This is a genomic window from Mesorhizobium sp. M0923 (assembly GCF_040319365.1).
Taxonomy (GTDB): domain Bacteria; phylum Pseudomonadota; class Alphaproteobacteria; order Rhizobiales; family Rhizobiaceae; genus Mesorhizobium.
This window is the reverse complement of the sequence record NZ_JAMYNW010000021.1, coordinates 1-57671: the sequence shown is the minus strand read 5'-3', so window position 1 is coordinate 57671 and position 57671 is coordinate 1. Positions and strand designations below refer to the sequence as shown.

At 59.3% G+C, this 57671-nt stretch carries 48 protein-coding genes and 7 pseudogenes (1 of these 55 running past the window's edge); 25 read left to right on the top strand and 30 right to left on the bottom strand.

The features are described 5' to 3' along the window. Positions 1–243, bottom strand: partial view of an FkbM family methyltransferase gene (locus tag NKH89_RS27980; RefSeq protein ID WP_023721622.1) — the 5' end (the start) only. The gene continues 483 nt to the left of window position 1, outside the view; only the first 243 of its 726 coding nucleotides appear in the window; the start codon lies at positions 241–243; its stop codon lies off the left edge, out of view. A 268-nt stretch (positions 244–511) separates the two neighbouring features. On the opposite strand from NKH89_RS27980, the pseudogene NKH89_RS27975 reads away from it, so the two are divergent. The 3 genes and pseudogenes from NKH89_RS27975 to NKH89_RS27965 form a co-directional block, all read left to right on the top strand. Further along, positions 512–977: pseudogene (locus NKH89_RS27975) on the top strand (IS6 family transposase); the annotation flags it as partial. A gap of 473 nt (positions 978–1450) precedes the next feature. Then, the gene (wecB, locus tag NKH89_RS27970; RefSeq protein ID WP_023721620.1) at positions 1451–2593 is read left to right on the top strand and encodes a non-hydrolyzing UDP-N-acetylglucosamine 2-epimerase; all 1143 of its coding nucleotides are present in this window, start codon (positions 1451–1453) and stop codon (positions 2591–2593) included. A gap of 633 nt (positions 2594–3226) precedes the next feature. Next, positions 3227–3421 carry a site-specific integrase gene (locus NKH89_RS27965; RefSeq protein ID WP_023721618.1) on the top strand — a complete coding sequence of 65 codons (195 nt, stop codon included), beginning with the start codon at positions 3227–3229 and terminating at the stop codon, positions 3419–3421. Between the two features lie 1240 nt (positions 3422–4661). Here the strand turns inward: NKH89_RS27965 and NKH89_RS27960 are convergent. The 9 genes from NKH89_RS27960 to NKH89_RS27920 all read right to left on the bottom strand — a co-directional run bounded on the left by NKH89_RS27960 (position 4662) and on the right by NKH89_RS27920 (position 15866). Continuing rightward, positions 4662–5552, bottom strand: coding sequence for a sugar kinase (locus NKH89_RS27960; RefSeq protein WP_245278698.1), 891 nt, complete (start codon positions 5550–5552; stop codon positions 4662–4664). Between the two features lie 152 nt (positions 5553–5704). Beyond that, a complete protein-coding gene (locus tag NKH89_RS27955) occupies positions 5705–7786 on the bottom strand; it encodes an FAD-dependent oxidoreductase (protein ID WP_031194753.1) in 2082 nt (693 codons plus the stop codon). A 203-nt stretch (positions 7787–7989) separates the two neighbouring features. Further along, positions 7990–9645, bottom strand: a complete 1656-nt coding sequence (locus NKH89_RS27950) for a GMC family oxidoreductase (RefSeq protein ID WP_352466339.1) — start codon at positions 9643–9645, stop codon at positions 7990–7992. Positions 9646–9658: 13 nt separating this feature from the next. Continuing rightward, positions 9659–10357 carry an SDR family NAD(P)-dependent oxidoreductase gene (locus NKH89_RS27945; RefSeq protein WP_023721612.1) on the bottom strand — a complete coding sequence of 233 codons (699 nt, stop codon included), beginning with the start codon at positions 10355–10357 and terminating at the stop codon, positions 9659–9661. After that, entirely contained in the window at positions 10354–11913 is a 1560-nt protein-coding gene (locus NKH89_RS27940; protein ID WP_352910722.1) for an aldehyde dehydrogenase family protein, read from the bottom strand. Before NKH89_RS27940 ends, NKH89_RS27945 begins: the two co-directional genes overlap by 4 nt. Then, positions 11907–12641: an enoyl-CoA hydratase/isomerase family protein gene (locus NKH89_RS27935; protein ID WP_023721610.1), complete on the bottom strand. Its 735-nt coding sequence runs from the start codon at positions 12639–12641 to the stop codon at positions 11907–11909. Before NKH89_RS27935 ends, NKH89_RS27940 begins: the two co-directional genes overlap by 7 nt. Continuing rightward, positions 12634–14247 carry an acyl CoA:acetate/3-ketoacid CoA transferase gene (locus NKH89_RS27930; RefSeq protein ID WP_023721609.1) on the bottom strand — a complete coding sequence of 538 codons (1614 nt, stop codon included), beginning with the start codon at positions 14245–14247 and terminating at the stop codon, positions 12634–12636. The genes NKH89_RS27935 and NKH89_RS27930 overlap by 8 nt, the downstream gene beginning before the upstream one ends. A gap of 153 nt (positions 14248–14400) precedes the next feature. Next, complete coding sequence (locus NKH89_RS27925; protein ID WP_023721608.1) at positions 14401–15447, bottom strand: LacI family DNA-binding transcriptional regulator; 1047 nt, start codon at positions 15445–15447, stop codon at positions 14401–14403. A 263-nt stretch (positions 15448–15710) separates the two neighbouring features. Then, positions 15711–15866, bottom strand: a complete 156-nt coding sequence (locus NKH89_RS27920; RefSeq protein ID WP_210164501.1) for a hypothetical protein — start codon at positions 15864–15866, stop codon at positions 15711–15713. Here NKH89_RS27920 and NKH89_RS27915 point away from each other — a divergent pair. From NKH89_RS27915 to NKH89_RS27890, 6 genes are all read left to right on the top strand, one after another. Beyond that, on the top strand, positions 15850–17079 hold the full coding sequence (locus tag NKH89_RS27915) for an ABC transporter substrate-binding protein (protein WP_023721607.1): 1230 nt from the start codon (positions 15850–15852) through the stop codon (positions 17077–17079). The genes NKH89_RS27920 and NKH89_RS27915 overlap by 17 nt on opposite strands. Positions 17080–17145: 66 nt before the next feature. Continuing rightward, a complete protein-coding gene (locus NKH89_RS27910; protein ID WP_031194747.1) occupies positions 17146–18033 on the top strand; it encodes a carbohydrate ABC transporter permease in 888 nt (295 codons plus the stop codon). Then, positions 18030–18863, top strand: coding sequence for a carbohydrate ABC transporter permease (locus NKH89_RS27905; protein ID WP_023721605.1), 834 nt, complete (start codon positions 18030–18032; stop codon positions 18861–18863). The genes NKH89_RS27910 and NKH89_RS27905 overlap by 4 nt, the downstream gene beginning before the upstream one ends. A gap of 1 nt (position 18864) precedes the next feature. Continuing rightward, a complete protein-coding gene (locus tag NKH89_RS27900) occupies positions 18865–19197 on the top strand; it encodes a Clp protease/crotonase-like domain-containing protein (RefSeq protein WP_031194746.1) in 333 nt (110 codons plus the stop codon). A 2-nt stretch (positions 19198–19199) separates the two neighbouring features. Next, positions 19200–20264: an ABC transporter ATP-binding protein gene (locus NKH89_RS27895; RefSeq protein WP_031194744.1), complete on the top strand. Its 1065-nt coding sequence runs from the start codon at positions 19200–19202 to the stop codon at positions 20262–20264. A 70-nt stretch (positions 20265–20334) separates the two neighbouring features. Continuing rightward, the gene (locus tag NKH89_RS27890) at positions 20335–21318 is read left to right on the top strand and encodes a Gfo/Idh/MocA family protein (RefSeq protein ID WP_023721602.1); all 984 of its coding nucleotides are present in this window, start codon (positions 20335–20337) and stop codon (positions 21316–21318) included. Between the two features lie 109 nt (positions 21319–21427). Here the strand turns inward: NKH89_RS27890 and NKH89_RS27885 are convergent, their stop codons facing one another. Beyond that, on the bottom strand, positions 21428–22609 hold the full coding sequence (locus NKH89_RS27885; RefSeq protein WP_352910720.1) for an NAD(P)/FAD-dependent oxidoreductase: 1182 nt from the start codon (positions 22607–22609) through the stop codon (positions 21428–21430). A 13-nt stretch (positions 22610–22622) separates the two neighbouring features. Beyond that, positions 22623–23861, bottom strand: a complete 1239-nt coding sequence (locus NKH89_RS27880) for an ROK family transcriptional regulator (RefSeq protein WP_023721600.1) — start codon at positions 23859–23861, stop codon at positions 22623–22625. A 339-nt stretch (positions 23862–24200) separates the two neighbouring features. On the opposite strand from NKH89_RS27880, the gene NKH89_RS27875 reads away from it, so the two are divergent. From NKH89_RS27875 to purU, 6 genes are all read left to right on the top strand, one after another. Then, positions 24201–25211, top strand: coding sequence for a sterol desaturase family protein (locus tag NKH89_RS27875; protein WP_023721598.1), 1011 nt, complete (start codon positions 24201–24203; stop codon positions 25209–25211). Positions 25212–25248: 37 nt separating this feature from the next. Next, positions 25249–25563, top strand: coding sequence for a MocE family 2Fe-2S type ferredoxin (locus tag NKH89_RS27870; RefSeq protein WP_036245547.1), 315 nt, complete (start codon positions 25249–25251; stop codon positions 25561–25563). Between the two features lie 12 nt (positions 25564–25575). Then, complete coding sequence (locus NKH89_RS27865) at positions 25576–25881, top strand: putative quinol monooxygenase (protein ID WP_023721596.1); 306 nt, start codon at positions 25576–25578, stop codon at positions 25879–25881. 45 nt (positions 25882–25926) lie between these two features. Continuing rightward, on the top strand, positions 25927–26748 hold the full coding sequence (locus tag NKH89_RS27860; RefSeq protein WP_023721595.1) for a 3-methyl-2-oxobutanoate hydroxymethyltransferase: 822 nt from the start codon (positions 25927–25929) through the stop codon (positions 26746–26748). 165 nt (positions 26749–26913) lie between these two features. After that, positions 26914–27801: a bifunctional methylenetetrahydrofolate dehydrogenase/methenyltetrahydrofolate cyclohydrolase FolD gene (folD, locus tag NKH89_RS27855; RefSeq protein ID WP_023721594.1), complete on the top strand. Its 888-nt coding sequence runs from the start codon at positions 26914–26916 to the stop codon at positions 27799–27801. 10 nt (positions 27802–27811) lie between these two features. Continuing rightward, the gene (purU, locus tag NKH89_RS27850; RefSeq protein WP_031194740.1) at positions 27812–28696 is read left to right on the top strand and encodes a formyltetrahydrofolate deformylase; all 885 of its coding nucleotides are present in this window, start codon (positions 27812–27814) and stop codon (positions 28694–28696) included. A 313-nt stretch (positions 28697–29009) separates the two neighbouring features. On the opposite strand, the gene metH is transcribed toward purU, so the two are convergent. Next, on the bottom strand, positions 29010–32819 hold the full coding sequence (gene metH, locus NKH89_RS27845; RefSeq protein WP_352466336.1) for a methionine synthase: 3810 nt from the start codon (positions 32817–32819) through the stop codon (positions 29010–29012). A gap of 412 nt (positions 32820–33231) precedes the next feature. On the opposite strand from metH, the gene NKH89_RS27840 reads away from it, so the two are divergent. The 6 genes from NKH89_RS27840 to NKH89_RS27815 all read left to right on the top strand — a co-directional run bounded on the left by NKH89_RS27840 (position 33232) and on the right by NKH89_RS27815 (position 38807). Then, a complete protein-coding gene (locus NKH89_RS27840; protein ID WP_156948200.1) occupies positions 33232–33426 on the top strand; it encodes a hypothetical protein in 195 nt (64 codons plus the stop codon). 361 nt (positions 33427–33787) lie between these two features. Then, complete coding sequence (locus NKH89_RS27835; protein ID WP_352466335.1) at positions 33788–34912, top strand: NAD(P)-dependent oxidoreductase; 1125 nt, start codon at positions 33788–33790, stop codon at positions 34910–34912. Between the two features lie 10 nt (positions 34913–34922). Further along, complete coding sequence (locus tag NKH89_RS27830) at positions 34923–36530, top strand: methyltransferase domain-containing protein (RefSeq protein WP_023721589.1); 1608 nt, start codon at positions 34923–34925, stop codon at positions 36528–36530. An 88-nt stretch (positions 36531–36618) separates the two neighbouring features. Further along, the gene (gene speD, locus NKH89_RS27825; protein ID WP_084642945.1) at positions 36619–37020 is read left to right on the top strand and encodes an adenosylmethionine decarboxylase; all 402 of its coding nucleotides are present in this window, start codon (positions 36619–36621) and stop codon (positions 37018–37020) included. 202 nt (positions 37021–37222) lie between these two features. After that, positions 37223–37747, top strand: coding sequence for a hypothetical protein (locus tag NKH89_RS27820; RefSeq protein ID WP_023721587.1), 525 nt, complete (start codon positions 37223–37225; stop codon positions 37745–37747). A gap of 403 nt (positions 37748–38150) precedes the next feature. After that, positions 38151–38807, top strand: coding sequence for a hypothetical protein (locus tag NKH89_RS27815; protein ID WP_352491426.1), 657 nt, complete (start codon positions 38151–38153; stop codon positions 38805–38807). Here the strand turns inward: NKH89_RS27815 and NKH89_RS27810 are convergent. After that, positions 38710–39628 (bottom strand): annotated as a pseudogene (locus tag NKH89_RS27810) (aminotransferase class III-fold pyridoxal phosphate-dependent enzyme); the annotation flags it as partial. The gene NKH89_RS27815 and the pseudogene NKH89_RS27810 sit on opposite strands and share 98 nt — an antisense overlap. On the opposite strand from NKH89_RS27810, the gene NKH89_RS27805 reads away from it, so the two are divergent. Further along, a complete protein-coding gene (locus tag NKH89_RS27805; RefSeq protein ID WP_352547719.1) occupies positions 39519–40757 on the top strand; it encodes an ROK family transcriptional regulator in 1239 nt (412 codons plus the stop codon). The pseudogene NKH89_RS27810 and the gene NKH89_RS27805 sit on opposite strands and share 110 nt — an antisense overlap. 24 nt (positions 40758–40781) lie before the next feature. Here NKH89_RS27805 and NKH89_RS27800 read toward each other — a convergent pair whose 3' ends face one another. From NKH89_RS27800 to NKH89_RS27745, 12 genes and pseudogenes are all read right to left on the bottom strand, one after another. Further along, the gene (locus NKH89_RS27800) at positions 40782–41807 is read right to left on the bottom strand and encodes an ROK family protein (RefSeq protein ID WP_352491425.1); all 1026 of its coding nucleotides are present in this window, start codon (positions 41805–41807) and stop codon (positions 40782–40784) included. 754 nt (positions 41808–42561) lie between these two features. Continuing rightward, entirely contained in the window at positions 42562–42966 is a 405-nt protein-coding gene (locus tag NKH89_RS27795; protein ID WP_023721581.1) for an ester cyclase, read from the bottom strand. 48 nt (positions 42967–43014) lie between these two features. Next, positions 43015–43608 (bottom strand): NADPH-dependent F420 reductase, encoded by a 594-nt coding sequence (locus tag NKH89_RS27790; protein ID WP_023721580.1) that lies wholly within the window; start codon positions 43606–43608, stop codon positions 43015–43017. A 65-nt stretch (positions 43609–43673) separates the two neighbouring features. Next, positions 43674–44132: a nuclear transport factor 2 family protein gene (locus NKH89_RS27785; protein ID WP_023721579.1), complete on the bottom strand. Its 459-nt coding sequence runs from the start codon at positions 44130–44132 to the stop codon at positions 43674–43676. 42 nt (positions 44133–44174) lie between these two features. Continuing rightward, positions 44175–45044, bottom strand: coding sequence for an SDR family NAD(P)-dependent oxidoreductase (locus NKH89_RS27780; RefSeq protein ID WP_031194731.1), 870 nt, complete (start codon positions 45042–45044; stop codon positions 44175–44177). Continuing rightward, positions 45028–46110 (bottom strand): LLM class flavin-dependent oxidoreductase, encoded by a 1083-nt coding sequence (locus tag NKH89_RS27775; protein WP_023721577.1) that lies wholly within the window; start codon positions 46108–46110, stop codon positions 45028–45030. The genes NKH89_RS27780 and NKH89_RS27775 overlap by 17 nt, the downstream gene beginning before the upstream one ends. Before the next feature lie 22 nt (positions 46111–46132). Next, the gene (locus NKH89_RS27770) at positions 46133–47059 is read right to left on the bottom strand and encodes a pirin family protein (protein ID WP_023721576.1); all 927 of its coding nucleotides are present in this window, start codon (positions 47057–47059) and stop codon (positions 46133–46135) included. A 25-nt stretch (positions 47060–47084) separates the two neighbouring features. Further along, positions 47085–47687 carry an FMN-dependent NADH-azoreductase gene (locus NKH89_RS27765; protein WP_023721575.1) on the bottom strand — a complete coding sequence of 201 codons (603 nt, stop codon included), beginning with the start codon at positions 47685–47687 and terminating at the stop codon, positions 47085–47087. Between the two features lie 358 nt (positions 47688–48045). Next, positions 48046–48579 carry a cupin domain-containing protein gene (locus NKH89_RS27760; RefSeq protein ID WP_084642941.1) on the bottom strand — a complete coding sequence of 178 codons (534 nt, stop codon included), beginning with the start codon at positions 48577–48579 and terminating at the stop codon, positions 48046–48048. A 183-nt stretch (positions 48580–48762) separates the two neighbouring features. Next, positions 48763–49484, bottom strand: a pseudogene (locus NKH89_RS27755) (acetoacetate decarboxylase family protein). 196 nt (positions 49485–49680) lie between these two features. Further along, positions 49681–50231 (bottom strand): annotated as a pseudogene (locus NKH89_RS27750) (isochorismatase family protein). A 154-nt stretch (positions 50232–50385) separates the two neighbouring features. Continuing rightward, positions 50386–50787 (bottom strand): DoxX family protein, encoded by a 402-nt coding sequence (locus NKH89_RS27745; protein WP_023721570.1) that lies wholly within the window; start codon positions 50785–50787, stop codon positions 50386–50388. A gap of 135 nt (positions 50788–50922) precedes the next feature. Between NKH89_RS27745 and NKH89_RS27740 the strand changes: the two genes are divergently transcribed. Continuing rightward, a complete protein-coding gene (locus NKH89_RS27740) occupies positions 50923–51798 on the top strand; it encodes a LysR family transcriptional regulator (protein ID WP_031194727.1) in 876 nt (291 codons plus the stop codon). Positions 51799–52176: 378 nt separating this feature from the next. On the opposite strand, the pseudogene NKH89_RS27735 reads toward NKH89_RS27740, so the two are convergent. Next, a pseudogene (locus NKH89_RS27735) lies at positions 52177–52442 on the bottom strand (ABC transporter permease family protein); the annotation flags it as partial. Between the two features lie 727 nt (positions 52443–53169). Between NKH89_RS27735 and NKH89_RS27730 the strand changes: the two are divergent. Then, a pseudogene (locus NKH89_RS27730) lies at positions 53170–53424 on the top strand (IS5/IS1182 family transposase); the annotation flags it as partial. A gap of 690 nt (positions 53425–54114) precedes the next feature. On the opposite strand, the pseudogene NKH89_RS27725 reads toward NKH89_RS27730, so the two are convergent. Together NKH89_RS27725 and NKH89_RS27720 are read right to left on the bottom strand one after the other, a co-directional pair. Beyond that, positions 54115–54971 (bottom strand): annotated as a pseudogene (locus NKH89_RS27725) (MBL fold metallo-hydrolase); the annotation flags it as partial. Beyond that, a complete protein-coding gene (locus tag NKH89_RS27720; RefSeq protein WP_352491424.1) occupies positions 54958–56463 on the bottom strand; it encodes an aminotransferase class V-fold PLP-dependent enzyme in 1506 nt (501 codons plus the stop codon). The gene NKH89_RS27720 and the pseudogene NKH89_RS27725, both read right to left, overlap by 14 nt. A 94-nt stretch (positions 56464–56557) precedes the next feature. On the opposite strand from NKH89_RS27720, the gene NKH89_RS27715 reads away from it, so the two are divergent. After that, positions 56558–57040, top strand: a complete 483-nt coding sequence (locus NKH89_RS27715) for an Lrp/AsnC family transcriptional regulator (RefSeq protein WP_352466327.1) — start codon at positions 56558–56560, stop codon at positions 57038–57040. Positions 57041–57225: 185 nt separating this feature from the next. Here NKH89_RS27715 and NKH89_RS27710 read toward each other — a convergent pair. Then, positions 57226–57671 (bottom strand): ABC transporter permease subunit (locus NKH89_RS27710; protein WP_352910715.1); only part of this gene is annotated, 446 nt, incomplete at its 5' end.

The following is a 57671-nucleotide window of genomic DNA, read 5'->3' as shown; positions in this document are numbered from 1 at the left end:
CCGTTGGTACATAAGAAAGGTATTTGAGGTCGAGATGGGGTGATTAGCGCCGATCTCGACATAAAACACACTGGCCCAAGATCTTTGACTCTTGCAGAGTTTTGCAGCCAGAATTCCTTCGACAATAACGTCTTCTCCGGCTTGTGCGTAACTAGCCGGCGCGAAGTGCTTTATCCGAGAGTTCGGGAGATTGAGCCTAGTGACCTCTTGGTTTATTGACTGGTTTTCGAAGTGGGACAACATAGCTCGACCTCCAATGTATTGGACAGGGGACCGCTACGACCGGTTGTCGCGACGGCCCCTGCTCATAATCCCCGCAATCAGCGTGCCACGTGCCGAATGCGGTGCTCCTTACTCAACAAGAGTGAAACACGCGCGCCCGCTGGAATGGCCGCGACACTTTTGTCGGGTTCGCGACATCAGCGCCACCGTCCGGCGACTTCCCGAGGATGTGTTGCAAAGTTTTTGGTAACCAAGCGCATTGGGCTCCGGTGTTCCTCGGAGAGTTGAGATATTCGAAGGCCGCCATTTCGACCAATCTGTGATCTTGCTTTGCATTCGCTCGCATCTGGCCTACGGACTGAGCCTACGCTGATCTTCGAGAAATGATGGCGGAGCGTGGCATTAGTGTCGATCATTCAACGATCCATCGCTGGGTCGTTCATTTCGCGCCGCTGCTGATGGAACGCTTTAACCGGCGCAAGCGCCTCGTGACCGGCAAATGGCATGCGGACGAGAACTACATCAAGGTCCGCTGGCGATGGATGGACCTCTATCGCGCCATCGACAGCGTCGGCGACACCGTCGAGTTCTGGTTCAGTGAATCCCGGGATTTGCCGGCCGCCAAGCGTAAGAGCGTTGGCACGCCATGACCGTGCTGATCGCATCGTCATCGACGCAGGCAGACCAACCGGGAAGCCATTGTTTCCTGCGATGCCACAAGTCGATTGCAGGATTGCTCCCGGCGCCGGTCGAAAGCCGACCCGCATTTGGCAAAGCCGGCCAGCTTGTCCGACGCAGCGATTTGCTCTTCGTCGCTAAGACTGCGTCGTGTGTCGGCTTTGTCGAGCCCGTGACACGAAGTTCGGTTGGGCGAACTTTTTTCTGTTTGCTAAGTAGCTGTAAGCAATCACAAATTGTTTTTTAGCTCGATCAGCCAATGTGGCACGAGTTTTGTGCCTCCTCGTTGAGGAGTGGCGGCAGCAATTGCCGCCATCATTGATGCCGGGGTCAGTCGCGATGGAGGAAGGCGATCCGCGTCAAATCGCGTACTATGGCAAGGGTACATCCTCGTCGTCCGCTGTGAATGGACAAGACGTGGTTCGCTTCGGCCCTGATGATGGCGCCTATGGCCCCTTAGGCGATTCCTTGGCGACTGCGGTCTCCGACGCCCCCAGGCCACGCAAGACACTAGCAGAGAGCGCGCTCACATTTATTTGGAGAGACGATCATGCCCAAGGTGGCATTCATTTTCGGTACTCGTCCTGAGGCGATTAAATGCGCCACAGTAATTAAGGCGATGAAGCTCGACCGCAGGTTCGAGCCCCTCGTTGTTTCCACGGGGCAGCATCGCGAGATGCTGGATATCGCTTTAGCGGAATTCGGTATTCGACCCGACATCGAACTAAGCGTCATGCAACCTCGCCAGACCTTGTCACAGGTCACATATCGAATACTGGAAAGGCTCTCCGGGCAAATAGAACAATGGGGGATCGACGCGGTAGTCGTTCATGGCGATACCGCGAGCACCCTGGCAGGAGCCCTGGCCGCCTTCCAGCACCGTATCCCCATCATCCATATCGAGGCGGGCTTGCGTAGCGGCAACATTGCATCGCCATATCCAGAGGAGGCCAATCGGCGCCTGGTCGCCCAGATAACGGATCTCCACCTGGCGCCGACGATTCGTAGCAGCGAGAACCTTCTCCGCGAAGGTGCCGCTGAGGATCGTATCACGGTCACCGGGAACACGGTCGTCGACGCCCTTCACTGGGCGGCCGAAAATGCCCCCGCCTTCGCCGAGCCAGCGCTTGCCGACCTGAAGAACGAAACGCGGCGGATCGTGGTCGCCTCAGCACATCGGCGTGAATCGTGGGGCGCACCGATGCACGAGATCGCAAAAGCTCTTGTGCAGCTATCATGTCAGGAGAACGTGCGTGTCATCATCCCATTGCACCAGAACCCGGCAGTGCGCGAAGTCATTTTGCCCTATTTAAGCAACCAGGCGAATATTACGGTGGTGGATCCTCTGCCGTACCGCAACTTCTGCAGCCTTATGCTGCGCGCGGACATCATCATCTCGGACAGCAGCGGCGCAGAGGAAGAAGGCCCTTCACTCGGCAAACCGACGCTCGTTTTAAGAGAAATCACCGAGCGGCCGGAGGCTGTCGAAGCTGGCACGGCGCGCCTTGTGGGCCGCAGCACCGCCCGCATCGTGAGTGAAGCGACCCGGCTGCTGCGCGATCCGGACGAATATTCACGGATGGCCCAGCCCGTGGACGCCTACGGCGATGGAAAGGCGACAACTCGGGTCATCGGTGCAATCGCGAGATATTTCGCTGCGCACACCGCGCGCGAGTCGCAGCTGGCCAACTGATGGGCCGCCAGATCAGCGGCGTGGCGCGGGACCGTTCGCTGCCCTCCACGCCCTCCGAAGAACACCACCATATCGAACTGACCGGACCGGGCGATGACGACAAAAGAGAGAAGGTCATGGCTAGGAGTAACAATCCGACGAGATCTCAATTTCTCCAACGCTGTGGTGTGCCTATTCCCATGAAGCCCGCCCCCGATTCCGAAATGAAGCGCCCATACCCAAGGATCAGGGATTCGTCCTCAGTTCCCGGGGCAACCGCCTCTCGGCGACCGGCCTGCAAAATGGCTTTGCCGAGGTCCGTAAACTCGCCGACTTTGATGGCGGTAAGCCGTTTAAGGCCGCACGATCACCGGTTTGCCGTGACCCGCCTCAGCCTCTGGCACCAACAGCGCGCAGACGTTCAGGCGCTGGCCACATATCTCGGCCACGCCAGTTACACCGACACGGCCTACTACCTGAGCGTGCCGCCCTCGATGGAGGCGCAGCACGAGCGAACACCGCACACCTGCTCGTAGCGCCGCTCCTGGAGTCCTATTTCCGCCGGCGCCTGACCAAGCAGCGGAACGCGACTCCCGCGACCGTGGCCAGCTATCGCGACGCCTTGCGCATGCTGATCCTTTTGCCGCCGCCCGGTTGCGGAAGAAGCCGGCGGCGTTGACGCTCGAAGAGCTTGATCGAGACCTTGTTCTCGCTTTTCTCGACGAACTCGAGGAGAAGCGGAACAATTCCGTCACCACGCGCAACGCCCGCTTGGCCGCGATCCGATCTTTCTTCCGACGTCGCTTGCCGCCGACCCGGCGTTCTTCGGCGTTGCCCAACGCGTGCTGACGATTCGCATTAAACGGACGCACATTGAGGTGACGTACCACCTCACCAAGGCCGAAGTGGACACCCTCATCGCGGCGCCCGATCCAAAGACGCCCCGTGGTCGGCGCGAGGGACAAACTGAGGGGGTTCGCCCGCCCGAGGCAAAGCATGATCCGCGTAATGGGATCCGCGTCGATCCTGCACGTAGCGCAGCCGAAGGCGTAGCGGAGGAAGGACTGGGAGACCTTTTTTGCTTGCGAGGGAGAGAAGGCAGGGCCCTCTTTCCCTCTCTGAGGCAGACAAAGTCGGCCGCGATCGCGGCCGTCACTCTTTGAATAGAAAGCAGCCGTCGTCACCGGCTAGCGCCAGGACGGCTCCCGCGGTGAATGGCAAGAAGAGCTAGCGACTTACCATCACCAACTCGTATTACCCGAGCTGGCGCACTATGCTGATTGCGGGCCGTGCTGTAAACGGGCGATATCCCAATCTGGTGTATTGATGACGGCGTTCTGGCCGCGTTGGCTCCGTGCCGAAGGCATAGAGCGGTTTCGCGAAGCGACGCGCCCATATTCTGGCAGGCCCACTAGATTCCAAGGTGGCGTCCAGTCAACCAATTCGGTTACATTGATTGGAACGAACACAGAAGATCAACGTCACTTTGGCAGGAGCAATGGCAGGACCTTTCGAAGAATGGATTTCTCACCTCGGTTTACAGCAGATCGACGATCCATAAATTGACAAGCCGGTCTATCGGAAAACCAGCTTCGGCGAACTGGAGTTAAGCGCCGAAATCGAAAAAAAGATCAGCACCAGCCTTCGCAACGCTCGCGACCGACGGAAAATCCCGCGTTCAAAGCTAGCACCCATGCTTGGGCTCAGCGACTAGGTTTATAATCGTTACGAAAACGCGGTTTCACGGCTGACCGTCGGCCGACTGCTCCACTTTTGCGAGGTGCTGAATATTTCACCGGTGGAGATCCTATACCCCGTCGTGCTGCATCTTTGCGGTGAAGACCAGGCCGAAGCGGAAACTCCTATGGCGATCGTTGAAAAGCTGGCGAATTTCGACGGGCTCACGGCTTCAAGCCATTCTGAGCTTTCTTCGTCACCTGAAGACGAAGGAGACTGATGAAGGCCGCAACGGCATCGGCCGGTATCTGGATCCCGTCTCGCCGGCGACGCACTGGTGGCCGTCGCGTCGCGACGGTGGGCATATACGAGCGTTGTTTTCCAATGCTGGTGTGGTGCAAGCTCGACAGGACTACGCAGCCATACGTGTGCGGATTTCTCTCAGATAAGGGATGGAATCGACCGCGCCGGTCTTCTCAACTGCGAGGGACGCCGCAGCACAAGCGAACCGGGTGGCCGCCTCTGGATCGCCGCAGCGCAAAAATTCAGCCAGAAAGGCACCATCAAAAGTGTCACCAGCAGCCGTCGCATCCACAAGTTGCGCTGAGTAAGCGGGTATCCGAATTCTCATATCGCCACCAGCTACAATTGCGCCTTCTTCGCCTAGGGTCAAAAGGACCGTTTTGACGCCGTGTCGAAGGAATTCGTCGCAAATGGCATCCGGATCCGATAGCCCGAGCAGGGCTTGTGCGTCCTCCATGCTCGGAAAGAGAAAGTCTATTTGTGGCAATGAAGCTGACAAGGTTTCCCACGCCGCTGCCGGCGTCCATAGACTGCGCCGCAGATTGGTATCAAAGGAAACCTTGGCACCTGCCGATCTGGCCATCTCCATCGCTGTAAACGAAGCGTCCCGGCAAGACTCGGAAATAGCCTGTGATATCCCGCTAAGATGAAGAAATGACACTCCCGCGAACATGCCTGGTGCGAGATCACTGCTTGCCAGGCGGCAGGCAGCCGAGCCGGCGCGCCGGTAGGAAAAGCTATGACCATCAGGACCATACTCTATGAAATAGATACCGGTTGGCGCGGCAGCATCACGGATGACATGCGTCGTTGCGATGCCTTCGTCGTGATACAGCGACCGGATACGCTCGCCCAGGCTGTCCTCCCCAAGGCGGGTTATCATCCCTGCTTTCGCGCCGGATCTGGCTGCGGCGACCGCGCAATTCGACACATCGCCGCCAATGCCCGGCTTGATCGTTCCGTCCCGCCGCCACGCGAACTCGAACAGGGGTTCACCCATGCAAACGATGTCAGCCTCTCCACCACCCATACCACACCTCATTGTCCGTCTCCGGTCGCCCTTCGGCTGGCGTTTAGGCCTCAGGTTCCCTCAGTTCCAGATATTCCATGCGGATGTTGACGACATCACGCGCACCGCGACTAGGTATCTTCTTAGTCAGAACCGCGATCAAAGATCCGGCCGGTCAGCCAATCTGGCCAATCGCGTTCGAAGAACGACCCAGCACTCTCGTCGAACGAACGGATTGGACGTGTTGAAACCACCATTTCGACGCCGTCCAATCGGACAATGATCTGTTCACTCCGCTGGGCGTCGCGCTCCCTCCGGAAGCGATAGTCTTCCAGCGGGCCTGTCCTCGCGAGCGGAAGCGATTCACCTTCTCGATCGCATATTGCGCGGGAACCGCGGCTCCCTCCGCCTTGGCCAATGTAATGGTCCAAAGCGGTAAGCACCGCTTCGGAAGCTAGCGCCATTTGCCGCCATTGTATTGACCGCACCGCCTCAGCAGGTCGTTTGTACCTAATGCCATTTGCGCGAATGCTTACATTGAGTCTTCGAGCTTCTGCGAGGGCCTGGCTTACCCGCTCGCCGTCGCAGATCATACCGGCCGCATCGCTCATCCGCGCCTGGATCGTGGAACGCGCCGACTTGATCGTCAGCGAGCTGTCGGGGCGCATGATCGTGAAGAGCGCCGCGATGCCCGCTTGCGCAGCTCGGGCAATGTCGACCTTCGGCGCTACTTTTGCTTTGCCGCTGGCTGCAATGTGCTCGGCCGCTCGGGTGCCAAAGACCTGCCCGGCATTAAGCGCGGCTCCGCCGGGCCGCGTCACGCCGTGCGTACCAGCGGCCTCTCCGATCGCATAGCAGCCGGCAAGGCTACTGCGCCCCCAAACGTCCACCATGATGCCGCCGTTCATGTGCTGGTTGTTGACGGCGAACTCCAACGGTTCCTTGGTTATGTCTATCTTGTAGCGACGATAGAGTTCGATCGCGAGCGGGTTCATGTGCTTCAACCGCTCGATTGGCAAATGTTGACCCGCGCCGGCATTGCCGAGATAGGAACTCACGTCGTCGTCCAACCGTTCGAGGGAGAACGGCAGATCGCCGGGCATGGGCAGCGGATTCCGGTTGAAGTCCATGAACACGCGCCGCCCCGCTGCGGACTCGCGATAGATCGCAACATCTATGAGACTCGAGCTGAAATCGAGCATCCGCGTGGCATGAAAAGGCCATTGATATCCCTTGCGGAACAGGTTGGAGGCCATCTCCTGTGTGCTGCGATAATACTGGGCAAGGAAGTGGTGCTCATTGCCCTCCGCGTCAATCGAATAGACATGCGGAATCGCCTGGACATAGGTGCCGGACAGATTCCAGGGAAAACCCTCCCGGCGCGTGCCTATACCGAACTGGCTCTCCGTAAGGTTGACCAATTCGATACCAGCTTCGAGCGCAAGGCCGAGCGACCCGAAGCAGCCGTTGGGATAGACACTATCACGATAAAGTTCGCCGGGACCGCCCGCGGCAAGCACAAGGACCGAGCACTCGAACAGGGCAAGGCCGAAGGGGTTTGTTGTTGTTCGGTCGTTGGGGCGCATCGTAAGAATGCCGGCGACGTGCCGATCCGTCCCCTCCCCGCAGGTGAGGATTTTGGCAGCCGTAGTGTGGTTATAGAACGGAACATCAAGACGGATCGCCTCTTCGGCAAGCACCTTGACCATCAGACGTGACGTGCGTGGACCGCAACTGGTGGCACGACCCACCTCGTCGTGGTCGGTCTTGTATCTGAGAGTGCCGCCCAGCGCGTCCTGAGGCAGTGGAAGGCCAAGAAACTGTAGCGAGGCCATCATGCGAGACGAGCCCACGGCCTCCACATAGGCAATATCCTCATCCATCGCGCCGCCGGCGCGTATTGCTCGCGCCATCGCCTTGTAGTTATCTCCCTGATCCGCACTGTTGGCCGTATGCAGCGTCTGCTTGTCAGAGCCGGAGCAGGCCGACGTTCCACCCCAAGCGCTTTGACTGACGATAACCACCTCTTTCCCACGCCGCCTTAATTCCACCGCCGCACGCAGCCCCGCCGCACCGGAACCGACCACTACACAACCGCATCGATAGACCGGGACTTGAAGGTCGCCGTGGACCATTGTACCGGACGGAGCCGTCTCCGACCGTAGTCGCGGCATATCGACATCGGTCATGGCGTCGAGAATGTGCTGCGGGACGTCAATCGTCATAAGACTGCTAAGATCCTTGTGTCATCAGGGAGCGCATTTTTGCCAGTGATTCATCACCATGAAATGCCAACCGGATGTGTCAGCACGAATTTGGCCGATCAGTGCGTGCATGCGCGGGATATCTTGGCCGACGAGAACAGCCGGAAATCGTAACATTCGCCCCATTTCCCTGCTCACTTCGTGGCGGCGGATCATGAGTGCACCTATTGAATGTTGTTGCGTGCGCGGGGGCGCGCGTCGTTGCGTTCATGCTCGAAAAGAGCCGGCGGAAGCGGGGCACGATTGCGTATTATGTCGGATCCCTTCTCGCCCACCATGATCGTCGGAGCATTGGTGTTGCAGGACGGCACCCGCGGCATGACTGAGGAGTCGCAAACGCGTAATCCCTCCAGCCCATGGACCTTGAGATCGAGCCCGACGACGGCCATGGAATCGAAACCCATCTTGCACGTGCCGACCGGGTGGTGATCGGTCTTGGCATTGGCGCACCCGTAAATGAACAAGTCTTCGTCCGTCACGGCCTTTGGTCCAGGCAGGCGCTCGGCCATCACGAAAGGTTCCAGGGCGGCCTGCTGCATGATCTCCCGGGCGATCTTCAGGCCCTCAATCGACATTTTCCGGTCGTGCGGGTCTTCCCAATAGTTGGGGTCGATCAGCGGGGCCGCCGAAGGATCGGCGGAAGAAAGTCTAACCGTGCCGCGAGAGCGCGGGTGCAGATAGGCGGAGTTCAGCGTCACACCGGCGCTCTTCAGCCGCTCGACTCCCGCCTCGATCCCGGAGCCGAGGCCGAGGTGGAACTGGACGTCGGGCGAGCGGGCCTCGGGGTCCGCATACCAAAAACCGCCCGTCTCGAAGAGCGAGGAGGCGACCGGACCAGTGCGGAAGAGTACGTACTGGATACCGGCCCAGAGGGTGCGGTGCAGCTTCGCCACGTTGTCATAGGTGTGGTCGCCGGTGCATTCGCAAATGACGAACAGGTCGAGATGGTCCTGCATGTTCGAGCCAACCCCCGGTAGGTCGTGTTTCACCTGAACTCCGACAGATTTAAGATGATCGATCGGGCCGATGCCCGACTGCAGGAGTAACTTAGGCGACCCTATGGCGCCGGAGGAGACGAGTACTTCGCGTTCCGCCCGGATCGCTTCGATGCCCTTCGCAGTCACGACCTCCACGCCCACGGCGCGGGTGCCTTCCAGCACGATGCGGGCGACGCGAGCGCCGGTGCGGATCGAAAGGTTTCTCCGACCCTTGATCGGCGACAGATAGGCCATTGAGACGGAGGAGCGACGGCGATTGCGTTGCGTAAGCTGGTAGAAGCCGACGCCGGCCTGCTGGCGACCGTTGAAGTCGTGGTTGTAGGGAATGCCGAGTTCCTGGCCGGCGCGGATATACGCGTCGCAGATCGGGAGATTCGAGACTGGCATGGAGACGCCGAGCGGCCCACCATAGGAATGGTAGTCGTCGGCAAAACGCTGGTTGTCCTCAGCGCGCTTAAAATAGGGCAGGATTTCCCGATAGCTCCAGCCTTCGCAGCCGTCGTCTGTAGCCCAGAGATCGTAGTCGGCTGCATTGCCGCGCGTATAGAGCTGTGCATTGATTGAAGAACCTCCGCCGATCACCTTCGCCTGCGTATAGCGCAGCACTTGGCCTTTCATGTGCTTCTGCGGCACGGTTTCCCAGCCCCAACTCGCCACGCCCTTGGTCATCTTGGCGAAGCCCGCCGGCATGTGGAACAGCGGGTTCCAATCTCGGCCGCCAGCCTCCAGCAACAACACGCGCACGGCCGGATCTTCAGAAAGCCGGTTCGCGAGCACGCAGCCGGCAGGCCCGGCTCCGGTGATGATGTAGTCGAAGCCCATTCTGTTGCTCCCTTCAGAGGCGTGGAATTGAAGAGCCCCCGTCGGCTTCGATGATCGTTCCCGTCGCAAAACCCAAATCGCCGGAAGCGAGTGCCGTGCAGATTTTGCCGAGGTCTGCTGCTTCTTCCCCCCGCTCGATGCCGGGCCGCACCTCAAATACTGATACTCCCGTATCCATGATATGAAATGCCACCCCCTGGTAGAATGCCGCCAGCTCGGCCTTGCTGATGCAATAGTCCGCGCGTTCGGGCGAACTTACCTCGGGTGAGACCGACGTGATGTTGATGATGGACCTGGGTACATCCGCCGCGCTCCTCACGAGCATTGCCTTGACCACAGCAAGCGTAAAGAACACCGTTCCCCTTAGGTCCATCGCGATCGTCTTATCGAAGTCCGCCGGCACCAGGTCGAGGAAGTCACCTGGTACGACTGCCATGGAGGCATTGCTAACAAGGCAATCGACACGACCAAATCGCGAAAGGACGCCCGTTACCGTTTCTTCATGTCGGGAAACATCAGCGATATCGGACTGCAGATAGGCGGCTGCCACGCCATAGGATTCTAGTTTTGCGACAGCATCCTGCCCGTTGTCGGGACTCGCGACCCCAGTGATCGCCACATTGTATCCCGCTTTTGCAAAGGCGGTCGCAATTCCGAGATCGATGCCGTGGCTGCCAGTGACGACGGCGACGGGCCGTGTGGTCGTCTTCATTCGGCGAGGTCCCGGTCGGTGCGTTGGCCAGGCCAATTTTCCTGTCGCGGCATCCACCAATTGGTGCGGCCTCCGATGTGCATGTTGAGTGTTTTTGTTTCGGTGTAGTCCTCGACCGCGCGGCGTCCGAGTTCGCGACCGAGCCCGGATTGCTTGTAGCCACCGAACGGGAGCTCGGAGGCGCCATCCATGAAGGTGTTCATCCACACCGTTCCTACCCGCAAGCTGCGCCCGAATGTCAGGCACGTATCGAAATCGCGGCTCCACACACTGGCGGAAAGGCCGTAATCGATGGAATTGGCGATCTCGACGGCTTCCGCCGCCGTTTCAAAGGTGAGAACTGAAAGTACGGGGCCGAAGACCTCCTCACGTGCGATTTCCATATCCGGCATGACCGCCTCGAGGATTGTTGGCGACATAAAATGCCCCATCCCGAGATCGAGTTGATCGCCCCCGTGAACAACCTTCGCGCCGCTATTCTTTGCACTGGCGACGTAGCCCGCGATCTTCTCCAAATGCTGAGGCGTAATGATCGCGCCGACCTGCGTCGCTGGGTCCAGCGGATCGCCAACCTTCACGTATTTCGCAAGCTCTGCAACACGCTTGACCACATCCGACGCGATGCTCTTATGGAGGATTAGCCGCGAGCCGGCGTTGCAGCATTCGCCCGCATTGAAATAAGCGCCGAAGACGGCGGCGTCGATGAAGGAGTCGAGGTCCGCATCCGGGAATACGATCTGCGGATTCTTGCCGCCGAGTTCCAATGACACCTTTTTGAGGGTCTGCGCTGCATTCGTCATGGTGAGCTTTCCGACGCCGGTCGAGCCGGTGAACGAAACCATGTCGACCGCAGGATGGGACGTCATGATCGCGCCGACTTCGGGACCCGTGCCGGTGACGATGTTCACGACGCTGTCCGGAACGCCCGCTTCCTCAAGGATCTCGCCGAGAACGAGCGTCGAACCCGATGTCAGCTCTGAGGGCTTAACGACGCATGTACAGCCGGCGGCCAGCGCAAAGGGCAGTTTCTGGCTTAGGATCAGGAATGGAAAGTTCCACGGCGTTATGATGGACACGACGCCGATCCCCTCGCGCAGAACGACGCCTAGTGTGTTCTGCCCAAGCGAATTGTAGCTCTCGCCGTGCAGGTCGCGGGCAAGCGCAGCGGCATAGCGCCAGATGTCGACAGCGCCGGCGATCTCGCCGCGCACCTGAGTTATTGGCTTGCCGCCCTCGATGCAGTCGAGATAGGCGAGGTCTTCGGCGCGGCCCTCGATGAGATCGGCGGCCTTCAGCAGAACCCGCGAGCGCTGCGACGCCGTCGTGTGCGGCCACCGGCCGTGGTCGAATGCCTTTCGCGCCGAGGCGATGGCGCGCTCGGCATCCATCCTTGTCGCCGCCTGGTAGCGGCTCACGACGATGCCGTGGCTCGGCGCGTTCCGGTCGATCGTCCGGCCTTCTGCGCCGGCCGTCCATCTGCCGTCGATCAGCATCTCGAAGCCGCGCACGGGCGCGTCGGCAAGCGCTGTTGGCCTGATCTCTAACGTCATCACCATTCTCCCTTGAAGACCGCCGCGCGCTTCTGCGAGAAGGCGGCGACGCCTTCCTTGAGATCCCCAGTCTTGGCGGCCAGAATCGAGCCGAGCGCTTCGACCGCCGAACCATTGTCCTCGCCATTCGCGACGGCGATCATTAGCTTCGATATCTCGACGGCCGCCGGTCCCCGCGTCGCGACCCGCGCCGCGTAGGCCTTCGCCTCGATGACGGCAGCGCCGCTGTCCACGACGGCGTCGACCAGTCCGTACTTGAGGGCTTCCTCGGCGGAGAACGTCTCACCTCCCAGGACCATGCGGCGAACTCCCGGTATCATGCCGAGCCCGGTCTCCGGCAGGCCGATGCGGATATTTTGTTCCGCGATGCGGAAGTCGGCTGCGGCCGCGAGTTCCAGGCCGCCGCCGAGCGCGTGGCCGTTGAGTGCGGCGATCACCGGCATGCGCAGGGTCGCCAGACGCTCGAAGACGCGATGGCCGAAGCGGACCCAGGCATGGCCGAACTCGTTCGCCTGCATGGCGCCCCAAGCTTTGATGTCGCCACCGGCGCTGAAGGCTCTGCCTTCGCCGGTAAGCACCACCGCGCGGACATCGATCATCGCCTCGACCTCGTCGCAGATGGCGGCCAATGCCTTCAGCATGTCAATATCGACGGCGTTGAGCTTCTCGGGTCGAGCGATCGTGACGGATGCGACCGCGCCTTCGGCGGCAAGCCTCATGTGCGCGTCAGCCATTACATGCCCCCGCCAAGCTACGGGCCGGCTTCACGGCAAGCGACAGGCCGATCGGCCTGTCGACGAAGAGCGCGCCGTCCATGACTTTTAGGGTGTCGGACACGATCAGCGGGAACTCCGACTGTTCAAGAATGCCGGTGTTGAGATCGATGCCCGGCGCAATTTCAGTCAGCACGACGCCGTCCGGCGTCAGTCTCATCACGCCGCGCTCGGTGACATAGGTGATATCCTGGCGCTGTTCGATGGCTCGCCTGCCCGAAAAGGTGACGTGCTCGACCTCTTTGACGAGCTTCCTAAGCTTGCCCTCCTTCTCTACAACGACCTTGCCGTCCTCGACAGCGAGCTTGGCGCCGGCATTGAACATGCCGGAGAAGACGATCTTCCTCGCCCTTGCCGTAATGTCGACGAAGCCGCCGGCGCCCGCCGTGATATGAGGGCGGAACGAGAGCTTTGACACGTTGACGGAGCCGTCGCGGCCTATCTCTAGGAATGACAGCAGCGAGGCGTCGAAACCTGCCCCTTGGAAATATGTAAACTGGTAGGGCGAGGGCATGAAGGCGTCGGCATTCGCGGCGCAGCCAAAGGCGAAGTCAAGCAGCGGCACGCCCCCGACCGCCCCCTGTTCGATGACCCAAGTGACCGCGCCGTGCAGCCCTTCCTCCAGGAGAATGCGTGGGACATTGGCCGAAATCCCGAAGCCGAGATTGACGGCGCTGCCCGCCTCGAGTTCCTGCGCGACGCGCCGCGCGATTATCTTCTGGATGTTGAACTCCGGCACGCGAAAACTTTCGAGCGGCCGAAAAATCTCACCCGAGATTGCAGGGTCGTAGAGCGTCTGCGTTGTCTGTTTCTGGTCGGGATCGACGACGACGTAGTCGACGAGAATTCCGGGCACTCGCACGTCATGCGGCCTCATCGATCCGTCCTTGGTGATGCGCTTCACCTGGGCGATGACGATGCCGCCATTGTTGTGGGCCGCGAGCGCTTGGTCGAGGCCGCCGAGATAGGCGCCTTCGTGTTCGTAGGTCAAATTGCCGCGCTCGTCCGCCGTCGTGGCACGGATGATCGCTACCTGCGGCGCGATCGCCTCGAAGTAGAGGTACTCCTCACCGTAGAATTGGATTTTGCTCACCACGGGCCGGGCTTCCGCGGCCGCATTCATCGCGCAGCCCTGGCGGTTCGGGTCGGCGAAGGTGTCGAGCCCGATCTTGGTGATAACGCCCGGGCGCTTCGCGGCCGCTTCGCGGTGCATGTCGAAGAGCACTCCGGAAGGGATGTTGTACGCCGCCACGTCGTTGCTTGCGATCATTTGCCAAATGAGGGGCGGCTCGGCGGTGGAAGGACCTGAAGGGTAGGAGCCGCCGATGATGGTCTTCAAGAGGCCTTTTTGGGCTATGTAATCGACGCCGTTGATGCCGCTCATGTCGCCCGCGGCAATCGGGTGGAGCGTGGTCAGGTCGCGCGGATGCCCGGCGGCCTCGAAGCGTTCGCCGATCGCCTTCAGCATCAGGTCCGGGCAACCGAGCCCGCTCGAGGACGAGACCGACACGACAGCGCCATCCGGAATGAGGGCGGCGGCTTGGGCGGGGGTGATGTGCTTGCTCATTGCGGGATGCTCAAAGTCCTGGTTCGACGCGCATATGTCTTGGCGCGCCCAACACTGGAACTGACGACTGATACGACCTGCCTCGGCTTCCCCGCATACCAGTGACCCATTCGCGCGCGATCATGCTCGCACCGATCAATGCCCATCGAACCGTCATCCTAACTTCCCCTCTGGTTTGCTCTGGCCAGTTCCACAACTCTGGCGGACGACCAGCCTGACCGCCGCAATGATGTTCTCCGCATCTGCTTTTCCCGCATTGATCTGCTTCAGAAGGAGGTGTGCGGCGCGCCTGCCCATAGCTTGCGGATCGACCGAGATCGTCGTCAGGGCCGGAACCGCCGTTTTCGCCTCGATAACGTCGTCGAAACCTACCACCGCGAAGTCCCGCCCCGGTTCCATGCGCCGAGCGCGCAATCCATCACACACGCCAAACGCCACCGCGTCATTGAAGCAGACGGCCCCGGTCGGTCGATCGCTGATGGTCATCGCACGTCCGATGGCTTCCACGCCACCTGCTCTCGAGGGAATGGACGGAACAACTAACTCCTCATCGAACTTAAGACCACTTTCGTCCATCGCTTTGCGGTAACCAGACCGTCGCTCGGCAAACACAGCCGTATCTGGAAAGCCTCCCAAAAAAGCGATCCGGCTATGCCCTAGCGACACCAAATGCTTGACCGCCATCGCCACGCCGCCAACGTTATCAGACACAATCGACGACATTCTCGCGCCGGGCAGGCTGCGGACTACCACAACCACCGGGATTCCTGACGCCACGAGCGGCTTGAAGTCTGCTGCATCGGTGGCGCGGGCCGGCGAAACGATAAGCCCCGAAATTCCATGCTCACGCATCGAGGCAACCACCTCTCGCTGCCGGTCGGTATTTTCACTCGTATTTGAGAGGAACTGGACGAAGCCCGCCGACTGGACGACCGTGTCGACCCCTACGGCCAACTCTGCAAAGAAGCTGTTTGTAAGATCGTTCACCACGACACCGATGATGCCCGATCTGGCGCTCGCCTGTCGAAGGTTTGCGGCACCCCGGTTGTAGACATACCCCAACTCGCGCATTGTCGCGTTGACCTTGGAACGCGTCGCTTCCTTCACCAGAGGCGAGCCCTGCAAGACCAACGAAACCGTGGACTTGGAAACGCCTGCGGCTTTGGCGATGTCGATGACAGTCAGTCTCGCCTTTGACATCGCAACCTCGGTCTTCTCAAATTAGGCTTCAAACAATTGGAACGTTCCTAGCTTGTCAAGCGGAATTTTATGTAATGGGAGCGCCTGTCACCCGCCGCTTTTGTCATTGCGCCCCGATGGTGTGCCATAAAGCCCCATATTTGCAGTCCTTTGGGTAGACCTAGCTTGAAGCGGTGCAGATCTGGGCCCGATGGGTGAGGGAAAATAGTTGTTGCAATTTAGAACGTTCCAATTTATTGAGTTAATCCGTGCGATCACGCCGGTCACGCGCGGCGTCCACAAACACCGGAGCGGTGTCGATCCATCGCTTGATCGTAGTCGGTGGAGGAGGTGGTCCATTCGAAGCCGGCACGGCCGGCGGCGAGGATATCAAGCCAAACAAACTGAACAGGGAGTGAATGGATGATACGCAACGTCATGAAGTCGGCCGTCCTCGCAGCGGCCACAGCGATGTTCGCCGCGGGTTCGGCCAACGCGGAGCAGGTCGTGCTAAAATTCTGGGACAACCAGCGGGCCGAATCCGATTTCAATCAGAATCAGCAGAACGCCTTGAAGCGCTTCGAGAAGGAAAACCCCGAAATCAAAGTAGAGCTTACCACAATACCATATTCGGAGTACCAACAGCGCTTGTTGACGGCGGTACAGGGCGGTAATGCGCCTGATGTAGCCACCCTGGATCAAATCTGGATGGGCGCCTTTGCTCAAGCCGGCGCAATTACGGCTCTCGACGACCAAGTCAAGACTTCCGGTCTTACGGGCGACACTTTCTTCAAAGGAGCCTGGGACTCGAACGTTTCTGACGGCAAGCTCTGGGGAATCCCCATCAACGTGGACGTTTGGTCCTTCACTTACTACAACACGGCACTCCTCAAAGAGGCTGGCGTTGATCCTGCCTCGCTAAAGACCTTCGAGGGATTGAAGGCAGCGGCGCCGAAGCTTACGGACAAGTCCAAGGGCCGCTACGGCATTGGCTTGTTCGGCCACAAGGGGGAAGACACGGTCGTCGTTCTCGATACTTTCATCTTCTCCAATGGCGGTAAAGTCTTGGATGAGAAGGGCAAATGCGCGCTCACCAGCCCTGAAGCGGTCGGGGCATTGAGTTACCTGCAGTCACTGGTGCCATATGCGCCGCAGGGCATCATGAACGCCAGTTCCGCAACGATGCGCGAACTTTTTCTAAACGGATCTCTTGCAACGGAGTTCTGGCCCGCGCTGGAGCAGCCGACTCTGCAGAAGTCCAAACTTGACTGGGATTTCGTTGTAGGGAATGCGCCCGAAGGTAAGACGGCGATTGGCACGTATGGTGGGTGGAACCTTGCCATCTTTGAAGCTTCCCAGCACAAGGAAGCCGCTTGGAAACTCATCCAGTTCCTAACCCGCGAAGACGTGAACGGCGATGTTGTCGAACTTGTCCCGGCAAACATGAAGGCCGCAAAAAGCTTTTTGGCGGCAAACCGCAAAGGTGCGGATCTCATCATCCCTCATCTCGAGAATGCCTCACCCCGGCCGTTGTCACCTCGCTATCTCGAAGTCGCCGACATCGAGGTGACTCTAGCGCAGGATGTATTTTCCGGAATGGATCCGCAGAAGGCAGCCGGCAAGGCCTGCACTGCTATCGACGCCCTTAACTAGTCACCAGGACTAAGCCGGGCTCGGGCTTTGCCCCGAGCCCGGCCCTCTCTATCGGGAAATGACACAATGTCCCATCGTGAACGCTGGATGGCCTGGATTTTCGTAGCTCCGGCGCTGCTGCTGGTCGGCGCACTTATGTATTACCCGATGATCGGCACCATAATTGAAAGCCTTTATTCGACCTCGTTCATCAACCCGGTGCCGAAGTTCCAGGGGCTTGCAGCGTATTACAAGATCTTGGCCGATCCGATCTTCGGCCAAGTAGTGTGGAACTCCCTCATTTGGACTGTCTTTGTGGTAGCACTGCAGAATGTGTTCGGCTTGCTGGTCGCACTGCTGCTCAATCAGCAGATGCCTGGCCAGGGACTTATGCGGTCGTTGGTGCTTTTGCCTTGGGTCCTCCCCGGCGTAGTGGCCGCCATCCTTTGGCGATTCATGTATGACCCGCAACTCGGTTTGGTGAACTCGTTACTTATTAGCCTGGGACTGATCGACCACGGTACCGCTTGGCTGGCGGAAACGTCGACAGCCATGGGCTCGATCATTATGGCGGCCGTATGGAAAGGGTTCCCCTTCTCGGCGATCGTCTACTTAGCGGCCCTGCAGACGGTCGACCAAGAGCAGGTCGAGGCCGCCAAGATAGACGGAGCGGGAGCGACTAGGCGCCTGTTTGACGTTGTGCTCCCCGGAATCAAAGACGTGATCGCCATCAATCTCCTCCTTACCACTATCCTCACTTTCAATTACTTCGACATAATCTGGGTGATGACAAACGGTGGCCCACAGAATGCCACAGCCATCTTCCCAACCCAGATCTACGAACTCGGTTTCGGACAATTTCGCTTTGGCGAAGCCGCTGTATATGGCGTTTTTTCAATCTTGGTCCTGGCGCTGCTGATAATGGTCTATTTCGGCGTTTTGTCGCGCGGCCGGCATAGGGGGAAGGCGTCATGAACACCCGTTCCCACAGGAGCCGCCAAGCCGCACTGCTGGCCCTCAACGTCGTATTGGCGCTGATAATCCTGGTGCCCTTCTTTTGGATGGTTTCAGTGTCGTTGAAGCCGGCGGCCGAGCCTTTTTCCATTCCCGCCAGGCTGTGGCCGGAGAACCCGACCTTCGACAACTACATCACTGCATTCCGGCCGGAGTTCCGAACCTATTTTATGAATTCGGTCATCGTTTCACTGTCCACCGTCATCATCACCGTTTCGTTAGCCCTGCTGGCCGCCTATGCATTTACGCGCACCCACGTCCGCCTACTTATCATCGCCATGACGCTGGTGATCGTCACGCAGATGTTCCCGGCCAGCGCCATCATCATCCCGATCTACAAGATGATGAAGGGGGCCAACCTACTCAACACATATACGTCGTTGATCCTCGCCTACGTCACCGTAACCTTGCCGGTGGCGATCTGGATGCTGCGTGGCTTCATGGCCAATTTGCCGCTGACACTCGAAGAAGCGGCGGCGATCGATGGGGCCGGGCCGTTCAGAACGTTTTTCGAGATAATCGTGCCGCTTTGCCGGCCGGGGATAGTCGCCACTGCAGTCTTTGTGCTTATCGTCACCTGGCAGGAGTTCCTCTTTGCGCTCTCCTTTACCTCGACCAAGGAGATGCGCACGCTGCCAGTTGGAGTGAATGACTTTATCGGCCAGTACGGCATCCGCTACGGAGAGCTCATGGCCTCATCCGTGATGATCTCCATGCCCGTGGTCGCTGTCTTCTTCTTTCTGCAACGACAGTTCGTAGCAGGCCTGACGGCCGGCGCGGTGAAGGGCTGACGTGTCGGATATCATGCTCTTGGATATTCCTGAGCCCAGCATCGCGTTGCTGACGTGGGACTGGCTGGAGAAGCTGAACGTAGTGCCCTCTGATCCAGACGTGCATGTGCATATTCTCACCGGTACTGACGTTGGCGCCTTAGCACTTGGCACCGACATCGCCGGCTACATGGGCCGACCTGAGCGGGAGTTCATGGAGTTTCAGTTTGCTCGATGCGGGCTGAACGACCGTCGGAGGCGTTCCCAAAACCGACCATCGCCGTCAACGATTTATCGTGACAAATACTCCACAGCTATGACTGCTGTCCGTAGCATCGTCCACGAAGGGATATGATCTTGGCCTCCGTAACGTTGTCATCCGTATCTAAATTTTGGGGCTCCTTTGTCGCCGTGGAAAAGATCTCGCTCGCCATGGCCGATGGCGAGTTCATCGTGTTGCTCGGGCCCTCTGGCTGTGGCAAGTCCACCACAATGCGCATGATCGCCGGGCTCGACGACCCGAGCGCTGGCGAGATTCGCATAGACGATCGTGTGGTCAACGATTTGCCCCCGGGTAAACGCGACCTCGCCATGGTGTTCCAGAACTATGGCCTCTATCCGCATATGACCGTGGCGGACAATATTGGTTATCCGCTCAAAGTCGCAGGTGTGAACCGTGAGGAACGCGAGCGCCAGGTACGCGCCGCCGCCGAGCGCGTCGAACTCGGCGGGCTTCTAGAGCGCAAACCCGGTCAACTGTCCGGCGGGCAAAGACAGCGCGTGGCGCTCGGTCGTGCCATCGTACGCACGCCCAAACTGTTTTTGATGGACGAACCTCTGTCCAATCTCGACGCCAAGCTGCGCGTCTATATGCGCGCGGAATTGAAGCACCTGCAGCGCGACCTCGGTACCACTACGATCTATGTGACGCACGACCAGGTCGAAGCGATGACGCTGGCTGACCGTGTCGCCGTGATGGCGAACGGCAAACTACAGCAGGTCGGCACACCCCTCGACATCTACAACACGCCGGCAAACGTCTTTGTTGCCGGCTTCCTCGGCAATCCACCCATGAACCTGCTTCCGATAGCAATTGCCGACGGACGGGTGCAGGACTCCGAGTTGACGCTTGCGGCTCCGGCCGGCGTGAACGGCGCGATCACCGTCGGCCAGCGACCCGAAGATATGCGGCTCAGCGAAACAGACGCGGGTAATATGGCCGGCGAGGTTTATACCACCGAACTATTGGGCGACAGCACGCTGGTTACCGTAAAGGTCGGCAAAAACTTGGTCGCCGTGAAGACCGACAAAAATACCAAGGTGCACATGGGAGAAAACGTCGGCATCCGCTTCGATCCGAAACATCTGCATTTCTTCGACACGACCAGCGGCACGCGGGTCGCGTTCGACGCAAGTAGGTGAGGCTAGTCAATATCTCATGCAGCGTGACACCTACAAAGTTGAATTCACAGTCGAGCCTTGAGGTAAGATAATGAACGCCGAATTGCGTTGGGGGATTCTAGCGACCGGCTGGATTGCTGATCTCTTTGTCCAGGATTTGCAGCTTGCCGGTCATCGTGTCTCGGCTGTCGGCTCTCGAACACAGGCAGGAGCCGACAAGTTCGCCAATCGTTTCAGTATTCCCAACGCGCACGCCAGCTACAAGGACCTTTTGTCGGACCCGGAGGTCGATATTATCTATGTGGCTACACCCCATCCGATGCACGCCGACAACGCGCTTAAGGCGCTGACCGCCGGCAAGCACGTGCTTATCGAAAAGCCATTCACGATCAATGCACGGGAAGCGCGCAATGTCGTTGATTTCGCCTCTGCGAAAAACCTGGTCGTGATGGAGGCGATGTGGACGCGCTTCCTTCCTCATATGGTGCGCATCCGGGAGATCATCGCATCAGGAGTGCTTGGAAAGATCTATTCGGTGATCGCCGATCATACTCGTGACCTTCCTGGCGATCCCAATCATCGGCTCAACGCTCTGGAACTCGGCGGAGGCGCCCTGCTTGATCTCGCCATTTACCCCATTTCGTTCGCCTTTGACGTGCTCGGAGAGCCTGAACACATCGTTTCGATGGCTCGGATTAAGGAGACAGGAGTGGACGCTGAGGTAGCAACTATCTTCCAACACGCCGGCGGGGCTTTGTCTACCACCATCTCCAGTCTCGACAACACCGGACCCAATGTTGCATCGATCCTCGGCACCGAGGGGAGAGTTGAGATTGCATCTACCTGGTATTCGCCAACTTCATTTCGCCACATCGACAAGAATGACAGGGTGATAGAAGAGTATTCGTCGTCGGTAGCAGGACGTGGCATGCAATATGAAGCTGCCGAAATGGAGAGGCTTGTGACGGCTGGAAAATTGTCCGGTGAGATCATGCCTGCTAACGAGACCGTGTCGATAATGCAATCACTTGATACGATCAGGGCGCAAATCGGACTGCGCTATCCGAACGAATAGAGCATTTTAGTTGATTTCGGTCGAGAAGTGCTGGAGCGGATGCCGCGACGACGGCCGCGGACCGCACCTTGGCTTGGGCTGGTAGACCTCCGGCGGCTTTATTACTTGATTACTTGAGCAAGCCCTTGATCCTAAAGTCAGGGTCTATCAGCGAACTGGCCGCAACCACAGTTCCGCGGTCGATGAGCTTCTCGAGAACACTCATGTCCCTCGCGACCGTGTTCCCCTGTCCTATTGCGGCGGCCGCTGAGACCCGGGCATCTTGATCGCACTGAAAGACGATGCGGACCCCACCGGAGGCTGCGCGGTGATGTATATCCCGGGTTAGATCGAACTGCCCTGCGACCTGCAGAGTCAGATCGAACTGATCCGACCAAAACCACGGGACTTTCTGGTACTCTCCACTGGCACCGAGCATGGCTGCTGCGGCATGGGCACCCTGGTCCTGTGCGGCCTTCCAGCTTTCAAGTCGCATACGGGCTCCTCGCCACTCGAAATTGCAGCAGTCGCCTGCGGCGAAGATATTGGGTTCGGAGGTTCGGAATGCGCTGTCGACAACAATCCCGTTATCCACGAGCAGACCGGCCTTTTCGGCGAGCTCGGTATTAGGGATCGCCCCGACGCCAGCGATAACGGCGTCGAACTCCAGTTCAATCCCGTTGGCCAGCACAATGCGGTTCGTTCCAGCCTCGGTGACGACAGTACCAGTCAGAATCTTGACCCCTGCGGTTTCGTGCCGCGCGTGAACGATTTGGGCGATCGCCCCGGGCACGGCGCGTCCGAGAATGCGCGGTGCGGTCTCGATCACCGTAACCTCGGCACCTGCCTGCCGCGCAGTCGCGGCGAGTTCAAGGCCAATGAATCCGCCACCAATGACCCCGATGCGCGCATTGCTGCTGAACTCCAGCATAATGCGCCGCGCCTGCACATCGGTTCGTAGTGTGAGACAGCCTTCAAGGCCAGGAAACAATCTGGCACGGGCTCCCGTCGCAAGGAGCAACTGATCATACGTCAAGAGCGTGCCATCGGCGAGGTGAATCTCCCGCCTCTCAGGCACCAGAGACTCGACCAGCGCACCACGTCGGAGTTCGATCCCTGCTCCGGGATAGGCATCTTCGGCACGAATGGCCTTGGGATTGGCTAGCATCGTCTTGGATAACGGCGGTCGTTCATATGGCAGAGCTTTCTCTGCAGTCAGCAACGTTACCGACCCTTGAAAACCAAGTTCCCGCAACGTGAATGCGGCGCGGACACCGCATTCTCCGGCGCCGACAATAGCTATCTCTGCCATGCGGTCCTTCACTTCAGCTCTTGAGAACGACTTTGTTGTCTGGCGCAAACTGTTCGTTCAATGGAACCAGAGCAGCGCCAATCGCGCGGGCGTTAAACCCGATCGAGCCCACACGGAACTCAGGAATGATGATGCCCTCCAGATCGTAGCCTGCCACTCGTTCCCGGACGCTCACGATGAGACGATCGAGGAGAGGTCGCAAGAGGACGCCGTCAACAACGACACTATCGGCTTCGATGAAGCTCGTGCCAGAGATGGCCGCAAAAGCAAGTGCATCCGCCGCCAGATCGCACCACTCATCGAAACAGGCAAGTGCCGGTTCATCAAGCTTGGCGACGGATCCACCATCTTCACGGAACGTCTTCATTGGCAATTTGTGCTGCGCCGCAAGGACCTCCAACCGATTGAGGGAGGCGGCTTGACTCAACCGCGCGGGCGCTGGACTCCTATTGTGCGATCCAAGTTTAAGAGGGATTGCACCCACCGCGCCCGCGTTGCCGGTGTGGCCGGTAATTAGATTGCCCTCCAAAACAACACTGCCGCCAATCAAGGTGCTGATGTAAAAGTATACGATTGACCGATTCCGGTTCTCTCTCCGGAAATCAATCTCAGCCAAGCAAGCAGCGTCAGCGTCATTGAGCACCACGGCGCTCAAGCCGGAGGTTTCTTCGACCCTGGCGACCATGTCGGCCTCCCGCCAGCGTGGGGATGCACCGCCAGGATCACCGATGACGGCTATGCCAGACTCGATCGCCGTTGGAGCAGCAATACCTACGCCCACGAGTCTGGATTTCTGGACGCGGCTCAAATCATCCTTCAGGCTGTCGAACGCTGTTCCCATCAGGCCCGAGACGACGTCCGCGTCGAGGGCATCGTAGGCAAAGCTTTTCTTAGCAATCACCCGGCGGTCGAACGATAGAGCCAGCAGATCCAAGGAGCGGCGGCCAATCTTGACCCCGATCGAAATCGCTCCATCCGGTGCAATCTCGATCGGAGTAGAAGGCTGACCAATCCGGCCGCGGATTACGTCCTTCTTCCGCAGGTATCCTTCCTTGAGGAGGCGATTTACGATAATCGTGACCGTTTGCGAGGACAAATGTGTAATGCGCGCGATCTCGGCCTTGGAAAGCGCGCCAGCCTCCTGGATCAGACTAAGGATTAAGCGCTCATTGTAGTGTTTGACACCTATCTGGTTGCCGCCACGGTGCGTCGCGTTGCCTACGAATGCGTTGAAGGTGCTGTCGACTGACATTAGATACAGCTCGCGTTTTCAGGGGCGTTAAGATCGGAAACGCCGGTTATCATGGCGCCCTTCTCGTTACTGCTGGCCGGTCTTGACGTCCAGAACGCCCGCGATGCCATCGCGCCAGTGCCCGCCGCGTCTGATATCCCAATTGAGGCTCCCTTTGAGCGCGTGAATGCGGTCGTAGTGCTTCGTCTTCCACCCGTCAGCTTGCCGTAGGATCGACGGCCGAAATCTGGCATGATTTTTTTTGTAAATCAACCGGATTTAGTTATTGACCATTTGTTGGAATATTGGCATGTTGTAGGCCGATCGGGCCTTTCGGGGCGAGATCGAAAGGAGCATCCGATGGACGATCTTAAGTTTGGAACGCGCAGCAAGCGCGGCGATTGGGCTCCCAACGAGCTGTTGGAGCCGGCGCCAATATGGCTCTTCCCTCCCAATCCAAAGAAGCTTCTGAAGTGGCTTCCATCTTACTTCTTTCCGTACAACCTGCTGTTCATGGTCTCGGCACTCGCCTACTGGCAGCTGGTTGTCCCTGACGCCGCAGTCCTGCAGAACTTTGCATGGGGTTGGTCGCTGAAAATGCTGGCGGTGAACCTCATCCTGGCCTTTCTCTGGTACCAAAGCTGGGAGTTGCCGCTTTACGTTCGCCGTCGGCAGGGGAACCGATTTAAGTACAACCACAAGTTCCCGGCGGATCAGCAATCAAATGTATTTTGGTTCAATAAGCAGACCCTCGACAATATGCTGCGGTCGCTGCTGATCGGTGTACCGATATGGACGTGCCTGCAGGTCTTGATGCTGTGGAGTTCCGCGAATGGATACATACCCTGGCTCAACTTCGCCGAGCACCCTGTGTGGCTCGGGGTCGTGGCTGTCGTGGTGCCAATAATTCACGACTTCCACTTCTATTGCATCCACCGGCTGATCCACGTCCCAGTGCTCTACAAATACGTCCATTCGGTGCACCACAACTCCATAAATCCCAGCCCGTGGTCATCGCTATCGATGCATCCCATTGAGCACTTGCTCTATTTCGGGGTGGTTTTCTGGCACTTCGTTATCCCCTCAAACCCCGTCATTGCACTCTACCAGCTACACTTCGCGGGTTTCGGCGCCGTGCCTGGGCACATCGGTTTCGACACGGTTGAGACCAGCGATGAGCAGGGGTTCGATACCCACGCCTATATGCACTACCTCCACCATAAGTATTTCGAGGTGAATTACGGAGGCGAGGGGCTCGTCCCCGTGGACCGGATGTTCGGCACCTATCACGACGGGTCGAAGGAATCTGACGAACGGATGAAGGCGCGTTTCCGCGCCAAGAAAGAGCGCCTCAAGGACAAATCGGCCTGAACCCGCTCGAACCCTGTTGCCTCAAAATCTAGCGAGAGTGACGATGCCTTGGATTGACGTTTGTGGAGCCGACGACCTGGAAGAGGAAGGCGGCCTACGGTTCGACCATGCAGGTAAGACGTTCGCAATCTTCCGGAATCATCAGGACCAGTATTACTGCACGGACGGGCTTTGTACCCACGAGAATATCCACCTCGCCGACGGGTTGGTGATGGAGAATACGGTGGAATGCCCCAAGCATGCCTCGGTCTTCGACTTCACAACCGGCGAGGTCGAGACGCCTCCCGCCTGCGATAACCTGCGCACCTACGCCGTTAAGGTCGAAGGCGGCCGCGTGATAATCGATGTCTGAGGAGACTATCCGTTGACCGACATCAACGCGAAAGCCGTAATCGCGGAAGTCACGGCTCTTCCGGAGACGGTTGAAAAGGTCCGCGGCTTGCTATGCGACTACGGGCGCATTGTTCGGCAAGAACCTGGGAACCGAGCGTTTGCCTGCCGCCAAGTCGACGGTCGACCAGACAAGTTTGTCGTCTACGAGGTCTACGCGGACCAGGCGGCCTTCGAGACGCACCTTTCCGCACCCGAGAACGCTCGATTGAACGCCAAGCTTGGGACCCTCGTTCAGGGTGCCGGTTCAGTCCTGACCTTCCTGATACCCGTTGAGTAAGCGAGACTCATTAAAGGGAGTCGCATTTCGCGGAGACCCACGATCATGTACCACAACAGACCTCACGTCGAAGACATACGCGCGAAGAAGCGACGGGGCGAAAAGCTTTCGATGCTCTATGTCACCAGCACGGAGGAAGCCGCCGCCGCCGCCGCTGCGGGGATCGATCTCCTGTCAATCGAGGCAAAGGACTTCACCCCCGAAATGCGTGAGGCGGCGGGGGCGTGCTTCGTGCAGATCGGCCTGACGCCGCCAACGAAAGGAACCGTGGACGGAAAGCTGCTGGTCAGCGCCGAGCAATTCCTGGAGGCGGCTTACCGCTACACAGCGATTGGGGGCGATTGTTTCTATTGTGCCGCTTCTTTCGATATCCAGAGGACAATGTGCGAAAATCACATTCCGATTGTCGCTCATGTGGGCCTTATTCCATCTTACGTTACCTGGACCGGCTGGCGCGCTGTCGGAAAGACCGCATCAGAGGCGCTGACGATGTGGAAGCGACTAAAACGGCTCGAGGAAATCGGTTGTTTCGCTGTTGAGCTTGAGGTCGTTCCCGGCCGGATAGCCGAGTTCTTCGCCAAAAACACATCGATGATCTACTTCAGCCTCGGTTCGGGCTCAGGTGGCGATGTCCAGTACCTGTTCGCAGAGGACGTGCTCGGCTACGGCCGGAACCGCCTTCCGCGCCACGCCAAGGCGTATCGCAACTTCAAGGCCGAGTTCGACCGACTGAATAGTGAACGCGTCGCGGCATTCCGGGAATTCCGGGCTGACATCTATTCCGGTGCCTATCCCGGACCCGAACACACTGCGGCGATCCCGGAGGCTGAATTTGAAACCTTTCTTAGTCACTTGGGATCTCGATAGTGAGACTTGCTCCGTCTCAATATCAGTATCCACTTTTTCGATCTATTCTCAGTTGAGATAGACTAATTGTCCCTCGGTCCGCAGGGATTTCCATCGCAGCCGCGCTGGTCGTACCGGCACGGCGTCCAGCATTCTTCGACGCCCGCGAGACCGAAAGGCAAAATCATGACCGTTGGCATTCAACCCAGCAAGCTCATCGACGGAAAAGCAGTCGCAAACACCCTTACCACGCAGATTGCCGCCGATGTAGCTGCGCTGAGATCGGCAACCGGAAAAGTGCCGGGCTTGGCAGTGATCTTAGTGGGAGAAGACCCAGCGAGTGCTGTCTATGTCGCATACAAACACCGTCAGACGCTTGCGGTGGGTATGGCGTCCTTTGAACACAAACTTCCAGCCGACACCAATCAGGACGACCTGTTGTCAATCGTTAATGAATTGAATCAGGACCCTTCTGTGCATGGCATTTTGGTACAGCTACCATTGCCGTCTCAGATTGATCCGAACATGGTTCTCAACGCGATTGATCCGACCAAAGACGTCGACGGGTTTCATGTCCAGAATGCCGGCAGGCTGGCGACCGGCCAAGAAGGGTTCGTTCCGTGCACTCCTCGCGGCTGCCTATTGCTCCTGAAGCATCGTCTCGGCGATTTAGCTGGTCTCCACGCGATCATAGTTGGACGAAGCAATATCGTCGGCAAACCAATGGCCCAACTGTTGCTGGCTGAGAATTGCACTGTAACAGTCGCTCATTCGCGGACCCGCGAACTTCCGGCTCTCTGCAGGATGGCCGACATTCTAGTCGCCGCGGTCGGACGCGCAGAAATGATCCGAGGTGATTGGATCAAGCCAGGCGCGGTTGTCGTCGACATAGGTATCAATCGGGTGACCCAAGGCGGAAAGCCGCGCCTTGTTGGCGATGTCGCATTTGCAGAGGCTGCTCACGTTCAAGCGATTACACCTGTCCCAGGCGGCGTGGGTCCGATGACAATCGCGTGTTTGCTCGCGAATACCCTTTCCGCATTCCGTCACACCTTGGCGGCGCGAAACAACTGAGGAACGAACAATGTCGAAATTTGCACTTCGCGTGAAATGTCGTTCCACCAGGGGCATAGTGGCTGCGATCTCCAGCTTTCTCGCTGATCAAACTTGCAACATCACGGACAGTGCGCAGTTTGACGATGTTGATACTGGCAACTTCTTTATGAGAGTGAGCTTCCGGTCTGAAGGTGGGCGAAACCTGGACGAGCTCCGCGTCGGCTTCGATCCAATCGCATCGCGCTTCGCGATGGATTCAGAATTCTTTGACGAGGCCGTGAAGCGAAGAGTTATCGTCATGGTCTCTCGCTTCGGCCACTGCCTCAACGATCTCCTCTACCGTTGGCGCATTGGCGCTCTCCCGATCGATATCGTGGCGGTGATCTCCAATCACATGGAATATCAAAAGGTCGTGGTGAATCACGACATTCCGTTTCACTGCATCATGGTAACGAAGGAAAATAAAGCCGAAGCGGAAGCCCAGCAGATGCTTGTAGTGACCGAGACCAAGGCCGAGCTGATCGTTCTAGCTCGCTACATGCAGGTTCTCTCGGATGAAATATGTCGGAAGATGTCCGGCCGCATTATCAACATCCACCATTCGTTTCTTCCTTCGTTCAAGGGCGCCAATCCCTACAAGCAAGCGTATGAACGCGGAGTGAAATTGATCGGCGCGACCTCTCATTACGTCACTGCCGATCTAGATGAGGGGCCGATCATTGAGCAAGACATCATTCGGGTGACACATGCGCAGTCCAATGAGGATTACGTCAGCTTGGGTCGTGACGTTGAAGCACAGGCCTTGGCACGGGCGATACACGCCCACATCCATGGCCGAGTTTTCCTAAACGGGAACAAGACGGTTGTATTTCCACCATCACCCGGTTCGTTCGCCTCAGAACGAATGGGGTAGCGATAGAAAGGTTCTGTCGCAAACTTTTCGGAAAGGTCATTTGCAGCTTCCGGCCTGCTCGGCGAATTCCGCCGCAATCATGGCTGGGACGAATGGGCACACGACCCCCGCTACACCAACGAGCACTGGCGGATGGAGAGCGTCTTCCTGCGCGCGAGGGATATGGCCATCGCTGAGGCGGCCGGAAACGCGTGAATGGAAATTGTGCCTCAGCTGACATTCCTATGACCTGAGCGTTTATCCGGGACCTCATTTCCATGATACAGAAACGGCAGTTGCGGCTCGGAGCGTAAGACGGCAGAGCTTGCCGCCACTACTCCGCAGCCTCGGCATAGTGCGCTGGCACATAGTTGAGAATGGGTCCGAGCCAGCGCTCCACTTCCGCGAGCGGCATGTCCTTGCGGCGTGCATAGTCCTCAACCTGGTCGCGTTCGACCTTGGCGACGCCGAAATAATAGCTTTCGGTATGCGACAGATAGATCCCCGACACAGACGAGCCGGGCCACATCGCATAGCTTTCGGTCAGGCTCACCCCGGCATTGCGCTCGCTGTCGAGCAGCCGGAACAGTGTGGCCTTCTCGGTGTGGTCGGGCTGGGCGGGATAACCGGGCGCCGGGCGGATGCCGCGATAGGGCTCGCCGATCAGCTCGTCCGGCGCCAGCTTTTCGTCGACCGCATAGCCCCAGAACTCCTTGCGCACCTTCTCGTGCATGCGCTCGGCGAAGGCCTCAGCGACGCGGTCGGCCAGCGCCTTGACCATGATCGACGAATAGTCGTCATTGGCCCTCTCAAATCGTTCGGCGATCGCCACCTCCTCGATGCCGGCCGTGACGATGAAGCCGCCGATGTAGTCGGGCTTGCCGCTGTCCACCGGCGCGACGAAATCCGACAATGCGACATTGGCCTTGCCGTCGCGCTTGGTCAGTTGTTGGCGCAGCGTGAAGAAGGTCGCCAGCTCCTGCGATCGCCCCTCATCCGTGAACAGCCTGATATCGTCGCCGGTGGCATTGGCCGGCCAGAAGCCGATGACGCCGCGTGGCGCAAACCATTTTTCGGCGATGATCTGCTTCAGCATCGCCTGCGCATCCTCGAACAGCTGGCGCGCGGCGGGTCCTTGCGCTTCGTCTTCGAGGATCTTGGGATAGCGCCCTTTCAGCTCCCAGGTCTGGAAGAACGGCGTCCAGTCGATGTAGCGCGCGAGTTCCGTGAGATCCCAGTTCTCGAAGACCTTCACACCTGTGAAGGACGGCTTCGGCGGCTCATATTCAGACCAATCGATCCGATGCGCATTGGCCCTCGCCTTGGCCAGCGGCAGCCGCTGCTTGTCGGCTTCGGACCGGGCATGCGCGTCGGCGACTTTCTTGTATTCGGCGCGCAACGTGTCGACATACTTCGCCTTGCTGTCATTCGACAGCAAGGACGACACCACGCCGACCGCCCGGCTGGCGTCGGTGACGTAGACGGTCTGGCCTTTCGCATAGCGCGGGTGGATCTTGACCGCCGTGTGCACGCGGCTGGTCGTCGCGCCGCCGATCAAAAGCGGAATGTCAAAGCCTTCGCGCTCCATCTCGGCGGCCATGTGCGCCATCTCGTCGAGCGAGGGCGTGATCAGGCCGGACAGGCCGATGATGTCGACATTTTGCTCTCGCGCCGTCTGCAGGATTTTTGCCGCCGGCACCATGACGCCGAGATCGATGATCTCGTAATTGTTGCAGGCCAGCACGACGCCGACGATGTTCTTGCCGATGTCGTGGACATCGCCCTTCACCGTCGCCATCAGGATCTTGCCCGCCGTCTGGCGTTCGCCATTGTCGATGCCATTGGCGGTATTGGCCAGCTTCTCGGCCTCCATATGCGGCAGCAAGCCGGCCACCGCCTGTTTCATCACCCGCGCCGATTTCACCACTTGCGGTAGGAACATCTTGCCGGCGCCGAACAAGTCGCCGACGACGTTCATGCCGGCCATCAGCGGGCCTTCGATGACATGCAGCGGGCGCTCGGCGGCCAGCCGCGCTTCCTCGGTGTCGGCATCGATGAATTCGGTGATGCCGTTGACCAGCGCATGGCTGATCCGCTGCGCAACTGGCAATTCGCGCCAGGCGAGGTCGCGCTCCTTGGCTTCCTGGCCCGCCGTGCCCTTGAAGCGTTCGGCGATCTCCAGCATGCGTTCGGTGGCGGTGCCGCCGCCTTTCGGTTGACGGTTGTTGACGACATCCTCGCAGGCTTCGCGCAGGTCGGGATCGATGGATTCGTAGACGGCAAGCTGTCCGGCGTTGACGATGCCCATGTCCATGCCCGCCTGGATAGCATGGTAAAGCAACACCGCATGCATGGCCTCGCGCACCGGCTCGTTGCCCCTGAACGAGAAGGACAGGTTCGACACGCCGCCTGAGATATGGACATGCGGCAGCGTCCCGGTGATCTCTCCCGTCGCCTCGATGAAGTCGATGCCGTAATTGTCGTGCTCCTCGATGCCGGTGGCAATGGCGAAGACATTGGGGTCGAAGACGATATCCTCGGGCGGGAAGCCGGCCTGTTCGGTCAAAAGCTTGTAGGCGCGGGTGCAGATTTCGACCTTGCGCGCTTTGGTGTCGGCCTGGCCGTCCTCGTCGAAGGCCATGACGACCACCGCCGCGCCATAGGCGCGCACGAGTCTGGCATGATGCAGGAATGCCGCCTCGCCTTCCTTCATAGAGATGGAGTTGACCAGCGGCTTGCCCTGCACGCATTTCAGGCCGGCTTCGATGATCTCCCATTTGGAACTGTCGACCATGACAGGAACACGGGCGATGTCCGGCTCGGCGGCGATCAGGTTGAGGTACTCCACCATCGCCCTCTTCGAATCGATCAGTCCCTCGTCCATGTTGATGTCGATGATCTGCGCGCCATTGGCGACTTGGTCGCGCGCCACGTCGAGCGCGGCGACATAGTCGCCCGCCGTGATCAGCTTGCGGAACTTGGCTGAGCCGGTGACATTGGTGCGCTCGCCGACATTGACGAAGGGAATCTCATCCGTCAGCGTGAACGGTTCCAACCCGGACAGGCGCATCTTGCGCACGATGTCGGGAATGGTGCGCGGCGGATATTTCCGCACCGCCTCTGCGATGGCGCGGATGTGCTCAGGCGTCGAACCGCAGCAGCCGCCAACGATATTGACCAGCCCCTCGCGGGCGAAATCCTCGATCTGCGCGGCCATGAATTCCGGGCTCTCGTCATAACGGCCGAATTCATTGGGCAGGCCGGCATTTGGATAGGCGCAGACAAAAGTGTTGGCGACGCCTGATATCTCGGCCAGATGCTCGCGCATGGCATTGGCGCCGAGCGCGCAGTTGAGGCCGATGGTGAAGGGGCTGGCATGGCGCACCGAATGCCAGAAGGCGGTCGGCGTCTGGCCGGACAGCGTGCGGCCGGACAGATCGGTGATGGTGCCGGAAATCATCACCGGCAGGCGCACGCCCTTCTCATTGAAGACCTCTTCTGCTGCGAAGATTGCCGCCTTGGCGTTCAGCGTGTCGAAGATCGTCTCGATCAGGATGATGTCGACGCCGCCATCGATCAGGCCGCGCAGCTGCTCGCCATAGGCGAGGCGCAATTCGTCGAAGGTCACGGCGCGATAGCCGGGATTGTTGACGTCGGGCGACATCGAGGCGGTGCGGTTGGTCGGCCCCAGCGCGCCGGCGACGAAACGGCGCTTGCCATCCTGCTGCTCGGCACGAACAGCGGCGCGCCGCACCAGCCGCGCGCCATCGCGATTCAGCGCATAGACGGCATCCTCCATGCCGTAATCGGCCTGGGTGATCGACGTCGAGGAGAAGGTGTTGGTTTCGAGGATATCCGCGCCTGCGATGGCGTATTGATAGTGGATCTCCTCGATTGCCTTCGGCTGCGTCAGGATCAGAAGATCGTTGTTGCCTTGCTGATGGCAGGCGCAGCCGGCGAAGGCCTCACCACGGAAATGATCTTCATCGAAACCCAGCCCCTGGATCTGCGTGCCCATGGCGCCGTCGAGGATGAGGATGCGCTCACGCGCCGCTGCCGTCAGCGCCGCAAGCACTTCCGACTCGTCGGGCTTTGCCGCGACGGAGCCGAACAATGCGTCCAGCGATGCAGAATTCTGCGACATTTTCATCCTCAAGACGACAGTAGTGTCCATTCACATAAAGACATCTTTATGTCAACATACGCGCTCCAGCCTGGGTGTCGCGCACCGGAGAGAAAGTTTTGTGTCAAAATCGGTCCAAAAGCAGATGAGATGGATGAGCGGCATGCTCTCGAAGCGGCTTGGGCGGCAGCGCTCAAGCCGGCGCCGCTCCCATGTGTCTCGACCGATGCAAACAATATTGTGGCCTTTGGCCCAAACTGTCCACTATCGAACGGACGCATTATAGTCGAACGTTTTGCATTTCGTGCGAAGCCCTCAAAGCAACAAAAGAAGACGCGCGCGGGGAGAAGGCGGCCGGCCCAACTTGAGTATCAGCGCGGAGCTACATCATCAGGATGGCACGTCACTTGCACATCAACTTTGGGAAGCCATCGTGACGGCAATTGCCCGCAAACCAAGGGAGATGACGATGGCAATTCGCCTGAATTGCTCGGAGCAACTGAAGATGGCTGAAGATCTGCAGGCGTACCATGCCGAGCCACGGGGACTGATTATGTGGCGAGCCGAGTTGAAGCAATTCATTGACGATCGGGCGAAACACAATAGTCGGCATTGTCTCGCCGTCTGAGGTTGGACGTGAAGGGACCGCGGGCGGGAATATCAGGCGAGAGCTCGGGTCAGAGCTTCCCATACCGCAAGCGTCGAGGCGACGGAGATCGGTCAGGAAATGCTGAGCGTTATGAGCGGGCTCGGGAGGAAGAGAATGCGGAAGGTTGAGAAGATCAGACGAAGCGCTGCTGCAGGCTCCTGCCGAATGAAAGCCCTGCATCGTCCGCTAACGCTTTCGCAGCGTTAGGTGGGAATTCTCAGTCTGCTGGTGCGGCTGACGCTATTCCTAAAACGCGACGAAACAGCTCGAATCTAACCAGGACGCAGGTCAGGGGCCTAGCGCGACACTTCTACAAAATCTCGAAATGAAGAGTACCAATATGACGGATAAACCCTCGGTCTCTATCCTGAAAGAAACCCGCGACAACGAGAAGCGGGTTATCATGCTTCCGCAAGGTGTTCGACAGTTTGTCGAGGCCGGTTTTAAGGTTTACGTTGAGCATGATGCCGGAGCCGCCTCGGGAGCGTTTGATGGGGACTACAAGGCGGCAGGGGGCGAAATCGTTTCAACAGACGAGGCTTGGACAGTTTCTCCATTCCTCTTGAAATATAAGTTTCCGAGCGTCGCCGAACGGCGGTACCTGTGCCGCCCGCTGCATATTGGCGCATACTTTTACCCAGGCGAAAACTACGAGCTAACGCACCACCTGCGCGAGCATGGGGTGACAGCCTATAGCTATGAGTACTTTCAGGCCGCAGATGGTTCGTTTCCGCTCATGACGCCCGATAGCGAGATCAGCGGGAAATTGGCTGTGCTCTTTGGGGCCCATCACCTGCTATCGACGCAGGGAGGGCTCGGCATAATGCTGGCTTCCCTACCGGGGATGAAGCCGCCGAAAGTCGTCGTCATCGGGCATGGAAATGTCGGCGCAGCAGCTGCTCGAACAGCCGCAGGTCTCGGAAACGAAGTTGTTGTCTTTGGCTACCGCGAGGAAAGCCTCCGCCGATTTGAGGCGACCGTTCCCTCGAACGTCAAATGCCTGATTGTCTCGCAAGAAGCCCTGGAGCGAGAGATACCCGACGCCGACCTGGTGATCGGAGCGACTTTGATTTCGACCTACGATACACCAGCGATGCTCACAGACGAACTCGTCAAGAAGATGAAGGAAGGCTCGATGATCATCGACGTCACTTGCGGCTATGGAGCAGGATACATCCCGACGGCCCATACATTCACCTGGATGGGCGCGGCACCATATAAGGTGCATGGCGTTTGGCACTACAAGGATCCCGTAATGCCAGCTCACGTGCATCAGACGGCGTCGATCGGGGCAACCACAAACCATACGCGTTATCTTATTAGTCTCGGCAAATCGATTTTCCTTAAGGATTTCCAGGACTCGGTTTCCCAAAAGGGCAAATTTGTTGAAAACGGTGAGATCATCCATCCGCACGTGATTAGCGACTTTGCCTTGATCGAGGCATTGGCCAAGAAATCCGCGTGAGGGGGCGGCCATGGCGATGCGGCATAAGATATCATATAAAGAACGGGCCGCGTACTACGATGTCGAATATACGGACACTGTAGACCATGCTTTTCTCGCCAGTCTTGTTGGTGGTTCTACGCGCTCGGTCCTTGAGATTCCGTGTGGGGTCGGGCGTAACGCGCTTAATTTGGCTCGAAGCGGATGTTCGATAGTCGCTGTCGACAACGAACCGGCTATGGTCGAACGGCTGACAGAAAAGGCTGAAAAACTCGGCTTCAACAATGTGTCAGCACTCGTTCGGGATCTCCGGACGTTGGACCTCGAAGAGCGGTTCGACCTTATCCTCGTGCCCCGAGAGGCATTTCAGCTGTTGGTAGACTTGTCCCAGGCGCGGCAGTCGCTCAAAGCGCTGCGACGGCACCTCTCGGACGATGGGACATTGATGATCGACCTATCGTCTTTCGCAAAGGTCAGGCCAGAACAGGCCTACCTCCAGCCAGACTATTTCGATCCTACTGCCCCTGATGGCAGTTGGCGCTTTGAGTGGACGCGCCCGCTAGCCGCCAGGCTCACGTTGTCTCGTCATCGTATGCAGCAACACAATTGTGACGGCACAGTCGACGTGTCGTTCAGACACATTCGTGACACTGAGACGGCCATCGACGAGACCGAGACGACCATTCGACTTAGGCCTTACTGCGTCGACGAGTTCACGGCGCTCTGCGTCGATGCTGGATTGAAGGTTGAAAAGGTGTTCGGCGACTACGGACGCAACTGGTACCAGCCGAACGACGCCCGAATGATTTTTCTTCTCAGCGCAACTACCGACATTCGGGACGATCAGCTCCCCCCGTCCGGGGTTATGTGGGAACTCGGCCGAGGGTTCCAGAACGACCGTGATGCCTTTCGAACGAAAGACCTGCAGTTGGTTCCAATGCGTCCGTCCGTCCGAGCTTATTTTGAGACCTATCTGACGGAGTATTTCTCCGGCCCCTTCATCAAGGGCCAAGGGGCCGAGGATATTTTGAAGGCGATGGCGGAATGGGGCGTTATGGGAAATGCTCTCGATCTGGGATCTGGAACTTCGACGCTGTTCTGGTATCTCCCAACCAAGGGAGTCAATCGCCTCTCTTGCTGCGACATCGCGCCTGAAGCCCTTAGCGTGCTAGCGAACTTCGTACGGAGCAATCAACCGCTTCCTGAGTGTTACGGTTGGGTAGCCGATCATTTCAAAATATCCAATCACTCGGTCAACCAGCTTCGCGAGCGCTTTGCCGAGTTCTTGATTTTCGACTGCCTGAAGCGGTGGCCAAGTTGGATGGACAGCCACCGATACGACTTGATCACTGCCTTCGGTAATCTAGCGATTTCGGGGACAGCTGACGCGTACGACGATTGCTTCCAGCACATCGCTGATCACCTTGCACCCACGGGCCGAACTATCGGAGCGGATTGGGCAAGGCGGCAGTCATTTGCGCAGAAGGATGGGCACGACAATTCGTATTTGAGCATCGAACTGATAGCCAGCGCGATGAAGAATGCGGGGCTCACCCCGCTGGAATGCCGTCGTATCGAGATACAGCGGGACCCACTTTACGACGCCATTTTCGTTTGGGTCGGCCAGAAAAATAGCTGAGCGATCTCCTTCGATATTTTGGAGCTTTTAGCATGTCGCACAATCGCGAAGGCGGTGCAGGTAGCTTTGTTTCAGTTAACGGCGTGATCTGCGCTGGCGCCCATTATATTGTCGATCTGTTCGGCGGCACAGGTTTGGCAATCCCGCTTTTATCGAAACAGCCATTACGAAAAGCGCACAGTCCGCTGGAGCCACTATACTTTTTTCAAACTTCCATCGGTTTTCACCCGAGGGTGTCTCAGGCGTACTGTTATTGGCGGAATCTCACATCAGTATCCATACTTGGCCAGAGCACAGCTATGCGGCATTAGATGTGGTTATGTGTGGCCGGGCCCGCCCCAAAGAGGCTATTGCCGTTCTGAAGGAAGAGTTCAAGCCGATCCGTGTCGTCGAGTATTTGCTTGCCCGCGGCAGAGCCGACAATGCCGACCAATACTCTCAACCGGATCGGATCGACTCCGAACGTTGGCTCAAGGGGCTTGAGCGCTAATTTTCGATTCATCAATCGCGCGTCGTCGATCTCGTGCGTCAGGCGCCCGTGATTTCGGGCACTGCATCCCGGCGGCCGCCAAGGCGAAGAAAGATCAGAGCTGCTCGATCACCGTAAAAGTGGGGAGTAGACGCTATGGGGCGAGCGGCGAGAGTGGGGCACCTTAGGCGCTGTTGGATCCACCATCAGAAGGAGGCACCCCATGTCGCAGTCTTTTGACGCGAGCCGGTCCCTTACCGCTCTTGAACAGGATAACACGGTCATCGCCGTCATCGAAATGAGCAAGGCGAAGTGGCTCGTCGCCGCGCTCGTACCGGGTCTCAAGCGCCAGCCCCTCAAGAAGATCGATGCTGCCGCACCATCACTGTTGAAGCTGCTGCAGCGCTGGCGCGACGAAGCCGGGCACACGATCAAGCGCATCGCCGTCACCTGTGAGGCGGCCGGCGTCGGCTTTTGGCTGGCGCGTTGGCTGTGGGCGCGCGACATCGAGGCCTATGCCATCCATCCCGCCAGCGTTGCGGTGTCGCGTGAGCACCGGCGCGCCCGTCTCGCCCGTGGTGACAAGGCGCCACAGGTGAGCGGGCTGACTATCTGCTGGAAGCGTTCTCAACGACCCCCCGCCACCACTCTTGCTGGTGTGGCGGGCAAGCTCGACGCTGTATTGCGTAAGGGCGAGGCTGGGAGGAATGCTCCGAATTCCCCTGGCCGCAAATCCGTTCCGCGCTGAACGATCTGGTGCGCTTCGGAAAGCTCGAACAGGGGCTTTCACGGTAAGCGGCGCTCTAGCCGGCAGGGTGGCAGCTGCTGCCGCGCCTGAAATACGACGATGGAGGGGAAGTCCGAGCAGCGCAGCGATTCGCAGGCGGCAATCGCAAAGTTTTGTTCACGCTGCCTAACTCGCTGAGCAGAAGACGATTGACGGGTGCCACTGGTGCCTTTCGAAAATTTCCCTGTGGATATTGCCTCTGTGACGAATTGGCGTCGTACCCGTTTGGTGGATGTTGAGTAGAAATAAGCAACTTGGGCTCGGGGGAATCATGAACAAGTTGCTTGTTGGTGCGGCAATGCTTGCCGCAGGCGTCTTCGGCGCGGATACATCTTTTGTTTCTTATATTAGAAGCTCTGCAGGGATGGCGGCCTTTGCGCAGGAGGCGCAAGGGACTTCGCCAGATGTTGGCGCACCATCGGACGGCGGCTTTGGTAATGGCGGGGCAGCGCTGAGTTCGGGAACAGCCTCCGGTACGGATGATGCTGGTGCAACGCCGGCGGCAAATGCCACGGGAGATGCCGCGCCCGCGGCCGAGGCTCCCGACGCGGCGGCCGAGGTAGGAACGACAGATCAGTCGACCGACAGCCAGGCCGCGCCCGAGGAGCCTGCCGCGACGACGTTGGCGACGACGACGACCTCCGAAAGCGGCGATCCAGAGGCGATCGGCACGCCGAAGGTGGATCTGCCGAAGAACTCTGGCAACGGCAATCTGGGCTATGCCATTGGCATCGACCTTTCGGACTTCCATGGCATCGAGCCGTCGATCGCGCTCACCTACGATTCTTCGCGCCGAAACAAGCTAGGTGCCCTCTACCAGGGCTGGCTGGGCTATGCCTGGGGTCTCGGCGGTTTCGATGTCATCGAGCGGGCAAGCCCGGGCTATGGCATGCCGGCCTTCGATGCCGCCTGTACAGCTCACCTCACCCCTGCCAAGCACCCTCTTTGCGTAGATCATCCATCGTCCGTGAAATGCCTTCGCGCAGGATCGCCACCGTGTCGTCGATCTGCTCTCGGCTGATGATCAGTGGCGGCGACATCACGCACATGTTGATCAGCGGCCGCACCAGGAGGCCGAGCTCATAGCAATGGGCATCGATACGTTTTCCGACATCCTTGTCGAGCTGCAGCGGGTCCTTGCTTTCGCGGTCGGCGACGCATTCGACACAGCCCATCAGTCCCAAGCCCCTCACCTCGCCGACCAGCGGCAACTCTTCCAGCGTCTTCAGCTGCGCCTGGAAATAGGGGGCGACCGCCTGCGTATGCGCAAGCACGCTTTCTTCCAGCAAATCGAGGTTTTTCAGCGCCACCGCACAGCCGACGGGGTGGCTGGTGTAGGTCAGCCCATGACCGAACATCGCATCGGGATGGTTCGAGCGGCGCAGTTGTTCCAGCAGCCGTTCCGAGATGATGACGCCGCCGAGCGGGAAAATAGCCCGAGGTGACGCCCTTGGCGAAAGTGATCATATCGGGATCGATGCCGAAGACCTCGCCCGAGGCGAAGACATGGCCAAGCCGGCCGAAGCCCGTCACCACCTCGTCGGAGACATAGAGGATGTCGTTGTCGCGGCAGATCTCGCGGATGCGCTTGAGATAGCCGTCGGGCGGCACGATGACACCGCCCGAGGCCTGCACGGGCTCACCAACGAAAGCGCCGATTCTGTCGGCGCCGACCCGGGCCACCGTGTCGCGGAACTGCTCGACCAGGAAATCGGTGAAGGCGGCAAGGCTCATGCCTTGCGGCCGGCGGAAAGGATCGGGCGAGGACAGCTTGATCACCAGCTCGTCGGCGCCATCCATCCAATCCCTGTCGCGCGGGCGGCCGTTGAGCGAGGCCTTCATCCTCAATTGTTTACGGCGGGAGGGCGAGCTCAGCCGCATGGAAGTAGCGGCGATGACGGGCCTCAGCCCAGCCGCAGTGTCTGGCGTTGCGGGCGAGTTGATCGAGGAAGGCATCGTTGTTGAAGGCAAGAGCGCGCAAAGCAGTGGCGGCCGTCGCCCGATACCGCTCAGTATCAATTACGCAAGGCATTGGTCCATCGGCTTCAAGCTATCGCAGCACCGGCTAGAGGGTACGCTCACCGACCTCTCCACCCAACCGATCGGCACTTGCGAGTTGCCGCTCGCTGACCATGAGCCGGCCACGGTCGCTGCAGCGGTCCAGAAGGGCGTCTCCACACTCCTGCGGAATAGGCGCGAAGGTCGTCAGAAACTTGTCGGTGTTGGCATGGCGATGCCCGGGCTGATCGACGTGAACAGAGGGATTTGCCTGGTATCGCAGCGCTTCGACTGGAGGGACGTGCCGATAGCGGCACTTATTGCATCACGCATCAGTGTGCCGGTCTGGGTCGACAACGACGTCAATGCATTCGCAATAGCTCAGCAGCTGTTCGGCCACGGGCGTCGGCGCAACTCAGTGCTGGTGCTGATCATTGGAACCGGCGTCGGGGCGGCGTTTATCTTCAACGGTCAGATCCATCGCCGTGCGCGTTTCGCTGCTGGCGAGATCGGATTCCCGGTCAAGGAAGACGCCGGCTCGATCGCCACCGAGGAGCGGCTGAGCTGGGATCGACGCTTGTCGGAACCGGCGATAGTCCGCGCTTGGCAGGAGATCCGCAAGCGCTCCCCCAAGACCCCTGTCGACCTTCAGCAGGCCGCAGCGAAGTGCGACCGGCTCGCATTAGAGTATCTGCGCGAAGTCGGTTGTGACATCGGGCGTCGGGTAACCGCAATGATCGATCTGGTCGATCCGGAAGTTGTCATCGTTGGAGGCGAGGCGGTCCGCTTCGGCCCTGCGCTCGTCGACCCCCTCGTGAACACTGTCAGAGAATCCTCGTTTGAGAAACCGCCAGCGGTCGAAATCGACTGGGACAACAATGTGTGGTCACGCGGGACAGCAGCCCTGGCCATCCAGCAGTTTTTCGACTTTGAGAGCACGGCCGGATTTGAACGAAAAGCCAACGCGAGATGAGCGAGCCTGAGGACCCTCTCATGATCAAGGTAAGGCAGCTAGCCCACGAAGCGCCAAGCCGACGGCACCGAGCACCGCATCATTCTCCGCCAGCTTTCCGATCATGACGCGGGTGCGCATCGGGGAAGGCACATCGCGTGCCTTCATCAGCGTGTGCTTTTCGTAGACCGCAACGAGAGGCTTGAGCAGCATGTCGCCTGCTCGCGTCATACGCCCGCTGACGATGACGAGCGGCGGATTGATGATCGTGCCGATAAGGGCGAGCCCTCGGCCGGCCTGTTCCGCCATGTCCTCGATCATTCGACGCGCGCCCACATCACCCTGGGACGCCATCGCCGACACGTCGTAAATAGTGATGATGCGCCCATAAAGCCTCGACATCTCTTGCAGGGAGCGATCGACGCCAATCTGAACTTCGAGGCATCCACGGTTGCCGCAGCGGCACAATCCGCCATTAGGCTCGATGCTCATGTGACCGAATTCGCCGCCCCCTCCGGCGACCCCAGTGATAACTTTGCCGTTGCGAACGATCGCGCCGCCCACACCGAGATCGAGTTTCAACAGGACGAAGTCTTCATAACCGGCGGCTGCACCCCACATCATTTCGGCCAGCGCCGAGCAGTTGCTCTCGTTGTCCGCGAAGACCGGCTTCTCCAACACGGCGCCGAAAATCTGCGAAATGTTCACTCCCGCCCAGGTTGGCATGCCGTTGGCGCGCTGCACCATGCCCCCAGGGCTGACCGGCCCGCAGACCGAGACGCCGACGCCGAGCAGGGCCGAGATGTCCAGCCCGCAAACCCCGTAAGCCACGGTCACGATGTCCCTCACGACGGCCGCCGCGCATTGGGGCGAATAGCCCGGTTCAACTTCGATACTTTTCTCCAAAATTACTGAATGTGAGACATCGGCGATCGCCAGGCGGATGTCCTGCTGGTTGAGGTGAACGCCCACGCACGTGCCGGCACGCGGATTGAGCGTTAGCGGGGTCGCCGGTCGGCCGATTGCCCTAGGGGTGCTATTGGTCGCAGGTCCCTCAATGACAATTTCCAAGAGCTTCAGCTCCCCCACCGCGGTTGACACGGTAGAGCGAGCAAGTCCGGTGAGCCGGGCAACCTGTGCGGCCGACAGTGGCCCGCGCTCACATAGCGCCCTCACGATTTGGCTGGTGACGAAAGCTGACGTTGCGTTGCCCAGCAACGATCTCAGCGCATTCTCATTCAAAATTTCGCCTCACATCCGGCGCCTCTGCGCAATTCGTTTGTCTCAAAAATTTCCCAGCCAAGCTTAGGCCTCCTGACCGATGATGTGGAGGGAGTGCCCTCACCGTGCTTCACCCTACAACTGGCAAGGTCCGCGACTTCACAATGCTCCGCAAGGTGGCCATTCTGGATACGGCAAAGCTGAGATGCCATCGCGTCGATTCTTCTGTTTGTGGACATATTCCAACGAAATCGCCTCCGTGCCTGCCGGAGAAGGCGTTTAAGGCTGCCACTTGGTCGTCTGCGGCCACGATGGCCGAGATCTGCAAAGTTCAAATCAGCGAAAGCGAATGAGGCCGCCATCCGATGCTTGTAGCCATGTACGCCAACGCCGCCTTGCGGAAGTCCCAATACTCGGCAGCCGCGACCTGTTAACGAAGATGGCGAAGCTCGAAGGACAATCGCGGCTCGCTCTGTTCGCTTCGTAGCTTGCCGTCCGCACCGCGAGCAACACGAGAACTGCCAACACCGCCTGAAACGCCTCGGCCATCATATCAAACAGTCTCGCTAGCAGGTACGCCCGTGCGAACCATTGACATCCGCGATCATCCTTGAAGTTGCTGCATAAGCGTCGAGAAGTCCGCAACTTCCCAATGCTCGGCGAGATGCCCATTTTCAATTCGGTAGAGCCGAAACGCCATTGTATTGATCTCTCTGCCAGTGGCCTTGACACCGGCGAAATCGCCTTTGTGCGTCCCGCGGACGGCATTCAGGACAGCAACCTGGTCGCCTTCGGCGACGATCGCCGAAATCGGTAGCTTCAGATCAGCAAACGCTGAGTGAAGCCCCGCGAAGTACTGCTTGAGCGCCTCGCGCCCCCGACCTTGCCCAGCCAGATGGTCGTCATAATCCTGCGTAACGATCTCGTCGAAGACGCTGAAATTCCCGCTTTCGATGGCGGCGAAGAATCGCCGCCCCAGTGCTTTGTTCCCTTCTAAGTTTGAGGACATACCGCCTTCTCCAATTCAACCTTTCGCTGCCATCGTGGCGCGTGCTGGTCATCCGAGTTGAACGAATTCCTGGCCGGAAACACCACCGCCGAACTGCTGCGCACGGCCGCCTTCAGCGATACCGCCCAGATCGACGGCGGCGAAGCCGAGGCGCTCGACAAGGTCCACGACAGCGAGCCGAGCCGATGGATCGTCACCCGAGACGAACAGCACACGACGGCCGCCGAGCACCGCCGGGTCGGCCCCGAGGATTGCGGCCGGAAGCGTGTTGAAGGCCTTGACCACACGCGCACCCGGGACGGCGTCAGCAACGATCTCCGTCGACAAACGACCCTTGAGGTCGCGCGGCGAGAACGCCGGGAAGTCGATCGCGTTCGTGGCGTCGACCACGATGCGGCTGTCCCATTCAACATCCTTCACTGCATCCTGTACTGCGTCGAAAGGGATAGCCAAAATGACGACGTCGGCCCGGAGAGCTTCGGAGGCAGTCACAGGCTTTACGATGGGCCCAAGTTCACTAACCAAACCAGCCAAGCTCTTTAGGCCCTTCGAGTTGGCGATGGCGATGTCGATTCCGTTGGCAACGAAACGCCGAGCGAGCGCGGTGCCGATCGCTCCCGATCCAACGATGGCGTAGTTCATCTTTTCGCCCTTCCTGATTCGTCAGCTTTCGCGGTCGGAGGCGGCTTTGCGTAACCGTTTCCCTTTCAGAACATTCCATTTGCATTGGCGCGAGGAATGTTTGGCGCGATCAACGGGGCCGAGTTCTGCGGATCGCCGACCACCTGCAAGGTGTCCCAATGCTCGATCGCTTTGCCGTTGGCATCCATTTTGTAGATGTCGACGCCGGCGATCCCGGTGTCATTCGGGTCGTCGTTGAAAAGATTCAGAAAATTCACATGGGCCCAGACGTAGTCGTCGAGGGCGATGATTTTGTGGACCACGACGCGCGCCAGAGCGCGTTCCTTGTTGATCTGGCCAAAAAACTGCGCCAGGGCGACTGGCCCATCTGCGATCAGGGGATTGTGCTGGATGTAACCCGGCGCGATGAACTTGGGCACATATTCTTCCGCCTTCTTCTGGTTGATCACCAGATCATAGAAGCCAAGGATGTTGTCCTTATTGCGAACGGCACGGCTGTCGTTGCCGTCTACGAGCTCAAGCATGGGGTATCTCCTTCTTATGAAGTGTGGATTTGCTGGAAGGCCCTAGCTCAGGCCGGCGACTTGAAGCCGGAGCCCATCCAGTTCAGCGTCGGACTTCTCGCGAGCTGCGCGGAGCATTTCGTCGGCGTCCTGTCCCACCGGCGCGCGGCTCGGTGCAGGTACCTGTTCGGCCAGTTCGACGATACGCTTCGCGGCCGCAGCCGACTCGAGCCCACTGCTCTGCATGCCGTTGAGCGTGTTCGCGAAGGTTTCGAATGTTTGACCGTATAACTCGCGCTGTTCAGAGGTCATATCGTCCGCGACCCGCTTTAGAGCGGCAGCCGTTTTCGCCGGTCCCCCAGTCTTCATATTGCCTGCCGCAGCCACCACGACATCGATGCCGAAGCGCTTCAGCTCGGCACGGTAGACGGCCGCAAATACCTCCAGGGCGACCTTCGATGCGCCTGATGGCCCATTGAACGGGAGCGGTACGCTGGCGGTCCAGGTGCTCACCTGGACGATGCGACCGCGCGCCTTCCTCAATGCGGGCAGGAACGCATTCATGACCGAGAGGGCGCCGAACACGTTGACGTCGAATTCGCGCCGGATGGCGTCGAGCGGCAAAATCTCGATCGGGCCGGGGGTAAGGATCCCTGCGTTGTTGATCAGAAGATCGAGGGCGCCATCGCCGAGCGCGTCGGACACGTCGTCAGCCCAGGCTTTCACGGCCTGTTCCTTGGTCATGTCGCAGACGGTCAGGCTGACGCGTCCACCGGAGGCGTCCTTCAGATCCTGGACCTCTGCGGCGGACATGGCCGTGCCGAAAACAGTATAGCCCTTGGCCGCCAGTCCGAGCGCGATGTCGCGGCCAAGGCCACCGCCAGCGCCGGTGACTGCGGCGGAGCGTCTCAAGTGTTCAGAAGAGTTCGGCATTTGAGGTCTCCTTTTCAGTCGGTGCCCCGTGCTTTGACCGCGCCGCGCGGACGATCGGCGCTACTTCGGTTCCGAGCAGCTCGATCGAGCGCTTCATCGCAGCGGTTTCGAGGGATGCCGTGCTCATTTGGAAGGTGATCCTCGATACGCCGCCGAGTGCGCTGTCGGCATCGAGCATCTTGCTGGCGACAGTGTCCGGATCACCGATCAGAAAGGCGCCCTCCGGGCCGCACATCGCCTCGAACTGCTGGCGCGACGGTGCAAACCAACCGCGTTCGCGGCCAATCGTCGTTGTCAGATGCGCCCAGCCGGGGAAGAAGGCATCCTTGGCTTTTGCGATGGTCTCTCCGACGAAGCCCATCGCATGGGCACCGACTGTGAGTTGCTCAAGCGCGTGCCCGGCGCGCAGTCCGCTCTCGCGGTAGAGATCGACGAGCGGGCGGAAGCGCTCAAAGCTGCCGCCGATGATCGCGACCATCAGTGGGAGGCCGAGCGTTCCGGCGCGTGCGAAGGATTGCGGCGTACCTCCGACGCCGAGCCACACCGGCAGGCGCTGCTGATGCGGCCGGAGGAAAACGCCTTGCCCGGTGAGTGCCGGGCGGAAGCGCCCCTCCCACGCGAGGTGGGTCTTCTCGCGAAGCTTGAGGAAGAGCTCGAGTTTCTCCGCAAAAAGATCGTCATAGTCCTCCATCCGAAAGCCGAACAATGGATAGGCCTCACCGAAGGAACCGCGGCCAACGACGATCTCGGCACGCCCCTTCGCGATCAGGTCGAGGGTTGCAAACTCCTGAAACACCCGCACAGGATCGGCGGCGCTCAGGACCGTGACGGCGCTCGTGAGGCGGATACTCTTGGTGCGGGCAGCCGCGGCCGCCAGAATGATCGCGGGTGCGGAATCGAGGAATTCGGCACGGTGGTGCTCGCCGATGCCGAACACGTCGAGGCCGACGTCGTCGGCAACCTCGACCTCCTCGAGGAGATCGGCCATGCGGTCGGTTGCCGAAGGCAGTTTGCCCGTCGCCGGATCAGGGAGGATTGCCGCGAAACTGTCGACACCGATTTCCATAACACCTCCTTGCAATGTGTTGTCAGCCGCGGGGCGCAATGCGCAATGGGTCAGGAGGCAGCGGGATGAACTCGGTCTCGCCAGCGATCTCGGGAAAGCGCCCCTGCCGCCAGTCGTCCTTCGCCTGTTCGATCCGGTGCTTGGAGCTCGAGACGAAGTTCCAGTAGATGTGGCGCGGCTCGGGAAAGGGTTCTCCGCCCACCATCATCAGATGGGCGCCGCTGCGCGCTTGCAGCACGATCTCGGCGCCGGGCTTGAAGACCACGAACTGCGCTTCGCCGAAGCTGCCCGTCTGGCCCGCGACTTCAATCTCGCCCGAGACGACAAACATCGCGCGCTCGATATGCTGGGCTGGGACCTGCAGGCGCGCGCCGGGCTTGAGCACGACATCGACATACATCAGGTCCGAATAAACCGGCACCGGCGAGCGTTCTCCGAAAGCTTCGCCCGCAACGATGGTGAGCGAGACTCCGTCCGCTTCGAGCGCAGGCAAGAAGTCTTCGGCATGATGGGAGAAACCCGGCTCCATCTCTTCCAGGGCCTTGGGCAGGGCGACCCAGATCTGCTGGCCGAACATCGCCCCGCCCTGCGTCTGGAATTTCGCAGGCGAACGCTCCGAATGGACGATGCCCCTGCCCGCCGTCATCCAGTTCACGTCGCCGGGCCGGATTGTCTCGACATTGCCGGCGCTGTCGCGATGAACCATCTCGCCCTCGAGTAGATAGCTCAGCGTCGAAAGGCCGATATGCGGATGCGGCCGGATCTCCGGGCCGGCCCCGGCGCGGAACACGATCGGTCCGAAATGGTCGAGGAAGATGAAGGGACCGACCGTCCGGCGCTGCGCAGACGGCAGCGCGCGACGAACCTTGAAGCCATCACCAAGATCCCGAACAGGTGGAAGCAGAACCTCTTCCACCGCTAGGTCGACCGTCGCACTCGAAATGGTCATTGCCGCCTCCTGTGCGTGGCGTGGGTCAGGCGGCTTTAGCGAGCGCCTGCATTGCACCCGAGAGCGCAGCCTCGCGCGCTTCAGGCCCGAAGCCGATCTTCTCGGCGTGGATGAAAGTGACATCGGTCAGCCCGATGAAGCCCAGAAGGGTCCGCAGATAGGGTTCCTGGAAATCCATCGCCTGAGCGGGACCTTCAGAGTAAAGACCGCCCCGAGACTCGATGACGAAGACGCGCTTGCCGGTCAGCAGCCCCTGCGGACCCGCCTCCGAATAGCTGAACGTCTCGCCAGCACGCAGAACGTAATCGAACCAGGCGCGCAGGCCGGTCGGGATGCTGAAATTGTACATCGGCGCGCCAATCACGACGGCGTCCGCGGAGCGGAGTTCGGCAATCAGTTCGTCCGAAAGAGCTCGGGCGGCGAGTTCCGTGTCGGTCGCGGGCTCGCCGCGGACACCCGCCACATCGGCGGTGGTAAGATGCGGAACCGGCACGGTACCAAGGTCGCGACGAATAACGGTTGCGCCGGGGCTGGCCTCCAGCAAGCGGTGAACAGCTTCCTCGACCAGAATTTTGGAAACGGACCCGTCGCCAAGAACACTGCTGTTGAGGACCAGAATACTTGCCATAACACTCTCCTTGGTACTGACCGATCCAAGATGCTGTTCAAAGGCGCGCGACGGTAGCCTCGCACAGCGCCAAGCTGTGTCGCGAAAACTGGAACGGCTGCGTCGGACGTAAACCTAGATCGAGGCGGCTGCGTATTCACCGCAGCGGCGTGCCGAAGGCTGCATGACTATGCCCGTATAGCCTCGCCTGCCTGTTGCTTCGGTATATCGAGCGCGGTCACCGCTCGCTTTCCGCTTCCCGCCCACGGCCATGATCACCCGCGTGCGGCGCCTCGTATGTCTCCCAACGGCATCGACTGCACTGAAGCCAAGAAGGCCAGAACCGGATCGCATGATCCGTCGTTTCGTCCGCGGCTTTTTACTTCCGCAGCGTATTCCACGGTGCATCGCTGGAGACATCGACCACCTCGTACCCTGTCGGTCTGACGGAGGGTCCGAGGATTGCGGCGATCTTCGCGGGCTGGTCGCCGGTATTGAACGAGGCGTGCACGACATCTGCCGGGATGAAGGCGGAATCGCCGGGACCGAGGATGCGCTTCTCACGATCGATCCACTGCTCGACCTGCCCGGCAAGGACAAGCACCACCTCTTCTTGGTCGGGATGCTTGTGGAAACTGTGTCCTTTGCCCGGATCGAAATTGACCTCGATCACCGTGAGTTGCTTGGCGCCCGTACTGGGCGGATCGCTGAGCCGCCGGGACGATCCAAAGTCATCGACCTTGAGCTGGGCTTCATTCGCGATAACGAATCTACCAGGCATCGGATTGCTCCCCACATTTGTTCTCTGATTTGGCAGCTCTTGAGTTTGACCGAATGCCGCATCAAACGGCAGAGCGGCGCTCAATGCTCCACGCGCGCTAAGCGCAAGGACGTCGCTTCTCGTCTCCGTCATTGCTGCTCCTCCGGTGGAAGCGAGGCGCTTAATGTTGATGGTATCGCTCCGACCGTGCGATGCGGTAGCCCTGCTGTTGGCCAAGCTGTGTCGCGAAACGCGGAACGCTAATGTTGGACCTTGAAGACCTACAAACGGGTGTCGACGGGGCGAGCTTAACAGGTCCTCGCCTTCGGCGCTGCATCACGCGTCGAACGGATATGTTTCGATGGGCCGGCGCAGCCGGAACGCGGAATTGTAAAACGCGGTAGCCTCTACGGCTCCGGCGATCGGCAGTTGATGCACCGCAGAGAACGCCGAAGCTCCGGTAAACATCAGCGAGCCGTCCCCGGACCAGATTTCCCCAGCGTAAAACTCCAGTGCCGACCGCACGAATTCGCACACGGCCAGGGGACCGCCGGGAACCGCCGAGCCGATGACCCGCAATCCGAACGCCTTGACGACCTGCGGATTGTCCGCACTGATTTCGCCGACCAATTGGCTGGGGCGGAAAATCCCTTGCGCCAGCACAACGTCGGCCGGTCGCGACAACCGGGCCGTGACCAGCCCGTACACATTGGACTGGTTCATGTCGAAATCGATCTCGCCCAGCAGCTTCGGATACCCCTCTCTCTCCCGCCCGGCGAGCATTCCTCGTTCGTTGGAAATGAAGATGTGCGGACAAATCCGACATTTTCGCCGCGGAAACGCGCGTGGATGATGTGGATGTATTCCCGGAACGGACCGACGCTGCTGAACCCGTAGGACAGGAACATCACCGACACTTTGGTGTCTTGTTCGATTTCCAGGTCGGGAGGCAGCAACGCCGCCGCCGCCTCCGCATTCGTCCGATAGCTGAACGTCACCTGGTTCACGCCCCTGAACGACGCGTTTGTGAAACTCAGAGGGTCTGCATGTACTGGCATCGTTTGTGCCAGGATCCCGAGTCAGTTTGCCACGCATTGTCACGTGGCTCCTTCCGCCAAGTTTCCGATCCCCAGGTCGAGCCTGCATCGAGAAGCGAGCCCCGGGGGCGTCATTCAGAGAGCCGAGGCTGCCTGCGAGGAGATCACTCGGTGGCGCCCGCAACTCGCCATCAGCAGCCAGTCATGGCGCATCTCGTCAGGGAAAACGCTGCGGCCTTGCGAGCTTCTGAGCCTCGGGCATGTACCACTTGATGACGTCCCGGACCGGGTCGGCGAGCGCCGACTTCCAATCGCGGAACAGCTCGGTGACTAGCGCGAGAGACGTATTCGGGACCGCACCGGCTGCCGTCAGGCGTTCGATCGCGGTGCGGTGGGCGAGCTGTGACATGCCGCCAACCGCGTCGACGACGAACATGGCTTCGTAGCCATCGTCCATTGCGTCGATGACCGGGAATGCCAGACAGATCTCGGTGTAGAGCGCGCCGAAGATCAGCCTCTTCTGCCCGTCTTTTCGACAGCGGCCCGGAATGCGGCATCTTCCCAGGCATCCATCGAGCTTCGGTCGATGACTTCGACGTCGGACAGTTCGTCCCTGATCGAAGCTCGGGTCGGACCGTTCACGCCCATCTCAACGCCGACCGTGCTCAGCACCACAGGGATATTGAAAGCTTTGGCGGCCCTGATCAGAAACCGGACGTTCAGATCGATCTCGTCCGGTGTCGTCTCGGACTTCACCTTCTCGAACATCTCTTTCTGATAGTCGATCAGGATGAGCGCGACCTGTTCCGCAGTCCAGACACCGTGGGCTTCACTCATAACGATTTCCTTTGTCTGGGCGTGAGTAGGACACGCGACCGGGTTTGCTGATGCCCGGTCGTCCCAAATCATCGGCTGGTTTGCTTCAATGCACGGGCTGGGTCCGGCGGGCATCCAGGCTTAACGAGCCCGCGCCGAAGGCAGCGACCTGAAGCAGACCACCGGCAATAGCGATGTTCTTGAGGAAATGGATCAGTTGGTTCTGGTCCGCGAGATCATGGTGAAACGCCAACGCGGCCGCCACGCTAAAGCCCGCCAGGACCAGGGCGATGATCCGTGTCTGATATCCAATCACGAGCAACACCCCGCCTCCGACCTCGACGATGATCGCGATCAGGTAGCCGAGAAGCGGTGCCGGAAGACCCGCCGAGGCGATATAGCCTTGTGTCATCGCGGGGGCCGCGATCTTGCCGAGGCCGCTCAGAAGAAACAGAACGGCGATCAGCACACGGCCGGCAGCCGCAAGTGTCGTGGTTTGATTTTGCATTCGTGATACCTGCGCTGTCTGAAAAGGGTGGTCAGAGGCCCATCGGCCTCCACCAATCCACACACATCGTTCCCGAAGGCGATGTGGTAGTGTTACATCAAGGCAAGCTGTGTCGCGAAAAGTGGAACGCTCATGTTGGACCTTGAGGACCTGCAAACATTTGTCGAAGTGGCCGATGCTGGCGGCGTCTCGCCGGCCGCCCGCCGGCTCGGGGTCTCCAAATCCATCGTCAGCCGGCGACTGTTCCGGCTGGAAGCGGAACTTGGTGTGCAGCTTCTCGCACGGACCACCCGGGGCGCCGCGCTGACCGAAGCCGGCGTCACGTTCCGCGACCACGCGGCCCGGGTCTGCGCCGAAATAGATGTCGCGCGGGAGACCATCCTGCCCGCTGGCGAGCTGCGCGGGCGCCTGCGGATCGCAGCGCCGCTCTCCTTCGGAACAACACATCTGGCGCCGGTGTTTGCAGAACTTGCGAAGCGCCACCCGCTGCTGAGCGTGCATGCGTCTTACAGTGATCGCTTCGTCGATCTTGTCGGAGAGGGTTTCGACTGCGCCATACGTGTCGGCTACCTTCCCGACTCCGACCTGATCGCGCGTCGCATAGGGCCGATCTATGGAAGGCTCGTCGCGAGTCCGGATTACATCAAGGAGCATGGAGCTCCAGAGACGCTTGACGACCTTCCGATGCACCAAGCCGTGTTGCAGGGTACGGAAGCTTGGCAACTTATCGACGCAGACAAGACTGTTACCGCTCACCCGCAGGGACGGTTCAAGGCGGACAACGGCGTCGCGCTCGTCGCCGCGGCAGTGGCGGGCCTAGGGATCGCCGCGCTGCCGGATTTCCTGACCGAGGACCATTTGGCTTCCGGCGCCTTGGTCCCGGTGATGACACGCTATCGGTTTCCTGAGGCCGGCATATATGTCGTCCGACCGCCGGGACAGCACCCGGCGCGGAAAATCCGGGTGCTCACCGAACTGATGATCCAACATTTCGGCTCGGCGCCGGGATAGGGTAAAGGCGAACCAAGGCGCACCCGTGAGCATCGAGATTGATCGCGGCCTCCACCGGCGCGCCGATTACAAGTCAGCTCCCGACAGTATCGCCGGCACTGCAACAGGCGTCTCCAGAGTGTTCAGGACGAAAAGCAGTTGCCGATCTTCCGCTTCATCTAAAGTTCTTGGATGGCAAGAGCTGTCAGGAATCGGGCGACATAGGGGCCAAACGCTACATTTCGCATCGCTCATGCGAGTCCAATGTCACGGCGATGCGGTGATGCCGCCGTAGACGTAGACGTAGAGCGTACGGCCGTTGATAAAACCTTCAGGCATCGGAGGCGAGGAAGACGCCGCCACCGCGCCCTTGCTGCGCGGGTCCTGACGACGCTTCGCTCAGGTCCGTACCCTAAGGGCTTGCTCCAGCCGATCGGCAATCTGTGTGACGATATAGGCAATAACCATATAGATCACGACGGCAATTACGAAGGCTTCGAGGTAGTAGAAGTTCAGCGCGGCGGTCAGCTGGGACTGGGCGAATATATCGACGACCTCGATGGCAAATCCGAGTGAAAGCGCCTTCATGATGACCATCATCGAGGTTGTCAGGTCGGGAATTGCGTGAGAGCCACCTGAGGAAACAGAATCCGTCGGAACATTTGGCCGACGATGGCAGATGCGGCTCCAATTGGTGGAACCTCCTAGTGAGAAATGGAGGTGCCGGATACTGGCCGCTCAAATTTCTATTGTAGCTAGCTTAACTTTAAGTATAGTTGATCATCTAAATTTCTCTGTAACGCCGGCAATTCTCGGATGGGGTTTATGCCTTCCATTCGAGGAAACGCGCGGGCCTTGTTTGCCGATCACGGCAACTCCGTGAGTGCCATCGATGAACTGATATTCCCAGTGCCAAAAAGCTTCTGTTTCTAGCGACGAATTTACTGTCAGGACGATAACATGCGGGTCGTTAGTGCCATTTGGATTTTGCTTCGTCGACTGCCACGGCCCTTGCTGTCCGTCACGCTGCTGGGCTGGGCTTTTATGGTCTGGTCAAAGATGGTTCCCACAACACCTGATCTTTGTTTAAGGGGAACATTCGCGCAGGCGCTTACGGCTAGGGCTGAAGCGGCGGTTGCAGGGGTGACCTGACGCTGGTCGCGTTATCGTGGTGCGCTATGCTGATGGGGATGATGGCCCCGCTGCTGGCGGCGCCGTTGGCCCATGTTTGGCAGCAGACCATTGGGCCTCCGCGGTAGCACGCAAGTTTGCTGTTCATGTTTCCCTACCTCTTGGTCTGGCTGGCAGTCGGCGTCGTCCTGATCCCGATTGTGGACCTGATCCAGGTGTCATTCTTGCCAGCGCTCTTCGGCGGGGCCATCGCTCTGATTCAAAGGCCGCAAGCGCCACATCATTACCGACACCGAGGGACACTTGGTCGGGCTGACGGTGCACACGGCTAACATCCAGGACAGGGATGGGGCAGTCGGCGTCAGCGCCTCCATTCGACGGCTTTATCCCTGGTTACGCCATCTGTTCGCCGACGGCGCCTATGCCGGAGAAAAACTGTCGCAGGCTCTGGCCAATCTCGGCACATGGACCATCGAAATTATCAAGCGCTCCGGCGCGGCCAAGGGCTTTGAGGTGGCTCTTCTCCGCTCGACGATGTGGAAAGGATAGGACTGGCATTCGCGTCGTGTAACTTAGACGTCCGCGCCTTAATGCGGCAAGACCGGTCGCATCTATGTTTGAGGGCATCGCGTTGAAACACCAAGAGCGCTAAGGGAGAACAAGCGGTGATTTTGGTGGGCGATCGCTATGATCGCTGCCCGGGTCGCCCGCAGTCAACTGTGCCGGCCATGGGAACGAGTTAGGAGCGCCAAATCCGGCTATTTAGTTGCGCGCGAGGAACATGAAAGCCGCGATCAGCCTTCGGTAGTTCCGGCCTGTCTGGAGCACCTATCAAATTGCTCTAGTCGACTGGAATCGCGCCAAATCACCAGTACATACATCGGCTACTTGAGCTTCGCCTCAAGCTTTTCGTCCCCAAAAGAATTACCTCCCAGGTGTGGCTCGATATCCGAAGCTTTATGATCCTATCCCACATCCGAGATATCCCCTCCGATCGATAATAGTGTTGCAGACGCGCCACTGCAATTGCTTACCGCGATCACTTCCGAGGATTGCTGATCCCGAGGACGTACATCAATAGGGCGTGGCGAGGATCGACTCGCCTCAGCCAATCGGACCGAGCGTACATCCGATCAGTGATCCTGAAGCGATCGCGCGCAGGAACTGCTGGAGAGAGCCATCCAATTCGTCGCTAATCCGGCGATGCGGCAGCGCGTTGAGCGGGATTTTCAGATAACGCAGGCCATTTTCCTCGACCTGAGGCAGCTCTCCTCCGCGAATATTGACCTGGAGGGCATGCAACATGAGCCTTGGCATCGGCAATGCCCTGTCTCGCGCCTCTCGAAGCCTGATGAACGCACTCCGAGATTGACCGGCGACGTGCTGGTTTTTCTCTTTCTGCTCCGCCACCGAACTCTCCCACAGAGCCTGGCGCCCTCCCGGCCTGTAGTCGTGACCGGTAAAGAGACGGGTCTCGCCGGGTAAGCTCAAAATGTCCTGGATGGACTGCCACAGATCAGCTGCGCTGCCGCCTGGAAAATCTGCACGGGCGGAGCCGCTATCGGGCATGAAAAGTGTGTCGTGAATGAACGCTGCATCGCCGATGACATAGCTTATCGACGCCAAGGTGTGTCCTGGCGAGTGCGTGACGCGCGCTTCCAGCTCGCCGATGTTGAAGGTCTCGCCGTCGCAAAACAGCCGATCCCATTGTGAGCCGTCACACGGGAGATCCGAGAAGTTATAGATCCGTTGCCAGATCCGCTGCACTTGCTTCACGCGCCCGCCGATCGCTGTCGGCACGCCGGTTTTTGCCTTGAGATAACCCGCGGCCGAAAAGTGATCGGCATGCGGATGGGTGTCCAGGATCCACTCGAGCTTCAAATTGTGGCTGTTGATGTAGTCGAGGATCGTGTCGCATTTGTCGTTGCCGTCGAGCCAGACTTTTCGTCGAAATCGAGCACTGGGTCGACGATGGCGCATCTTCGCGAACTCGGGCATGCAACGACATATTGGATGCTGCCCGTCCGTGCATCGTAGAAGCCGACGACTTCAGGCTGCTGCATGGGCGATGCCCTCGACTGCGGCTCGCGGGAAAAAGATCGCCCGGCCAGGGTCGAGGTCGTAGTCACGCTCGAAGTCCGTTGCGTCGGACGCAATCTGCGCCACGGCATCGAGTATGAACTGCACCTTCTCGTCCGGCAGCAGAACGCTGAAATTCAACCGGGTGAATCCCGGCTTTTTCATTTCGTCGCCGGAGAGAATGGCTTGCCTGATTTCCTCGGACTGCTCGTCGTCGATCGACAGCAGTCTGTGAACATACGGGCCGGCACAGGCGCAGCCACCGCGAGCCTGGATCCCGAATCGGTCGCTAAGCATGCGCGTGATCAACTGCTGGTGGACGTAGCCGCCCTTTCCGTTTTTGACCCTAAAGGAATAGATCGGAAGCCGGTCAGGACCCGACAGGCCGAGGAGCTCCAGCCGCGGCACGTCTTTCCATGCGCGAAAAGCACGACGCGCAAGCTCGCGATTGCGCGCTACCGTCGCATCAAGTCCGATCGCATCTTTGACGATGAAGGCCAGCGCGGCTCGTATGTCGCCGATCACGTTCGGCGTGCCGGCTTCCTCGCGTGATTCCAGGCTATCGCTGTAATCGTGTGTTTTGGGTGAGACGAACTTCACCGTCCCGCCACCTGGCCACGACGGCTTTGTCTCTGAAAGTCCATCGCGTCGAACGATCAAGATGCCGGAGGCACCGGGGCCCCCGAGGAACTTGTGAGGCGAAACGACTATCGCGTCGATCTCGGCATCAGGGGCGGGCGACATGGAAATCGGCAGATAAGGACCTGCGCCGGCATAGTCCCAGATCATCTTTGCGCCGGCGGCGTTCGCCATCGCGGTGACGGCCGCGACATCGCTCGTGATGCCCGTTACGTTCGAGGCCGCGGACATGGTGCATATCGTCAGAGTTGGCGACCGGTCCGCAAGCGCGTCCTTGAGGTGAGACAGGTCAGGCCCGCCGGACGGATCCTCGGCGATTTCCACGATTTCTGCTCCGCTCTCGCGCCAGGGCAGAATGTTGGAGTGATGCTCATAGGGACCGATAATGATCCGAGCGCGCTTGCCCGCTGCCACGGCTTCGGCGACGCCGAATAGCTTGACGAGGCGGTTGATCCCCGACGTAGCGCCGGAGCCGGTGAAGATCACAGCATGCCGTTCGGTGGCCCCGCAGAATTGACCGACCAGGGCGCGCGCTTCCCGACGCATGCGGGTCATGAAGCCTCCGCAATAGGAGGCTTCCGTGTGGCTGTTGGCGTAGTACGGCAGGACCTCCTCAAGCACAAAGCGCTCGATCTGACGGAGTGCGCGGCCTGACGCGACATAGTCGGCGTACACCAGGTCCTTTTGCCCGTAGGGACCCACGATTTTCGCCGTCGATCCCACAAGCCCATCCCGGAGGTCGGCGGTGACGTCAGCCTTTTTCTTCAGCCCCTGGCGGAACTTTGACAGAGGGGTCTCGGTCTGCCCTGTCGTCGGGCGAGCTGCTTGCACGGTCATTCTCCCCGGCTCGGATGTTGACTCGGATTGTAGCCTGCTCCACGGTCGAAAAAATTCACCTATTTTCTGCAATTTCTTGCAAAGAGCGTGTCAGATGATCGAAGATCGGGCGAAAATCGATGTATTTGATATGAAGATTTTGACGGCCATGCAGATCGATGCAAGCCTTTCGCAGCGAGATTTGGCGGAGAGGGTCGGCCTGTCCCAGAACGCGTGCTGGCGGCGGATCCAGCGCCTGCAGTCGCTAGGTCTTATCCGGGGGTCGCACAGCAATATCGATCTGCGAGCGCTGGGTCTCGACCTGACGGTTTTCGTAATGGTCCGCACTCGCCACCATTCCAAGGAGTGGAGTGAGGCGTTCCGTGCCCATGTTGAACGGTTGCCGGAGGTGATCGATTTCTATCGGATCGGAGGGGACTGGGACTATCTGATCAAGGTCGTGACGCAAGGCATGTCCGGCTACGATGCGTTCTACCAGAAACTGATCACGAACTTCGACCTGGCTACGGTGACAGGCTTCTTCTCGATGGAAGCGATCATCAACAATCGTCCAGTGGATCTGACCAATCTGCGATAATCCGGCGCGCAATTGGGACGCGCCGCTGGCCGTCGAGCAAGCCTTCGGCCGCAGGCCCCGCCAAGGTGTCTATTACAAGCCCACAGATCTGGCTGCGAGCTGGCCCCGCACGTCGGCTGTTTGCAGGCTCTCAACAGAGCCTTGAGTTCCTCCGCCTTGATGCGCGGGTTCCGACGACGCTTCGCTCAGGTCCGTACCCTAAGGGCTTGCTCCAGCCGATCGGCAATCTGGGTGACGATATAGGCAATCACCATGTAGATCACGACGGCAATCACGAAGGCTTCGAGATAGTAGTAGTTCAGCGCGGCGGTCAGCTGGGACTGGGCGAATATATCGACAACCTCGATGGCAAATCCGAGAGAAAGCGCCTTCATGATGACCATCATCGAGGTTGTCAGGTCGGGAATTGCGGTGAGGGCCACCTGGGGAAATAGGATCCGTCGGAACAGTTGGCCGCTTGTATAGCCGAGCGAATGGGCGGCGTCCGACTGACCGGTGTCGAAGGCGTTCAGGGCTCCTTTGATGATTTCCGCTTGGAACGCCGCAACGCAGCCGGTGACTGCAATGACAAGGATTACCCAGTTGGGCGTTTCGTGGGCGTTGAAGTTGATCGCGAGCAACGAGAGCAGGA

What these genes read in the sequence shown, in the direction of transcription:
- wecB (WP_023721620.1), top strand. Translation starts at nt 1,451, where the DNA reads ATGCCCAAGGTGGCATTCATTTTCGGTACTCGTCCTGAGGCGATTAAA.
- NKH89_RS27960 (WP_245278698.1), bottom strand. Translation starts at nt 5,552, where the DNA reads ATGGGTGAACCCCTGTTCGAGTTCGCGTGGCGGCGGGACGGAACGATC.
- NKH89_RS27955 (WP_031194753.1), bottom strand. Translation starts at nt 7,786, where the DNA reads ATGACGATTGACGTCCCGCAGCACATTCTCGACGCCATGACCGATGTC.
- NKH89_RS27950 (WP_352466339.1), bottom strand. Translation starts at nt 9,645, where the DNA reads ATGGGCTTCGACTACATCATCACCGGAGCCGGGCCTGCCGGCTGCGTG.
- NKH89_RS27945 (WP_023721612.1), bottom strand. Translation starts at nt 10,357, where the DNA reads ATGAAGACGACCACACGGCCCGTCGCCGTCGTCACTGGCAGCCACGGC.
- NKH89_RS27940 (WP_352910722.1), bottom strand. Translation starts at nt 11,913, where the DNA reads ATGGTGATGACGTTAGAGATCAGGCCAACAGCGCTTGCCGACGCGCCC.
- NKH89_RS27935 (WP_023721610.1), bottom strand. Translation starts at nt 12,641, where the DNA reads ATGGCTGACGCGCACATGAGGCTTGCCGCCGAAGGCGCGGTCGCATCC.
- NKH89_RS27930 (WP_023721609.1), bottom strand. Translation starts at nt 14,247, where the DNA reads ATGAGCAAGCACATCACCCCCGCCCAAGCCGCCGCCCTCATTCCGGAT.
- NKH89_RS27925 (WP_023721608.1), bottom strand. Translation starts at nt 15,447, where the DNA reads ATGTCAAAGGCGAGACTGACTGTCATCGACATCGCCAAAGCCGCAGGC.
- NKH89_RS27915 (WP_023721607.1), top strand. Translation starts at nt 15,850, where the DNA reads ATGATACGCAACGTCATGAAGTCGGCCGTCCTCGCAGCGGCCACAGCG.
- NKH89_RS27920 (WP_210164501.1), bottom strand. Translation starts at nt 15,866, where the DNA reads ATGACGTTGCGTATCATCCATTCACTCCCTGTTCAGTTTGTTTGGCTT.
- NKH89_RS27910 (WP_031194747.1), top strand. Translation starts at nt 17,146, where the DNA reads ATGTCCCATCGTGAACGCTGGATGGCCTGGATTTTCGTAGCTCCGGCG.
- NKH89_RS27905 (WP_023721605.1), top strand. Translation starts at nt 18,030, where the DNA reads ATGAACACCCGTTCCCACAGGAGCCGCCAAGCCGCACTGCTGGCCCTC.
- NKH89_RS27890 (WP_023721602.1), top strand. Translation starts at nt 20,335, where the DNA reads ATGAACGCCGAATTGCGTTGGGGGATTCTAGCGACCGGCTGGATTGCT.
- NKH89_RS27885 (WP_352910720.1), bottom strand. Translation starts at nt 22,609, where the DNA reads ATGGCAGAGATAGCTATTGTCGGCGCCGGAGAATGCGGTGTCCGCGCC.
- NKH89_RS27880 (WP_023721600.1), bottom strand. Translation starts at nt 23,861, where the DNA reads ATGTCAGTCGACAGCACCTTCAACGCATTCGTAGGCAACGCGACGCAC.
- NKH89_RS27875 (WP_023721598.1), top strand. Translation starts at nt 24,201, where the DNA reads ATGGACGATCTTAAGTTTGGAACGCGCAGCAAGCGCGGCGATTGGGCT.
- NKH89_RS27860 (WP_023721595.1), top strand. Translation starts at nt 25,927, where the DNA reads ATGTACCACAACAGACCTCACGTCGAAGACATACGCGCGAAGAAGCGA.
- folD (WP_023721594.1), top strand. Translation starts at nt 26,914, where the DNA reads ATGACCGTTGGCATTCAACCCAGCAAGCTCATCGACGGAAAAGCAGTC.
- purU (WP_031194740.1), top strand. Translation starts at nt 27,812, where the DNA reads ATGTCGAAATTTGCACTTCGCGTGAAATGTCGTTCCACCAGGGGCATA.
- metH (WP_352466336.1), bottom strand. Translation starts at nt 32,819, where the DNA reads ATGTCGCAGAATTCTGCATCGCTGGACGCATTGTTCGGCTCCGTCGCG.
- NKH89_RS27835 (WP_352466335.1), top strand. Translation starts at nt 33,788, where the DNA reads ATGACGGATAAACCCTCGGTCTCTATCCTGAAAGAAACCCGCGACAAC.
- NKH89_RS27830 (WP_023721589.1), top strand. Translation starts at nt 34,923, where the DNA reads ATGGCGATGCGGCATAAGATATCATATAAAGAACGGGCCGCGTACTAC.
- NKH89_RS27820 (WP_023721587.1), top strand. Translation starts at nt 37,223, where the DNA reads ATGTCGCAGTCTTTTGACGCGAGCCGGTCCCTTACCGCTCTTGAACAG.
- NKH89_RS27815 (WP_352491426.1), top strand. Translation starts at nt 38,151, where the DNA reads ATGGCGGCCTTTGCGCAGGAGGCGCAAGGGACTTCGCCAGATGTTGGC.
- NKH89_RS27805 (WP_352547719.1), top strand. Translation starts at nt 39,519, where the DNA reads ATGCCTTGCGGCCGGCGGAAAGGATCGGGCGAGGACAGCTTGATCACC.
- NKH89_RS27795 (WP_023721581.1), bottom strand. Translation starts at nt 42,966, where the DNA reads ATGTCCTCAAACTTAGAAGGGAACAAAGCACTGGGGCGGCGATTCTTC.
- NKH89_RS27790 (WP_023721580.1), bottom strand. Translation starts at nt 43,608, where the DNA reads ATGAACTACGCCATCGTTGGATCGGGAGCGATCGGCACCGCGCTCGCT.
- NKH89_RS27785 (WP_023721579.1), bottom strand. Translation starts at nt 44,132, where the DNA reads ATGCTTGAGCTCGTAGACGGCAACGACAGCCGTGCCGTTCGCAATAAG.
- NKH89_RS27780 (WP_031194731.1), bottom strand. Translation starts at nt 45,044, where the DNA reads ATGCCGAACTCTTCTGAACACTTGAGACGCTCCGCCGCAGTCACCGGC.
- NKH89_RS27775 (WP_023721577.1), bottom strand. Translation starts at nt 46,110, where the DNA reads ATGGAAATCGGTGTCGACAGTTTCGCGGCAATCCTCCCTGATCCGGCG.
- NKH89_RS27770 (WP_023721576.1), bottom strand. Translation starts at nt 47,059, where the DNA reads ATGACCATTTCGAGTGCGACGGTCGACCTAGCGGTGGAAGAGGTTCTG.
- NKH89_RS27765 (WP_023721575.1), bottom strand. Translation starts at nt 47,687, where the DNA reads ATGGCAAGTATTCTGGTCCTCAACAGCAGTGTTCTTGGCGACGGGTCC.
- NKH89_RS27760 (WP_084642941.1), bottom strand. Translation starts at nt 48,579, where the DNA reads ATGACGGAGACGAGAAGCGACGTCCTTGCGCTTAGCGCGCGTGGAGCA.
- NKH89_RS27745 (WP_023721570.1), bottom strand. Translation starts at nt 50,787, where the DNA reads ATGCAAAATCAAACCACGACACTTGCGGCTGCCGGCCGTGTGCTGATC.
- NKH89_RS27720 (WP_352491424.1), bottom strand. Translation starts at nt 56,463, where the DNA reads ATGACCGTGCAAGCAGCTCGCCCGACGACAGGGCAGACCGAGACCCCT.
- NKH89_RS27715 (WP_352466327.1), top strand. Translation starts at nt 56,558, where the DNA reads ATGATCGAAGATCGGGCGAAAATCGATGTATTTGATATGAAGATTTTG.